We start from the raw sequence: 56,849 nt of genomic DNA on the forward strand, positions 1-56,849 counted from the left end.
TCAACAACAAAGGCAACATCGGCCTTGCACTCAAGGACACCTTCAGCAGCAGCAGTCTGAAGAACGCCGCCATTGCCGGTCTGGCAACCGGGGCGTTGAACTACGCAGACAGTAATTGGTTTAAGGGCGCAAGCCCGGTTGACGGTGCGGGCGCGAAAGTCACTACGGCGGGGCCGGTGCAGAACCCGGGCTACTCCAGCGAATGGTTGAGCTGGCAGAAAGCGCAGGATGCAGTACTGCGCGGCGGTACCCATGCGGTCATCGAAAGCAGTATTTCCACCGCCATCAACGGTGGCAGTTTGAAAGACAACCTGGGCTCGGCCTTGGTATCGCAAGGCTTCGACTTGGCCGCAGCAGCCGGCAACAAAGGTCTTGGTAACCTGGCGAATGATCTTGACCTGAGCCCCGGCTCGGCGGAAAAGGTCTTGATGCACGCCCTTCTGGGTGGCGCACTTTCAGCGGCTCGAGGCGGTGACTTCAAGACCGGCGCAATTGCCGCTGGCGCGGCTGAAGGGCTGACAGCGATTGCGACCGAGAACTTGGGTAAATATCTGGATGAACGTTTCGCAAAGGATGACCAATTCAAAGTCGCAACCGCTCAAATTATCGGTATTGCGGCCGGGTCCTTGGTCAACGGCAACCCGAATGACGCTGCCTGGGTGGCGGGGAATGTTGAACGTTACAACGAGCAATTGCACCCACGAGCCGCTGAGCTGATCAAAGAGCAAGCGCCAAAAATGGCGGCGGACCAAAACATCAGTCCGCAGGAGGCTGAGCGGCGCATGGCGGTTGCGCTGACTTACTACACCGATGAAGACTGGAGCAAGTCAATCCCGGCTGAAGATGCAAGCAAGATCGATACAGCAACCTTGCAGAACTTAGGTGTGGCTCTGGCCCCAATTGCGGATAACTACGCTCGAACCGATGCGTCCGCAGACGGAAGCCAGCGTGGATACAGTGGCAATGAGACGGCGGCTTTGATTCTTGATTTCAAGGACACGCGCCCGTCTGCCTACAAAGACGGCACTAGAAATATCGACTACCTAGGCGACCCTGAAGGCCACAACAGCCAAGGAACAGTGGATTTCTATAAATCCAATTTGAACTACAGCGATAAGCCGACGGACTACCTGGAAAGCTTCAAAGGCGGAGTGGCAGGCGTAGGTCGTAGTGCGTGGGGCCTAGTTACATCCACTGCTAAGGTCGGTAGTGAGCTTTTGGGCGGAAATGCATTGGGCGTTGCCAACGACTTCCTGGGGCCTGTTGCCGATCCATCTCTGGACCCGGTTGGTCAAATGACCACCCGGCAAACGGGCCGGGCATTCGTTTCAGACCTGCAAGGCAACAGCTATGAGTCAGCCGCGCAAGTTTCAGAGTTAGTCACTGACGCTGCGACCATGGTCGCCCCAGGGTCTACTGCTGGCAGGTTTGGGCAGATTTCCAAGGCCGGCGAAGCCTCAGGCCTTGTCAGGGCTGACAGTGCCCTGGTGGCGAGAAGCGAAGCCGGTGCGGGGATGACGGCCCGATTGGCGGATGACATCCCAACCTACGGCCTGAGCCCCAATAGCTTTGACACCACGTTACAGTTTGAGCGCACGGGCACCCGTACGCCGACCACATCCGTCGGCGCCTATCAACCGACTGCCCTCACTGGTGATGTAGGCAGCTACGTCAGAGCCGATGACTTACTTGCTGCCAGAAGCAATGAAGTCGTGTTGACGAAATACAAAGAGCCTTGCTGCTTCGCGGCAGGCACCAAAGTCTCGACCCCCAACGGCGACCGCACCATTGAGTCGCTCAAAGTCGGCGACGTGGTCTGGAGCAAACCGGAAAAAGGCGGCAAACCCTTCGCCGCTAAGATCCTGGCGACTCATCAGCGTTCCGACCAGCCGATTTACCGCCTCAAGCTGAAAAGTGTTCGGGCAGACGGTAAAGCAGAAGGCGAAACCCTGCTGGTCACGCCGGGTCACCCGTTCTATGTTCCGGCCAAGCGCGACTTCATCCCGGTTATCGATCTTAAACCGGGAGATCAACTTCAATCCCTGGCCGATGGCGATACCGACAACACGTCCTCTGAAGTGGAGTCGCTGGAGCTTTACTTGCCTGTGGGCGAGACCTTCAACCTGACGGTGGACGTGGGGCACACGTTCTACGTTGGGGATTTGAAGACGTGGGTGCACAATACCGGGCCGTGTGTGTTGCCGGAGGGGTATTTTGGTGCAAAAGGTAGTACGTCGGGTTTGGTTCCTGGAGACGCAGGAGTTGTAGGGACAGGTAAAATTGCAGCTAAGGATGCAAATTTCGACGGCCCAAAAAATACCTCAAGTGAAATTGATCAACAAAAACTTGAGTTGCTCACAAGTCATCCGAACGCACATTCACTGGGTGTTCACGGTGGTAACGTTACTGACGGAGACCTGATGGTCAGGGCAAAGACTGGTGTAAAACCGGACGGCGCTATAGGTCCATCGGTTCCGCCATTGTCCTCCGCCTTCCATTCTGACGATTTGTTGGTTCAAGCTGATCAGTTCGTCCGAAACAACGCTTTGCAAAAAGCGATTGCTCGTAATCCTGGCAGCGATACAGTTAGAGTCACGGCTGATGATGTTGGTGATGTCGGGGCTGACCTTGGTAGAGGGTTTAAGAGGATTTGGTCAAGCGGTAATGCAGCTAAAAATTTAGAAGTTCTAGGCGCTCCTGATAAAGTAAGCAACTTACGCAGCGTAGAAGGTGTTTATCAATTTAATCCTGGCAAAAATGTTTGGGAGACTATCACTATTTTTCCAGCGCCGTTGCCAAAATAGAGGGGATATTATAATGTATGAAAATATTCGCTATATGCTAAAGACTATATTTTCTGCAGACTTTGGTTTTCAGGAGGAAGCTGCTAAAAATATATACCTAAGAGGCTTGATATCAAGTGGAAAGCTGGATGAGATGAAAGCTGAGCTGGCTGCAGCGTTCGAAGATAACAGTGTGCGTTGGAGAGAAATGCTTTTGAATGATGATTATGAAGTCCAAGACTTCGATACTGAAGAGGAATCAATAGCGTATGTAAAGAGAGTGCTTTGGGATCCGTTGAACTCTTAGAGCTTTCTTGACGGTGCAAAAGGTGGCGGTTCTGGTGGTTTCAGTGGCGGTAAACCTACTATTGTGGATGATCCATATAGCCCGGTTGCTATTACTGAAAGTTCTAGAGTAAATAGAGATTATTATGGTCGAGAAAATGCTGCCGATGAATTTTCTGCTCCAGACTACGCAACGCATTCAACAGCAAAGAGCTATCAGTCAACGGTGCCAAGAGATCTGAACGAGAGACTTTGTGGAACAGGGTGATAGAAAATCCTTCAGCCGGTCGTGATCAAAACTAGCTGGTGATAAAGACCTTCCGCGGAGTGAGGGACGAAAAAAAATGGAAGTAAGTCACCGTCTGCCTAGCGGAGAAAATATAACCCTCCACTATCAATACAACTCCGCAACCGGTAAAGCATACGATATGAAAATTACCACGCCGCAGCAGCTGCCCCCTTTGCTGCAGCCCGGTAGGACTATTGAGTGATGTGGAATGATTATTCGAGAAATTGGGCGAGAAGAGCCCGTGCAGGTGTTTGGGATTTACTGGATAGAGAACGAGCGCTTTTACTGGGTCATTCCTTATGATGGTTATGGCGGTTTGAGGGCACTCAGTGATAGAGAAGTCAATGTTGTTGACTCTTCTTTGTCAGCTGATCTCATCCTCTGCAAGGATGGTGGGGGAGGGGACATGATTCTGCATTGGGCAGCGGAAGATTTGGTTGAAGAGCTTGTGGAGCGTGATCCACAGGCGATGGTCGAGTTGTTAGAACGCTTAAAAGGCTGATGGTCCAAAAGGGACGGGTTCTGCTGGTACGGGCACGACGGCGGGTAGTGATGTTGCAAGTACAACGCCTAAAGCTGGTGCTTTTTGGAATAAAACAACAGTTTTAGATAGGACTGTCTATCAACGTAACGACCTCTTTGATCCAGAGGCCCTATCGACCTGGAGAGTACGAGGTAAAACTGTTCAAGACTCAAACCTTGAGAGGATTGCCTCGGGTCGAGCACCAATTGGGTATGATGGAAAATCAGTCGAGTTACATCACCTCTCGCAAACTGAAGTTAATGGGTTCGCTGGTACTCGTGGTTCACTTGCAGAAGTTGGTTCTGTGATCAACCTATGAACACTGGGAAGTACCCTCATCTGAAAGTGTTTTTTGCTTTCTGGTTTATGCCCTGATTTGAGGGCGGTTTTTTGTGTAGGGCCACATCGCGCTGCTGTTCGAGTATTATTCGAACGGCCTCGCACCTATTGGGTGTGAATCTTAAAAGAATGAAAATAGGGGGCAGACCGCGATTAATGCATCAATGTATATTGGTGGTCTGACCTCTATTTTTCCTGATTCAAGTTTATCCATTTATCAGCGGCAGGAAAGTCATGACAATAGAAAAGGAAATTCGACAATGAAGTATTGGAACGTATACCGAAAAGGTCTTTACCTAGTCATCCTGTTCAAGCTCACTCTATTAACAGGCTGCGCAGGAATTCCCTACGAAAAGCCCGAAGACCAGATTTCTATCCAGAAGGACCTTTCCATAAAGGCTGAGGATATTGTCATAATGAGTCAGGTAAGTTGGTGCTCCTATCCTTATGGTGACATGGCGCCGTGTCGTCCACAGGATGCACTTGCGGTACAGACGCGAACAAAGCTGATATTTGCCAGTTATAGCAGTCAGCACTATAAGCCCGACTTAGAAGTGTTGGCCAGTGACGTCATGTGTGCTCACCTCTACGAGTCCAGAGATACGTCACCGAATTTCTATTTATTCACCAAAGATTATGCGCTGCAGATTTGGCCAATGGATGCGCATAGTAAACCGGATATGAAGAAAAAAAAGCTCATGCTCGATGTCATGGTGCCGCAAGGGAAAAAAGCATACGTGGGGCCAGAGGGTAATTTTGTGACAGCCACCGGGCGGACCAGCGAGGCAATTTATGTCTCGCGCTATCCCAGCATCGTATATACGAGCCATCCGGAAATATTGCAGCTGGTCAATCCATGTGGTCAGTAGTTCAAACTAGAAAATAGGCGGATTTATTCAATTGAAATGCTTGTTATTTAAGCGTGAGTAAAGGGGGCGGATTTATCTAGTTGATTTATTTGGTTGTACTACTCACGCACAAAGCGGGCGACACTAAGGCCGCCCTATTTTCACTCAGGACAGATCGGCGTTAAGCCTGCGACTGATGACATCTAGCAAATCGCACCCATCGCGCAGCGGAATGGCCAGCAAGTGGGCGAAGTCTGAAAGTACTACGGCATCGCTGCTGAGTTGTTCGCGGAAGGCCAGATTTTCCAGCAGTTGGGTGACGGCCCGAATGCGATGCGCGGCGGCATCGTGAAGGACGTCGAGGGGCGCCTGGGTGTCGATGATCAGCGCAGGGACGGTGCAGTCGTGGCCGGTTAGGGGCATGTATCTGTTCATGGGTACAACCTCGGTCAGTAGAGTGAGGCTGTCGCCTATCGTCGCCAAACGAATGGGTGACAGCTGTACGCAGGTTGGCGAACCGGGACCGAGTTCCGGCAGACCCGGAGGTCTCCCACGCACAGCTGCCATAGAGCAGCGATGCGGGTACGGAAGCCCCTGCAATCAAGCAGATAGCTTTCGCATACGGTCAACGGATCGCCAAATCCGATCGCCCTGTTGGACGACGGCCGGACTATAAGCCCCTCACCCAAAACCGCGCAAGGCATCAGAGTAGTGGCATAATGCCTTGTCTCGCGCCATACAACGCCGACAGGCTGGCCACGACCCAGTGCATCAATGATAAGACCCGCTACCCACAAGGAAGAAATACATGATCAAGTTGTTCTGCAAAGCCGCTGTCGTTCTGTCCCTGGCCACCCTGTTTGGCTGTTCTTCGACGCCTTCTGTAGAGAAGATGCAGGCTGACGTCGCGAGCTATTCGTTGCCCAAGGCCGCCGTGGCCGATAAAGGCCTGGTGTATGTCGTGCGCCCGAGCAACGTCGGGATGCTGGTACGGTTCAACGTGTTCCTGGATGACAAGGAAGCCGACTCGGAGATGGGTTACAACCGCGGTAACCAGTACATCTATTTTTTCGTGACGCCGGGCAAGCACGTGATCAGCTCCAAGGCTGAAAACTGGGCGGACATGCCAATCGACGTCAAAGCCGGTGAGGTGGTTTACCTCAAGCAGGAAGTTGAAATGGGTTTCGCCGTGGCGCGCAACAGTCTCAAAGTGCTGAGCGACCTGGAAGGCCGTTATCTGGTCAAGGATGCGTCCTTGGGTACCCTTGTCAAAGAAAACAAATAAGTTAACGCGTTTGGCGCCGGCCGAAGCCCAAGGCTCTGCCGGCCCCGCTATTCACCTGTGAACATTAAAGGACTGATGTGAAAAATCTCCTCTTCATCCTCCTCACCACTCTCATCCTCGGCGGTTGTGTCAGCCACCCCCTCACCCCCGAAAACCGTGCGCAGATCAAGACCGTCAAAGTCCTGCCCGTGAAGTGGGAAAAGAACATGGTGTACTTCGGCCGTGAGCAAGCGTGGAGCGCGGCCCTGGGGGCTGGGGTTGGTGCGGGCGTCGGCATGGCCAGCGGTGCGTCCAAGGTGGGCACTGCAGCGTTGAGCGGCGCCGGGTTTGCCGCCGGCATGAAGCTTGGGCAGTTGGCTGAGATGCCGACGCCGGTGGCCATTTTGACGGTGATGGAGGCAGAAAAAATCGATCTGGGCGTGCTGCTCAAACAGGGCTTTATCGACGCGCTGGGCAAGACTTCAACGCTCAAGGTGGTGGGCGACGATGAACCCGCCGATGCGCAGATCCAGCTGACCGTGGCCGAGTGGGGCTTTCGCCTGACTCAAGGTTTCAGCAGCGTGATTTATCCCACCCTCAACGTCCTGGCGCAGATGAATCGCGGCGATGAAATGGTCTGGCGCACCAGTGAGGCGATCACGCCGTTCAATGGCCAGAATGTCTATGGCTACACGCCGCTCACCTACCGCACAGACCCTGAGGCGCTGCGCCGGGCGCTCACCGGTATTACGCAGATTTCCGGGCGTTATCTGGTGCAAGAGCTTAAGTAGGCAGTCGCCGGATAAAGGACCTTTGATGAAACCCGCAAAACTCTCCCTCCAGGCCTTCCTGATGGCCTGTCTCATACCCGGCTGGGGCCCGTCGCTACAGCGGCGCGCCCAATGTGCCGCGTAAACGTGTTCATGCTCTCTACGTCGGCGGCGTGCTGATCCTGGTGCTGATGCTGGATGTCTTTCGGGTGCCGTTGCTGGGTTCTCGAAAGAGCGCGCGCATTGGGACGACTTTTCCATAAAGCTTTCGAGCCTGGGGGCAATTACGCAGGGATGCAGACCCCTCGGCAAACGCCACTTACCTCGTCACCCTGTGACCGACCGCACAACTTTCCGACACAAACCTGAACCTTTTCGTACATTTGAAGGTCTTTACCGCGCCTACCCGCACGCGGTCGGCTGCATGGACTGCAGCGTTTTCAAAGACATTAAGGATTGATGTGAGCTTTTCCCCCCTTTATTCCCTTCTTCGCCACTGCCTTGTGCGGTGCTAAGGCGCGCGCCTGCGCGTTCGGCAAACGCGCCGAGCGCCTGCATCCGGGACCTTTGATCCCTTCGTTCGATACACCTACTGCCGCCGGGCCTGTTGGCGGCTTTGACCTGTAGTTCATGGAGTTTGAAATGACGCGTAAGCCGTTCCAGAAAAGTCTGTTGGCAATCATGGTTGGCGCAATCAGCACGCAGGTGCTGGCGGTGGAAGTTGACCTTGGCGCAGGCAAGACCCAGTTTGTCAGCGAGACCTACAGCGAGTCGCTGATCCTCACCGGGCAGACCACGCAGATCACCACGCCGACCCATTTGCCCCCAGCCGGGCTGGGTGTCGCCGATACTCATATTCAGGGTTCGTTGATCAATCGCGCAGATATCACGCTGGAATCACAAGGCAACACTATTCGTGCAATCGCTATCGACCCGATGTTCTGGACGGGCCCCGCCAATTTGAACCCCGGCACTGTCACGGGAGATGTGATTCAGGCGGGCAACGTTCTGATGCGCAACGGCAGTTATGAAGGGCTTGAGATCGGCGCCACCACGATTGGCGGCAGCGTCATCAACTCCGGCACTATCCGCTCGACGCCACCGGTGGGTACTGTAACGACTCCTGGTTACCTGGGTGGCGGTGAAGGCATTTATCTGCATGGCACTACCATTGCGGGTGATGTTTCCAACACCGGTGTGATCGATATGGCCGGCCCGGATGCGATTGGCTTGGTCCTCGACGTCAACAGCGGAACGCCGACTACTATCGGTGGCAAGCTGCTCAACTCGGGTTCGATCACCGCAACAGGCGACGGCGCTTGGGGCGTGGAAGTGGAAACCGCCACCAACCCCCTGCGGATTGAAAACAGCGGACTGGTTTCCGCCAATGGCAATGAGGCGAAGGGGCTGACATTTTATGCCGGCACCGTCGATTACATCCTCAACACCGGCATCATTGAAGCCAAGGGCGCGTCTGCCAATGCCTTCGACTTTTCCGGCGCCAGCTTTGCGCAAAACAGCGCCACGGGCGCGCGCGGTATCGTCAACCGTGGCCTCGTCGCAGCGGACGGCACAGCGATTCAGGTCGATGCGGCCAAGCAGGTCGCGACGTTTGAAATCAACCAACAAGCCGGCGAAATCCGCAGCAACTCCGGCACCGCCATCGACGCCGCCAACCTCGCTGCCCTGAACTGGACTGGCGGCAATATCGTCGGCGACCTGCTCAACCTCAACGCGGTCAACATCGACGGCCAGGCCAACTTCAGCGGCAAGCGCATCATCGCCCCCGTCTCGGTCAATTCCGGCTCGCTGAACCTCGCTGCCCCAGGTACCGCCATCACCGGCAACCTCAACGTCGCCAGCGGCGCGGGCATCGATATGCACCTGTCCGACAGCGTCGTGCCGACCACGCCATACCTCACCGTCAACGGCGTCGCCCGCTTTGCACCGTCGTCGAAGCTGACGGTCAGCGCTCAACCGGGCGATTTCGCGCGCACTCACAACGGCACCCAATACACCCTGCTGCAAGCCACCAGCGTGCAAAACAATGGGCTGTCCGTGGCCAGTTCTTCGTCGTTGCTCAACGTGCTCAGCTACTCGGCCGATGCGCAAACGGTCAAGGCCGTGGTGGCGGTCAAGGACAACCAGCAAGTGCAGCAGGACCTGGCCGGTGTGGGCGCCAGTGCGGCGTCGGCCACGGCGGTCAACACGTTCAAGAACGGCGTACTCGGCCAGCTCGGCCAGGACGACCAAGTGTTCCAGGCCCTGGCCAACGCCGGCACCGCGCAGCAATTGGCGCAGGTGGGTGACCAGCTCAAGCCGGACGTCAACCGCGGCGCCCTCGATGTGGCGTTGTCCGGTCAAACCGTGGTCAACGGTGCAATCTTCAACCGCCTCACCGACCAGCGTGAAAGCCATCAGGTCGGCGGCGTGTGGGTGCAGGGCCTGAGCAGCAACATGGACCAGGATGGCCGTGGCGGCGATAACGGCTACTCGGCCAACAGCAGCGGCATGGCGGTCGGCGTGGATGGCCGTATGAACGACACCACGATCCTGGGCGTGGCGTACAGCTACCTCAATTCCAACCTCCACTCCGACCTGGGCAACAAGACCGACGTCGAAGGCCACGCGCTGTCGCTGTACGGTAACTGGTCGCTGCAAAACTGGTTCGCCGACGCCAGCCTCAGCTATGGCCACAACGACAACGACAGCAAGCGCCACATCGCCGGCACCACCGCCAAGGGCAGCTATGACAGCAATGTGTTGTCGGCCAGTGTGATCGGCGGCTACAGCTTCAAACCGTCGCAGGCAGTGGTGATCGAGCCGCGTGTGGCTGCGCGTTATTCCAACGTGCGTATGGATGGCTACGACGAGAAAGGTTCATCGGCCTCCCTCAGCACTCGTTCGCAGCGTTACGAGGTGGGCGAGCTGGGCGCCGGCGTACGCCTGGCCGGCCACCTGCCGATGGGCGCGGGCAGCCTGCAGCCGGAAGCGACCTTGATGGCCTACCACGACCTGATGGGCGATCGCGTGGCGCAAACCTCCAGCTTCGTGGCCGGCGGTTCGGCGTTTACCGTGACCGGTGCGTCGGTGGCGCGTGACAGCTATGAGGCCAGCGTCGGCGTGAACTACCAAGTGTCGGACTTCACCGTCGGCGCCAGCTACACCCGCCAGGCGCGCAGTGGTTTTGATGCCGATGGCGTGATGCTCAAGGCGCGCTACGCCTTTTAACTGCGAGGAGCGAGCAAGCTCGCTCCTAAGCTTTTTTGGATTCAAGGAGCTTTCAATGAAACTGCATCGTCTGTTCATATCGCTCGCTGCGCTGGCGACCTGCACCAGCAGCTTCGCCGCAGCACCGGCCCTGCAAGGTTTCCTCGCGTGCGACCAGAACTCCCTGGCGGTGGTGAACCAGCCAGGCCTCAAGGAGCGTGTGCCCCATGGGCTGGAGAGCGGCAAGCTCACCTTCAGCGGCGGCACCAAGACCGATATGGGCCAACGCTGGATGTTCGATACGCCGCTGACACTCGACGGCATAACCCTGACCGGCTTTTTCTCCGAAGACCAGGACCTGATGGGCTCGCGCATTATCGGCTGGGGCTTCTACACCGAGCAGGCGCCCGACGCACTTTACGCACAGCTGAGCAAAGCGCCGGGCACCGAACTGGAGAAGGCCAACGGGATCTATGCCCGCCCGCAGATCTGGTCGCATAAGCAATCGGCCTGGGTGCCGGAGGGCGGCGACACCGCGGGCAAGCTGGTTACCGATACGGCCGAGCGGATCTTGATGGTCGAGCCCGCGCCCGGTGACCTGGCCAAGACCAGCAAAGGCATGATCACCTGTTCCGTGCAGGGCGCGGTCAACGAGGCCATGCTTAAGGCCTCTCGGCCGGACCTGATCAAGTGAGCTGAGGTCGGTAACCAAACCGCAGGCATGTTCAATGCCTGCGGTGTTCTCTGTTTATTCGCGAGCCAGCTCACTCCTGCACGAAACATCTTGAGAACCCCCCTCAACTCCGTAAAATGCCGCCACTGTTTAAAGCACGATACTTTTCAGGGACGAATTCAGACATGCGCGCATTTGCCGTGTTCCTCGCCGTCTGCCTCCTGGCGGGCTGCGCCTCCAAGCCGGATTACTACATCTCGCCGGCGCCGGTGACCATTCCCAAAACCGCCACGTATTGGCTCGACACTTTCGATGTGGAGGTGGTGGGCAAGAACGAACGCTTCCTGCCCGATGACAAAGTGCGCCAGCAACTGGGCGTCGATCTGGTCGACCGCCTGCTCAAGGCCAAGCGCTACGCCACCAGCAAAGACAAAGCCGATTACCTGCTGGATGTGAACGTGGTCTACACCCGTCGCATTCAAGACTCCAAGGGCGGTTTCATCACGACCATCGTTGACGACAACACCATCCTCGCCAGTGTCGACTTCAACTACCAGGTGAAGGTCAAGAAGGCCGGTGCCGAGGTGCTGCATTTTTCCCAGGTGCGCGAGGGGCTGATGCCGCGCGGATACCAAGGTGACTGGCAGAACATGAAGACCTTGGCCGGGGTGTTGACCAACACGGGCAACTCCAGCGTCGAGACGTTCTATACCGGTTTATTGAGCCGTTTCATTGTCGATGACCTGCGCGACATTCCGTCCCGCTAGCGTTATCGGTTGCACCCGATTTTCCACTTAGGAGCACCTTGTGAAAACACTCTGCAAAACCCTGCTGTCCGGCCTCACCGCCGCAGCGCTGCTGACCGTGGCCGGTTGCGCCACCGAAAGCAACCGCGCGATGCCGGTGGAACAAGTCGCCAGCGCCAACGTCGCCTATTCCGGCGTGCGTGTGCCGATTGCCGTGGGCAAGTTCGACAACCGCTCCAGCTACATGCGCGGCATCTTCTCCGACGGCGTCGACCGTCTCGGCGGCCAGGCCAAGACCATCCTCATCACCCACTTGCAGCAGACCAACCGCTTCAGCGTGCTGGACCGCGACAACATGGGCGAAATTTCCCAGGAAGCCAAAATCAAAGGCACCGTGCAGAAGCTCAAGGGCGCGGACTATGTGGTGACCGGCGATGTAACTGAGTTCGGTCGCAAAGAAACCGGCGACCGCCAGCTGTTCGGCATCCTCGGCCGTGGCAAGACCCAGGTGGCTTACGCCAAAGTCGCGTTGAATATCGTCAACATCAACACCTCCGAAGTGGTGTATTCCACCCAGGGCGCCGGTGAGTACGTACTGTCCAACCGTGAAGTGGTCGGCTTCGGCGGCACCGCCAGCTACGACTCCACCCTCAATGGCAAGGTCCTGGACCTGGCCATGCGCGAAGCGATCAATCGCCTGGTCGACGGCATCAACGCCGGCGCCTGGAACCCGCGCAACTGATCAGCAGCACCTCAAGGAGCAGTACACGGATGAGCAAGGCAGTTAACTCAGCGCTGATGCTGGCAGCAATCGCAGCGGTCGCCGGGTGCCAGACGGCGCCCCAACCCCTGTATCAATGGGAAAGCTACCAGCCGCAGGTCTACGAATACTTCAAGGGCGAGCCCAAGGAAGCACAGGTGGAAGCACTGGAGCGCGACCTGCAGAAGATCAACGCCAGTGGCCGCAAGGCGCCGCCGGGTTACCACGCCCACCTGGGCATGCTGTACCTGAGCATGGGCAAGGATGACCAGATGGTGCAGGAGTTTCGCACCGAGAAGGCGCTGTTCCCCGAATCCGCCGCCTACATGGACTTTCTGCTGAAAAACGCCAAGACCGGAGTCGCGACTAAATGAGCCTGTTAAAACTCACCGGCGCCCTGCTGGCCCTGGCCTTGCTCGGCGGTTGCGCGGCCCCCAAGACCGTCGATTACTCGGCGTATAAACAAGCGCGGCCCAAGTCGATTCTGGTGCTGCCGCCGCTCAATGAGTCGCCGGAAGTGCAGGCGTCCTACAGCCTGGTATCGCAGGTGACGTACCCGCTGGCCGAAGCCGGCTACTACGTGCTGCCGATTGCTCTGGTGGACGAAACCTTCCGCCAGAACGGCCTGACCACCGCCAACGATATCCAGGCAGTGCCGCCGACCAAGCTGCATGACATCTTCGGCGCGGACGCGGCGTTGTACATCACCGTCACCGAGTACGGCACCAAGTACATGCTGATCTCCAGCGACACCGCCGTGACCGCTTCGGCCAAACTGGTGGACCTGCGCACCGGCACCACCCTGTGGACCGGCACCGCACGCGCTTCCAGCGAAGAAGGCAACAACAACAGCGGTGGTCTGATCGGCATGCTGATCACCGCGGCGGTCAAGCAGGTGATCAACAGCTCTACCGACGCCGCGCACCCGATTGCCGGTATCACCAGCGCGCGCCTGCTGTCGCCGGGGCAACGAGCGGGGATTCTGTATGGTCCGCGCAACCCCAAGTACGGCACGGACTGACCCGGCGCGTCAGGTCGGCCTGCTGGAAGGACGTTGCAGGGCCTCGCGGTGCCTTTGGATCAGGTCGATGGGTGTGGCATGACCCAGGGATTCGCGGCGCCCGTCCACCGTGCCGATAATCGAGCCGTTGTGCAGCGCGACGATGTCGCCGGTCTCGACGCTGATCAGCGGTGAGCCGGAGGTGCCGGGAACCTTAAAGGCATCATGGTAGAACGAGGTTTGCCCGACGCTGTCCTGGTGGTAGGCCTTGAGCGTGGTCGGCTGGCCGCTGGCGTTCAGGAATGAGATGCCAAGGGACGCCTGGCCGTGGTTGGGCATGAAGATCTTCTGCCCCGGCAGGGCGCTGTGGTTTGTCGCCAGCCTGAGCGGCGTGAACTGGCGGGCCAGCGCGGTTTTTGCCTCGGCGGGCAGGTCCACGCGCAGTGTTGCGTAATCCAGCCGCGCGTCGCTGCTTTGGGGCGTGACGCTCAGCGGCACCTTGCGCGCCACCTTTAGCCGACCACTGCTGTCTTCCTCGCAGCCTAACCAGAGTTCCAGCCTGCTGCCCTTGGCGAGTGCCGCGTGCACGTGCTGATTGGTCAGCACGCTGTTGCCGCCATCGATCAGCGACCCCGTGCCCAGTGAGCGCTGATGCACGCGCTCGTACCCCCATGAGTCACGCATCACACTCACCTCGCGCAGGCTGCCCACGGCCTTCGCGGACGTGTGCATGGGCGTGCCTTTGAGGGCGGCGCTGGGTACGTTCTGTGACGCAATCGGTGCCTGCCGGTTAGCCAATGCAGGGGCAGGGGCGGGTGCCTGCGGAATCAGTGGCATAGGCGTCGCGGGAGCCCGCGCTGTATGGCTGATCACGTCCCCAGGCTTGATTGCCCCGTGGCTCGTGATCAGCAGGTCGGCCTGCGCGGAACCGTCCAGGTCAATGGCCAGGCTGTGCAGGCGGGTCTGCGGGTTGTAGTCGATTACCGCTTCGCCGGCACGGCCGCTGAAGCGCCAGACAAACGTCAGGCCGTTGACGTTGGCGTTTTTCAATGCGGCGGACACGTCGAGTGTGTCCTGGCCGCTCTTGAAATCCATGATCAGGTCCGGCCGCTGCACCGTGGAATCGCTGGCGTGGGTGTAGACAAACGTGTTGCGGCCACGCCCACCGGTCAGCGTGTCGGCACCCTGGCCGCCGGTGAGGCGGTTGTCCACATGGTTGCCGATCAAATGGTCGTCGCCTGCGCCGCCGCTGGCGTTTTCCAGGGTCACGCCCTTGGCGATGGACACATTGCCCTGCATGCCGCCGACATCGGAAAAATGCTCCGCCCGCAGGTCGATGATCTGGTCGTGATGGAAGCCGGAGAAGTCCAACGTATCGTTGCCACCCGCGTCCCATACACAAAACAACGGCGCGTCGGCTGCTGAGTGAAGGCTGAGAAAGTCGCGCCCGGAATTGGAGTTGAAGCCGTAGACCGTGTCGGTGTCGCGGGTAGTGAGATTGGCGCCGTAGCGCTTCTGAATGGCGCTGATGTCATCCATCATCGGTGCGCTGGGATAGTAGGTTTGCTGGTTCTTTCGGTGAGCGTGCCCTCGGTGGCCTTCCCACCAATAGCTCATGACACTGTAGGCGCGAGTGTCCTCGGCATAACGGGCGTGCCGGGCGTAACTGCCGCTGTTGTTGTAGTGACCAGGATGGGCGAGGCCGAGGGTGTGGCCGATTTCATGAGTCAATAAATGTCGACTGAAACTGCCGTGTGAAAAAGGCCGGTTCTTGCCGTCCGATGCGAACCAGGCATGTGCACCTTCGAGCGCGCCTGGGGGGTAGGACGCATACGCCGACAAGCCGCTGTCGGCAATATTTCCAAGCACCAGGTGCCCTTCGGCATCGGCTGCCTTTTCGGTGAACGACAGTCGCGCCACATCGGCCCACGCTTGCATGGACAGCCTGGCCTGCTGCTTTTGAACGGTACTGAACTCATTGGCGCCGGCGGGCGTGCGGTGGTTGGCTTGCGAGGGGGTAAAGAATCGGTAGGACAGGCGGGTGCTGCCGTCCAGATTACGGTCGCTCCAATGCCGGCCCATGCGCAGCAGTTGGTCAGCGGCTTGATCGGTGCTGTAGGAGGGTTTGCGCGGTGTGGCAGGCGGCGAGGCATCGCCAGCATAGTCAACCGAACGTGCGGTCCTCTGGCTTATGTACGTCATGTTGTCGGTTCCGGTTAATAAGGCTCCCTGTTGTTCGCAAACGTCTGATAGGGAGCGGGGCTTCCGATAGGTGGTCTTGGGATAATCCTGGTTCACGTCGCGTGTTTAACCAAGTGTGAGTGGAGGCTTACGTCACCGGTTCTGCGATTTAACCCGAACCCCTCATGACGTGCGTCTGACCTTGTGAACGGATCATTCACACTTGAGGTTCAGCCCATGTCCCGTCCTTCGCTATTCCTGCGTCCTGCTACCCAAGGCTTTGTCGTTACCCTGATGGTGGCGCTCACCGGTTGTGGAGTGCCGTCCTCCCAGGATGTGACGCCACCCGCCGACACGGGCCCGATCTCCCGGTTGGAAGCCGACACCGTGCAAGGCGCACTGAGCAAACCCATGCCGATGTCCGCGCCGATGCCCGCCCCCCTGGCGATGCAGGAATCGAAGGTGATGGACTACCGCAGCGAACCCCGTGAGCACTACGCCAACCTGGCGGATAACCCGGTGCACCGCGTGGCTGAAACGCCGGTGTCCACGTTCAGCGCCGATGTCGATACCGGCAGCTACGCCAACGTACGGCGTTTCCTCAATCAAGGCAGCCTGCCGCCCGAAGGTGCCGTGCGACTGGAGGAAATGGTCAATTACTTCCCCTATCACTATGCGCTGCCTATCGATGGCTCACCGTTCGGTGTGACCACCGAAGTCGCCGCCACCCCGTGGAACCCGCACACCCAGTTACTGCGTATCGGCATCAAGGCTAGCGACCGCGCCGTGGCGCAGCTGGCCCCGGCCAACCTGGTGTTCCTGGTGGATGTGTCCGGCTCGATGGACCGTCGCGAAGGCTTGCCGCTGGTGCAAAGCACCTTGAAATTGCTGGTCGATCAATTGCGCGAGCAGGACCGCGTGTCGCTGGTGGTCTACGCCGGCGAGTCCCGCGTGGTGCTCAAGCCTACGTCCGGGCGCGACAAGGCTACGATCCGCACCGCCATCGACCAGCTCACCGCCGGTGGCGCCACGGCCGGCGCATCCGGTATCGAACTGGCCTACCAGATGGCCCGCGAAGGCTTTATCGACAACGGCATCAACCGCATCCTGCTGGCCACCGACGGTGACTTCAACGTCGGCGTCAACGACTTCGACAGCCTCAAGCAGATGGCCGCGCAGCAGCGAAAAAGCGGTGTGTCCCTCACGACCTTGGGCTTTGGCGTGGACAACTACAACGAGCACCTGATGGAGCAACTGGCCGATGCCGGCGATGGTAACTACGCCTACATCGACACCTTGCGTGAAGCGCGCAAGGTGCTGGTGGACCAGCTCAGCTCGACCCTGGCGGTGGTCGCGCGGGATGTGAAATTGCAGGTGGAATTCAACCCGGCGCGGGTCAGTGAATATCGCCTGCTCGGCTACGAAAATCGTGCCCTGAAGCGTGAGGATTTCAACAACGACAAAGTGGACGCGGGAGAGATCGGCGCCGGCCATACGCTCACCGCGTTGTACGAAATTGTGCCCAAGGGTGAGAAAGGCTGGTTGGAACCGCTACGCTATGCCGGCGCGCCTGCGGCCGAGGGGCAAGCCGATGAACTGGCAATGCTGCGCGTGCGCTACAAGCCTGCCGCAGGTGGCGATAGCCGCTTGATCGAACGGCCAATCCCTGGCCAAACCACCCAGGGCAGCGACGATTTGCGCTTTGCGGCGGCAGTGGCCGCGTTCGCCCAACTGCTCAAGGGCGATGGCCGCTACACTGGCGGCATGACGTTGAAAGACACCGCCGCACTGGCCCGCTCGGCGCGGGGCGACGACCCGTTCGGCCTGCGCAACGAGTTCGTGCAACTGGTGGAGTTGGCCCAAAGCCTCAAGCCCTGAGCTCGAACACAGCATGTCTGTTACTGATACACCGCCATCGGGAGCAAGCTCCCTCCTACCTTTGAACCGCGTTAACTTTACAAAAGGAGTGCGCCCCCTACATGGCTGTTCCAGATGACCCCTCCAGCGACGAAGCGCTGCTGGCCCGCTACCGAGCCGGTGACGCCGCTGCGTTCGAAGTCTTGTACGCCCGGCATCGCCAAGGCCTGTATCGCTTCCTCGTGTCCCTGAGCAACAAGGCCGAGCTGGCCGAGGAAATCTACCAGGACACCTGGCTCAGCCTGATCCGCAGCGCCACTTCGCCACAAGGCCGGGCGAGCTTTCGCACGTGGCTGTTCCAGATTGCGCGCAACCGCCTGATCGACCACTGGCGCAAGCACGGCATCCACAACCCGCTGCACGACAGCTACGATGAGCAACTGCATGCCCAGCCCGACCACGGCCCCGGCCCCGAGCAGCAGTTGAGCCTGAGCCGCGACCAGGCGCGTCTCGACGCGGCCCTGCAAGACTTGCCCGAGGACCAGCGCGAAGTGTTCCTGCTGCGCCTGCATGGCGACCTCGAAGTACCGCAAATCGCCGCGCTCACTCAAACCCCGCTGGAAACCGTAAAAAGTCGCTTGCGCTACGCCCAGCAGAAACTGCGTCGCCTGCTGGCTGAGGAGGTACCTGTATGACTGACCCCCGACACACACCTGACGACCAACTGCTCCAGCATTTTCGTCAACACGTCACCGGCGAGCCGCCCGCGTCCCTCGATGCCTTCATCCTCAACGCCGCCCGCCGCGAGGCCCCGACGCCGCAACCGAACCTGTGGCAACGCTGGCTGCAGGCCTGCCAACGACCACGCTGGCAAATGGCGTTCGCCACGGTTGCCGGTGTTGCGCTGATGATCGGCGTGGTCATGCGCTCGCCGGTGCCGCAACCCGAAGTGTCCCCCGCGACGTTCTCGGCGCTCCACGACCAAGCTCCACCTCCGGCACCCGCTCCTGCGCCGATGGCACGTATGGCTGTAGCACCCAAGGCCGAGAGTGCCCAGGCCGAAATCACCGGCTCGCTGGCCCAGGCCCCAGCGGCCAAACCGTTGAGCAAGCGCGCGCCGCCGGCGTTGCCGACATTGGAGCAAGGGTTGCAGGAAATTGTGAACCTGCGCGCAGCAGGCCAAACCCGAGCGGCGGATGAAAAACTCCTGGCGCTGCACCAGCGCTTTCCCCAGGAGGATTTGCCGGCGCGGTTGGAGGCGCTGCAGCCGCGCTGAAACCAGGCCCACGAAAAAGCCCCAGGTCTTTCAACCTGGGGCTTTTTTACGCTGCGCCTTCAGCGCCGCCCTTCCAGCGCCATGCGCACAGCCAGCCCTGCCAGCACCGTCCCCATCAACCAGCACTGTACCCATTGCCATAGTGGTTTGGCCGCCAGAAACGTGGCGATGGAGCCCGCCGACAGGGCGATCAACGCGTTAACGCTCACACTGATCATGATCTGGGTAAACCCCAGCACGAGGGACTGCGCCAGCACACTGCCGTGGCCGTCGGGCACGATGAATTGGGGCAGCAACGACAGGTATATCACCGCGACTTTAGGGTTCAGCAGGTTGGTGACAAAGCCCATCATAAACAACCTGCGCGGCCCGTCCCGAGGCAGATCGCGCAACTGAAACGCCGAACGCCCACCGGGCTTCACCGCTTGCCAGGCCAGGTACAGCAAATACAACGCGCCGCCGAGCTTGAGCGCGTCATACGCAAAGGGCACCGCCATCAGCAGAGCGGTTATACCCAGCGCCGCGCAGAGCATATAAACCACAAAACCCAACGCCACGCCGCCCAGGGAAATCAAGCCCGCGACCCGCCCTTGGCAGATCGAGCGGGAGATCAGATAGATCATGTTCGGGCCTGGCGTCAGCACCATCCCGAGGCAAATCAGACCAAACGCCAGCAGGCTCGACAGTTCGGGCATGGGGTAACTCCTGTAGGTAACGCCAGCCGTGGGCGCGTGGTCGCGAGTGGCTGGATGCGCACGATGGTAGGGCCGCCGAAGGCGGCGCGTTAGATACAGATGGCCCGACAAAACGTCATACAGGCACGCAGCGATGAGACGGAGCGTCCCAATTGCTCAGCGCTTTCTCAGAGGGCTGATTCAAGGCGTCTCATTCGACGGTGATTGCGGCCAGCGGGGGTTGTGCCACGGATCGCTCTAAAAAACGCCTGTTCGAGGATTTTCGCGCAGATGGCACCGGCCTTGCTCTGGCCCTCGCAACCCCGTCGGGGTTCGTCACTCACTGCCGTTTCAAGGAGCCTTGCCATGACCCTAACGATCAATCCGCAACGCAGCATGCGTGCCGCTGTCTGGCACGGCCGCCACGATATCCGCGTGGAAGATGTGCCCCTGCCCGACGCGCCGCCCGCCGGCTGGGTGCAGATCCGCGTGCAATGGTGCGGCATCTGCGGCTCCGATCTGCATGAGTACGTGGCCGGCCCGGTGTTTATCCCGGTCGACGCGCCACACCCGCTGACCGGCATCAAGGGCCAGTGCATCCTCGGTCATGAGTTCTGTGGCGAAATCGTCGAGATCGGCGCCGGCGTGGAGGGCTTCAGCGTCGGTGAACCGGTGGCGGCCGATGCCTGCCAGCATTGCGGCACCTGCTACTACTGCACCCACGGGCTGTACAACATCTGTGAAAACCTGGCGTTCACCGGGCTGATGAACAACGGCGCCTTCGCCGAACTTGTCAACGTACCTGCCAACCTGCTGTACAAGCTGCCCGCCAACTTCCCCGCCGAAGCCGGAGCACTGATCGAGCCGCTGGCGGTGGGCATGCACGCCGTGAAAAAGGCCGGTAGCCTGCTGGGGCAAAACGTCGTAGTGGTCGGCGCCGGCACCATCGGGCTGTGCACCATCATGTGCGCCAAAGCAGCGGGCGCGGCCCAAGTGATCGCCCTGGAAATGTCCGCAGCCCGCAAGGCTAAGGCCCGGGAGGTAGGCGCGACCCACGTACTCGATCCCAACCAATGCGACGCCCTGGCCGAAGTCCGCCGCCTCACCGGCGGGCTCGGCGCGGACGTCAGCTTCGAATGCATTGGCAACAAACACACGGCCAAACTTGCCATCGATCTGATCCGCAAAGCCGGCAAGTGCGTGCTGGTGGGCATCTTCGAAGAACCCAGCGAATTCAACTTCTTCGAGTTGGTGGCCACGGAGAAACAGGTACTCGGCGCGTTGGCCTATAACGGCGAGTTCGCGGATGTCATCGCGTTTATCGCCGATGGGCGGCTGGATATCACGCCGTTGGTGACGGGGCGTATTCAGCTGGAACAGATCGTGGGGGAAGGTTTTGAGGAATTGGTTAAAAACAAGGAACACAACGTGAAGATCATTGTGTCGCCGGCGCGGGTTTGAAGGGGGATGTGATCCCAACACACATGAAAAAGCCCCAGGTCTTTCGACTTGGGGCTTTTTCATGTGTATCTGGTGCCCCGGCGTCGTTTGAACTGGACGGTTAGGCTGCCGTATTTACTGGGTCTGGTAGGTTGTGTGTCGGTTAGGCATACACGTGGGCATACATGGCCCTTTCTGCTGCGCTTGGATTTACGCCTTTGGTGGGAGCTTTTCCATCTCAGGAGGACGTTGTTTCAGCTCCGTCTCCCGGATTACGCGGCCAGTCGTACCATCAAGCTTAAATAGGGTCCTGCCCACGAGTAGAAACGTACTTTTGCTGTCCGCCAGGATCAAATGGCCTACCAGGCGTTCGCCCTTGTCGGTTACCACGGTATCCACAGCTTCGAGATCCCCGGCAGTTTCTAACTGGGTATACCTTTTAAAATCTGCAAGCCCCGTCCCCCTACCTTGTTGAACTCCTGCGCCAGGAGCGAAGAACGCCATAAACATGGCAATCCCTATCCATGCTGCAAGTCCAATCACTACGTTGGCCTTGGGCCTCCTCGTTATAACCGCAACAAAGAGCGCAGCAATCGCCACAAATGCGAAAGCCAGGAGGCCGGGTCCTACGATGGGCCATCGTTCCGCAGCGCCCAATGCACCAGAGAATAGACTGGTGTACCCATGCAGCAGCAGTGTTGGTGTGCTCAGTGATAGCTCGTTCTGGTCGATACCGAACTGCTGAAATCTGCCGGATAGGAGCGAGTACCCGTAGATCACCAGCGCTGCCTGCGATGCTAGCGCTCCAAATGTAATCAGTTTGAAAGCCAAGTCTGTATTGGTTTTCGCCTCCTTGGCAGCTGGGTCATCTAATGTCTCGTGATGTGCAGGGGCTGAGGAAGCAGCGACGTGGATGGGTGTAAGCAGCTCTACCCTCAGCGGTTTGTCTCTGCGCCAGAACATGGTGTTTCCTACTCCAGTGGGTGACCGGAGAAAATACCCCCGAATCTGGTGGGAGGGTAGGTCTGATATGTCGCTGGGGACCCTGGAGCATTCTTGAAGGTACGGGGCATGAAACCCGCGGGACTGAGTTAGTGGGAGGCGTTTGAAGTTACTGAAATTTCAATTGTTGAAATTGAAAGGATTTTTAAGAAAAGAGGGCATCGTTACCGTATTGGTAATGGTGCTCTTAGATGGCTCAAACGGTAGGGCAAATGCACAGATGAGCAGGAGTCCATCTGGGTTACATGTTCACTAAGCTAAGACCCCGCGGGTTTCCTAGCCCTGACCAAGGTCGCTGGAGGTGCAATCCCTTATGGGGATTGGGGGATGCTCTATAAATTTGGTGTTACAGGTGTTACGTGTGTAACATATTCATATAACTTATTGATTCGTATGAATTTTTAATGGTTACACGCCGTAGTGCTTTAGTCGGAGCTTGGTGTTACAAGCGGCTGAGGTGTTACATTTTCCGCTGCGTTTCGAATTGATCACATCGGGCAGAAGCGGTCCGTCTACTCAAGTTATCCTACTCGTGACTCTCCCTCGACAGCGCTTCACTAGCTAACATTCAGACCATAGAGCTTCGATGTGCTGCTCCCAAGCGAGGTGCTGCAGCTTCGCAAAAGAACCACGCCAGCCATACCCACGATTTACGGTGATATGCAGAAGTTCAGGGGCGCGGCGCGGTGCGGAGCAGCAGGAATAGTATTCTGGGTGCGCGGTTCCTAATATTTCAGTATCTGAGCACTAGAGCAGATGATGAGCTGCTTACTGCCCCGCGTCATTGCAACATATAGGTTTTCAGCATTCATCTTCTCCGGTTCAAGAATGATCGCTACGTCCGACTCAAGTCCTTTCAACAACAAGGTACTTCCCACGGACCTCGGGCGCGTTGTGCGGGGCGTATGCCTAAAGCGCTCTCGTTCCCTCACTGCCGCAGAGTGGAATGTCACGTTCCCGTTGACTGCCCGCAGGGCTTTAGAACACAAGCGCGTGATGTCAGGTCGGAATGCAAAAATGCCGGCGGTTTGGTAGAAAGCGTCGAGCATATCGGCGGCACTTCGATGAGACGGGACTCGTAGATAAGCCAACGCAATCTCTTCGATTCTATTGGCACCAACCAGTGCCCTTCCTGCATGGAGCGAGCGAGTTCGAGCAACTAAGTTTTTTGGGGACAGCCCAGACAGCAAATTGCCAAAGTAGGTGACTGCATGGTCCAGAGACAATTGGTCCGTTGGGTCGAATGTCGCAGCGAACTTCATAAAATCTACCATGTCGTTGGCTTCAACCATGGTTGAGCGCGACCTACGAGCGGTCTCCCACTGACTGTCCTTGTTTTTTGAGTCTGCAATGATGAGCGCCGGGCCTTCAAACCTCCGCTTTGCAGTGCCGAGGCGTGTCTCGCTCATCTCGGTGGCTGTACCTTCAAGACGAACCCACTCCACCCCCTTTGGAACTTTAGAAAGGTCAATAGAGCCACCAGCGTGACTCAGTGCTGGGCGAACTGTATTGAGAAGCCATTCGCCAAGCTCGGGCGCACCTGCATTTTTCCAGCGCCATGGCTCTGCCTCCCACATTAAAGAGGGAAAAGCAGCAACCACCTCTTTGTGCCAATCAACTACAGGGCCGGAGAAGTTGAATATAACTTGAAGAGGGTCACCTAAAACCACCGTTGGAAGTAAGTCCGCGAGCGCGAGAATCATCTCATGCTGCAGGCTTCCGCAGTCTTGGTACTCGTCAACAATTACTCGAGAATATGTCGCCGTGATGATTTTATCTGCATGGCCTGCTTTGAGAATTTCAACCGCTGCCTGCCTAATTGCCAGGTAGTTTGCATTGTTACCTTGTACCTGAAGAATAGCCGGCGAGAGACCCGAGCGTTGAGGAAGACATTGGACCAAGCGAATGGCCCAGCTATCAAGTGTCCCCACTCGTGCGGCGGTGCCGCTTACGCCGAGCTTCTTCAAACGTTGCTCTAGCGCTGATTTTCCAGCGTTAGTGTGTGTCAGTACCAGGGCGGGCTTGCTATTCTCATTTCGCATGAGCGAAAAAGCGATGAGTTGTGTTTTGCCGCACCCCGCAGGGGCGCTGACACTGCCTCTACGGTGCGAGAGGATGTCCAGCTCACCGTTATGCATCGGACCGCCTGAACAACTCAGTAATCGGACGTTTGAGCTCTGGAAAGGCGTCCTTCATCCAAGGACCAACTACTAGCTCTCCCACCATTTCCATTTTGCTGATGGACTTAAACCAGCCTTTCCGGCCCGGACCAGCTTTGGAGTCCTTCGTTGAGAGTTTAGCGGCCTTGCCCAAGATCGCTCGTTCTTCGTCTTCATACGCGGCATCTCCGCCAACCAGGCTTAACGCAGTTTCCAAGTCGAACTGTTTCTTGGATACCTCTTCCAAAGCTCCGTCGACCAACTCTTCTGAGTTGAGCTCAATCGCTAGCTTAATGAGGGCGTCTACTCCATGGTCAGGGAGCCATTTGAACAGTGCCTCCTCGAGAGCGAGAGAGTCGCCCCAAGTACAAACAATGACCCCATCCAGCTCAGCGGCGTCTTGTGCCTCTTTTGGAATAACCACATCTGCGTCCAAGAACGCTTTGGTTCGGTAGCCCCACTGGGCAAAAATCTGGGCGCGCTCCAAGATATGCTTCGGATTCTTTCCGCCAGCGTCGACAAACGCAGTTGCGTTCGCGTATGCGGATTGCCTTCCCTTCGATACTAGATATCGGTCAATACCTCTAAGAAGCCCTACTTCGCTAGCGCCTTCGCAAATAATCACAGTCCTTGCAAGAAATGCCTCTGGGTAGAGGCGGGCAACGCCCTGAATAGCGTTCTCGCTGCTAACCAATCGCATCTGGTGCTGCCCGTCTTTTTGCTTGCGAACGATCACGAGCTGGTCACCACTCAGCTCCCTCACTGCGACGGCAGAGTGGGTTGTCATGAAGACCTGAAGCGGGACCTCTGCGTCCTTGGAGCCGAGAGAGTGCAGTAGGCTGATGACTCGATGCGGTTCTAGCCCATGTTCGACCTCATCAACCAACAAGCAACTCGATGCAGAAGAAGCTTCTCGATGAAGAGCCGCAAGTAACAGACGGCTGGAACCCGTGCCAAGGTTGCGAAGGGGTACCCCGGCGTCAGAATGCAAAGCAATCGCCCCGTCTGAGAAGGATAGCGCCCTCGCATCTAGCAATGCCTGCGCCTTGTCGCCGACGTCAATGCCCATCTCCTTAGCTTTGGCCGTCACTAGATCCAGTATGTCACCGATCTTGGCTCCAGCCTTGTCACCAAACGCAAGTCGGGCCTCTCTTGCCGCCGAAACCAAGTCGTTCCCTACAGCAAGTTTTTCTTCCGACAAGCGCGCCAGCACGGAGCTCTTAGTCCATGAGAGATTGGTGCTCGAGTGATTACCAATGCGACTCGGAGCAAGCATGGCTTTGTCTTTCCACTGGAGTTGTCGCTGGTACGGATCGGACTCTGTTCGCTTCGAGTACAGTGCACGTTTGGGATCTAGGTCGTCTCCAACCAACAATTGGAGTGTCAGAACAATCTCCAGTCCGTCACCGGGCTCATCTTCGACAACACGGCTGGCAGCATTGAAACCGCGCAGAATCTCACCAAACGCGTCTAGGTCCATCAGGTGGTCCGGAAGCTCTCCTACTGTTACCCTGATGATTATCGGATTGGAAACATCCATTCCATAGAAGTCAGCGTCTGAGAATTCTATATTGCGGCGCACAGACATACAGGCTTCGATTGCATCGAGAATGGACGTCTTTCCGCTATCACCAGGTCCGATAAGGCAATTAATGCCTTCCTTAGGAGCCCAGCTAAGCTGTTGAATTCCACGAAAGTTCTGAATTTCGACATGCCGTATTCGTGCCATACCCGAGAACCCTTAGAATTGACTGTGTTTGTTAAAAAAGCGCAGGCACCACCTGCGCTCTTTGCTTCTAATCGGTTATACCTCCAGGGCTCAAAAACATATTTTGTTCTTGTCCTTTGTAAGGAGGCGGCCACTCAACGTCGTTGTTATCACCGTCGTAATGGTATTCAGTAGTTGAGAAGACTATCTGTGCACCATGGCTGACACACAATGCTTTCAAAGCACTTAAATACCGACCTAAGTCGTCATTATTTATTTCATGTTGCTTGGGGGTATCCAAAATCATAAATCTGAAGCCCATCACTCCCTTTTCAGCGAAAACTTGAAATACTGCTGCGTGATACGCGAGTACTGCTCGAATTTTCGTGCTGCCTTTTAATTGGGATATGGTTTCGACACCTAGCAGTGGGGTAAAGTCGTCTTTAAAGGTGATGTCTTTACTAACGTTGTATGTGTGTAGTAAATTGAGCCAATCTATAAAGTAGCGCCGAATGTCTGATCGTACTTTAATCAGTTCTGGTGAGTATGAGCGGTCTGCCGTAAATGATTCATAAAGAGTGAGCGCCTTATCGCGCTCCACCAGCGCCTTGAATTGTTTTTCTTCCAGCAGGGCGACTTTGTCAAGCTCGCTTAACTGATTTTGAAGTGTGAAAATCTGACTTTTTAGTCTTGTAATAGCCTCTACTAGTGTTGATATTTCGCTCTTGGTGCTTGATAAGTTACGTTCATCTACCAAAGCTTGAATGGCTACTTCTTGAGCCGTGCGTTGGCGATTCAGTTCTTCAATTCTGACTTCGTCTAGACTCGCATTCCGCTCTAGGTCTTTAATCTGGTCACGAAGATAAAGTAGATTTTTGCTATAGGCTTCGGAGCTAGAAGAGAAAAGCTGGCATAAATCGGCTCCACAAATTTCTCTGAATGATAGAAATACTCTGCGTGCTTCTTCATTGAGATTCAGAGTTTCAATTTCTGTGTTGATTTCTTGAACAATCTTACCGATTCCGAGGTTGCGCCTTTGTAATTGATTGATTTCTGAGGATACTTCTCTGATCGAGTTTCGATGATTGGATATCAAACGATCCAACGCACTAATAGAGTCATCCCTGCTCGCCCCGGCTCCTTGGAGATTTTCCACTTCAGACTCTAACTGCGATATTTCCATTACAAGATCAGATCTGGATTTTTTGATCTCCAGAGTATTGCTTTTAGCTGCCTCTACCATCCTAGAAAGAGTCTGTGTGTCTTTGTCTAAAAAGTCTAAGCGTTCTTTTGCCCTGAAACGATCTTTCTTTACGTCAAAGGAGTTTTTAACAGGCAAGTCAAAAACCATCCTCATCATCTCTGAGAATTGATCTTTAATGAATTTGCTTGGGGGGCAATAGATTTCACTATAGCCACCATCTTGATCTAAGTAGTACATGGGCAGCAACGTAGCAAGGTAAGCTGCACCAGGCTGATTGCCCACGGTAACTAAATTATGAGCGGTCAAGCCAAGCCATTCAAATATATAGCGGGAATAATCCCTCTCATTATAGAATCTTTGAGCTACGCCTGTTGGCTCTATTACCTCGACGTCTAACTCTCTACTGTATATTCGGCGTAAAAGCAGCTTACCTTTGTCAGATTCGACCGTAAGCTCTGCATGCTTGCATCGGTCATATATATCATTGCGGAAAATACTTGGAAAACCTAAACAGAAAGGAATGGACTGAACTACAGGAGTTTTCCCACACCCGTTAGGCCCAAATAGTTGAGTTATATCTCTTCCGAAAATTAAGAGGTCGGATCCCCAACCCTGCGGGCCATTTGGAAAAATTTTTAGACTTATAAGTTTCATTCCAGCTCCAAGTCAAGCTGCTTCGCAACGCATATATTTCTATAGGCTCTAGCGATATATGCGAGGTTGTATGAGAGGTCATCATCCTGGCTTGTTGCTCTAGAGATAATTTTCTTCCCTAGCTCAGTAATGGCTAGCCGACTCTGTCTGTTGTTAACTTCGATAAGAGAAGTCTTTTCGAGGAATGTTATGGCTTTTACTGTTCGAACTCTTAAGTTTGCAGACCAGCCCAAGTGTTGAGCTGATCCTTTAAATCCAGGCATGGCTCCCTCAATGCTTTCCCCAACTAGCTGGCCGACTTCAGAGACTCTTGGTTTTCTTTTGTCCTTAGCCATTAATAATACAATTAAACATATCAATGGCAGCTGGAAAAGCGCTTCGTTATTTAACTGGTGTCGACTCGGTCCGATTTCTGCAACTGGTAACGATATACTTTTGTCGGCAATTGAGGAAAAAAAGTTTTCAAAGTTCATGATTTACCTCTCACAAACGCAGAGAAAATCCCTCCTAACAGGAGATCCTCGGTAAGGTCGAATTTTAGGCCTTTTGCATCGAGTTCTGCGAGCAGGTTTTTAATTGGCATGCGTAGGTTGGTTAAAGCTAATAAGCCTTGTGGATCTACTGTATTTTTAAGCGTGGTGCCGACAAGTTCAGATATAGTTAGTAAGTCGAGTTCCTGTACGACATGCCTGGCATTTCTGAACCAAAGGTCCCAATCCGTTTTGCATTTGGAACAATACATGACCATTGAAGTGTCTGCGCCGCCTGCCTTCAATGCTCTCTGAATCATTGATGCCGACTTTATGGCACTGCTGTCACCACCTTTTACAAGGCTATAGTATGCATCTTTTGAAATGCTTAATATGGTGAGGAGATCGTCGATGGATATGCCTGCGCAGCTTTCAATGGATTCGGCATCCCAGGTTTTAATTACTCCGCTTGACTTTCTTTCTACCAAGTCAAGAAGCCGCAGTAGAATTTCTCTAAACTCAGCACGCTCTAGATCAATTTCACTGAATTCATATATTTTCTCCTTAACAATTAGTTCAAAGTAATTATCTCCATCCTTCAAGAAAGACACATCTGACTCGAATGAAAGTTTTGATAACTTTGATTTGGCTTCCTCGTGGCTATACGTGATGCAGTTATCACCAAAACATTCCGTGAATCGTTCAATAATAATTTTTGAGAATTTATTGGCAAAAGCTCCAGATTCAATGTCAGTTAATAACTCATCAACCTCATCGCTGTTATTTACATTGGTCTGGAAAATAACAGAGTTGCAGTGTTCATCAAAGACGACTGTGTGAAGTAATAGTTTTCCTATGAAACTGTCCTTGATGGAGTCAGAGCTTTGTTTGGATTGATCTTTTAGTCTGGTGTTAAGTCCAAAAACTTCGTTGATAGTCCAGTTGTGGTTTTGCTTGCCCTTTGTTTTAACTTGGTAGAATATGTAGGAAAATCCATCTTTGTCTTTTTTCCTAATGACGAAATCATCATGAAGATCGCAGTAAACCCTATCGACATTCGCACCCTCAAGTATTGAGAGAGAGGCTACCGCCGCAGACCTGACCTGAGCGCGATATCTGCTGAATGAATCTCTACCGTTTTGCTCCCTAGCTTTTTTTGTATCAAGCATACGCAGCCCGTACTTTATTGTGTATTTCCATATAAATAGCCACGGTCTTGTAGAAGTTAATGGCTTTAATGCTGGTCCCTATAGATAGCATTAATTACAAAAGTCTTCCTGACATTCACCTTAGCCCCAAAATTGGCACATTGCCATTAGCCAAACTTAACGGCTTAAGCAGCATTGGTAAAGCGCGGGAACCGCTTATTGATTTTCGAGCCTGAGGCGTCAGTACCTCATGAGGCTTCAGGGTGTTGCCCGCCCGAGATGAGGCCGGACGCTAACTGCTTGGTAGGGCTCATTTATTTGGTCGGAATCCCTTATAAGCAACCGATTGATCTTCACCTCTGATGAAGCCGCTTCCATTCAGAAAAAGCCGGCTCCAGATAATTTTTGGTGAGTAAGCGTTAGGCAGGGGTGGTGTTTTTGGTCAGATGTTGACCTGGATGAGCACCTTCCTAAATCTGATTACGACCCTTCACAATAACTGCTTCGGTCCGGCTTTCGTAAAAGGAAGGGGCGATTGACTGCTCAAATTGGCTCAACGGGTTGATCGGACTCAGGACTAATTGAAGCCCACGTCCGCCTTGCAGTGCGAGAAACTGAGAAAAGTAAACAGCCCGCGAGGGCGGGCTGTTTCGGGGTCAGGCGGCGAGTAGTTCTTCCAGAGAGATGTTACGAGCCACGGCAGCCAAATCGGAGCGCTCAAGACTCGAATCGAAGGGGCCGAAGCGAGGCACCTCTAGTCTAGACAAGGCATCACCCATTCCACCTTTTAGGTAGCTGAGGGCAAGTATTCGGGCGCCTACAGCGAGAAGTTGCTCGGTCGCAGCATTCCATTCCTCGTTGAAGGCAAACCCGACCGCGTTCAATACTGCGGTCTTGGCTTCATCTGCACGTTGGCGGGCATTCGTGATTTGAGTCTCAAGAGTATCAAGCTCGACTTGGAGAGCACTGAGGATCAGGTCTTGCCTTCTGACCTGCTCGTCCGTTGTTGCCAATTGCTTAGCCGCCTTTTGCATTTCGCCGCTTGCTGATTTTTCCCCTTCGGCGTCACCGCTTGCAAGGCTTTTGGCGTAGTACGTTGCAGCGTCGCGTTCGGCTTGTTGCGCCTTTTCCAGGGATTGATCGGCTTCTGATTGAATTGTCTGAAACCGCTCACTCAAGTGCGTTTTTTTCCGTTCCAGCGCTTCGACTTCAGCGGTTGCATCGGTCATCGCTTGAATCGCGTCAGCTTTGATCTGATCAATTTTTTCCAGCTTCTCCAGATGCTGAATTTTCTGATTAATTGATGCGAGCTCGCCTGGAATCGTATGTATGCGGGCTTTGATGCTCGAAACCTTCTCCATAGCCTCGCGACCCTCCGGGCTCCCGATTACGTTGCCATTCGCACTGAATCCGCTGGGTGCATTGCGCCATTCGGCCTCCAGTTGTGGCAGGCTTTCTTCCAGGGTTTCCAGTTCTTGAATCAAGGCGGCTTGTTGCTGTTTTAGCTGTTTCATGTTGAGTTCCTAAACGCGAAAGGTTGATTGGTTTTTTCACTGGCGGGCCAGGCCAAGGTGAGCCAGCATTCCTCGTGGCGTGGCCGGTTTTAGGCCGCCTGGGCGCCGTGATCACCTTGTTCTGGCACTGCGACAACCACATAGCAGCGCTGCAAACCCAGCCCCGGTAGTCGCACTGCGGTTGAAGCTTTGCCATCCTTTCCGGGCTCTAAAACGCCTCGTCGTAGGAGCTCTTTGTTAACCGCACTCAGGTTCATGCCTCGGAAGATTTCGGAGCGCCAGGCTTCCGGCAGTACGTAGTAGGTATTGGTAGTGTGCAAGGCATCACCCATGCCGTGTTCCATCGTCTTGCGAAAGCCCAGCCGATCAATCGTGCGTGGGCCGTGTTCGTCGATCTTGGCGGCGGCGGACTCCCAGCGGGTAAAGCGGCTTTCTCCAAACCGCTCGATGACCTGGCGCAGCCGCGCCAAAATCGCATCACCCTCGAAGTTACCGGCGCCGCCCCGCTCTGCCAGCCATGCATGCAGGCACACCCTTGCGGCGGTCGTGGCCGTGCCGTCGGGCCAACCGGTGACTCCGAAGGCAGTCGCCAACTCTCCCGCCGCTGCCGCGAGGCCGAAGCGAAGGGCGGCGCGCTGGGCTTGTCCACTGGCTGAAGCGGGCAGGTTTTGGGTGATGAACTGTTCTACCGTGCGGCGAACTATCACCGACCACCTGAGCATTTCTCCAGGCGCACACAGTGCGTGCAGGAAGGCGGTGAGGGGTGTGCCGTAGTATTTAGCGACACGGGCCTTGAGCGCATCGGAGAGGGCTGCAGCGTCCTCAAAACCATTCAGCACATCGAACATGCCGAGGCCTTTGCTGGCATCCGCTGGCACGGCAAGCATGCGCACCTCCATACCGGCTTTCAGTTCCTTGTTGGCATCCGCCATGTGCTGCGCCAATGTCTTCTCGCCGGTCGAGAGAAACAGTAAGCGCCACTCTTGCACCTGTCGGCCCGCTTGTCCCCGATCATTCGCCCGGGCCTTACCGGTGCCATTGCCGAGCATGTACACCGTCTCGCCAATAATGCGTGGGTCACACATGCCGATTTCATCCAGCACCAGGAGGCCGTCTGAGTGTGCAGCGGCGATGGACTCCAAGGCGTTATCTGTCGAGCGCCACGAACGCACCAGACGCGGCCCGCCATAAACCGAGGCGGCGACTTGTAGGTGAGTGGTCTTGCCCCCGGAGCTGTCGCCATACAGGTGGAAGCCGCCTGACTCATGCCCCAGCAGGTTTAGCAGAGGCCCTGCAAAGGCCACAGAGACGACAAACGCTAAGCGATGGTTACCAACGCACAGCGCGCCGATTTGCTGCTGCCATTGCTCCAGAGAGCCCGCCTCGCTGATCGGCGGCAACTGCGCACCGGCCTCATAAAAATGGAGGTGTTCAGCGTGTGAGCCGATTTGCTGTTCGGGCAAAAGGAAGGCGTTGTCGTGCCAACCCAAGCGCGTTACCAAACGTGCGCGCTGGGCACTGTCGAAACCGCCGAGATAGCTCTGCAGGTCATTACGGGCGTTGCGCCCCGACCGACTTCCGGCAAGGCGCAGACCCATATCTACCAGTGGGCCGAGTACGTCTTTGCCGAAGTCGCCGGTCATGGTTCGGGCCGGAATGTTCCAACGTTTTTTAGCGCCGTCCGGGTCGTCGAACTCAACCAACAAGCCCCAGTTGTGGCCCTTGTCGTCGCGAGTGCGGGCGATGATTTCCAGAGGCGAACACACAGGGCGCGCCTCACCATCGTCGCCGGAGTAAAACACCCCTTCAGCGGTCAGGCGAAAGCCGCCCGGCAATAGGTCATTTTTCGATTTCGCAGGGCGTTTAGCGGGCGCCTTGGCCTTCTGTTCTTGAGGTTCAGTTGGCTCAGCGGCACTGCCGAAAAACTCACCGCTGCGCACCAGCTCGGCGACGTGGGCAGCGGTCCAGCCTTTGGCTAACGCATCCGCTGCATCGTCGCCGTCTGCCCATTTTCCACCCTTGATGAGCGTGGGCTTTCCGCCTTTGCTGCTGGGCTTGAGCTTGAACACGTCGAGCGAGACTCGTTGTACCGAAGCGACGCCCAGCTCAATCAGCTTGAGCTCGATGGCGTCCATGCAGGCCTTGCCGCTGGCATCGTTATCCGGCCACAGCACCACATTGCGCGCTTTGAGCGCTGTCAGGTCGGCCTTGTGCCAAGAGTTGGAGCCGTTCGGCCAGCAGGTGGCTACGTAGTCCGGCATCAGCTCAGCAGCGGCATCAGCTGCTTTCTCACCCTCACACAACACTACGGGCGCATTGGCGCGCTGTGCCAGCTCATCCAGGCGCATCAACGGCCTAGGCTCAGGCAGGCCTTGCCAGCGCCATTGTGTGGTTTGCCCATCGGAGCGTTTGCACCAGGTCAACGGCGCAAAGACCTTTCGCGGTTTGCCGTCTTCATCTGGGCCCAGGTCGAAGCGATACAGCACCATGACCGGTTGGCCCTGTGCATCGCGATAGATCCACACCTTGGACGGAACACCGTGTTGTCGGTGCTTGGCAGGACACTTATTCATGGCCTCGACCGGGATCGGCTGAATCGCGATCCACTCCGGCGTTGCGTTCTTGGTCGGTGCGCTTTTGGTTGTCGCTGAACCTGCGGCAACGCTGAGCAGATCCGCCAGTTTTTTGCAGGCCTCAACGTCCGTGCCGCTATCGATATAACGCACCAGGTCGATCAGGTCGCCGCCCTTATCGCCGGTCGCAAAATCCGCCCAGGTGCCTTTGCTCAAATTGACCTTGAGCGAGCCCGCACGTTTGTCCGTGCGCGTCGGGTTTGGTGCTGTGTATTCCTTGCCGCCGTCGACGCGTTTGCCATTCGGCAGCCAATGAGTAAGTACGCGGTCGATGTTCTTCAGGGCGGCGCTTTTTACGTCGGCAAAGCTCGGACGTTTTGAGGTGTTGCCGGTGCGCTGAGTCATGGTGCGGTCCTCGACTCAAGCAGCGCCTCGTTCACGTCGTCGATAAGCGCCTTGGCCATCTCGCCGAGGTAGAACGCAGGCCAACTAAAACGCTCGCCCGCATCGCTGATGGCGGCGTCGAGGATCAATTGATTGGCGTGGTGCAGAATCTGGGAGACGGCTTCAAGTGCGTCCTCAAGCGGGATACCGGCATTGACCCGAAACAGGTTTTGGCCGTTACCGTTGGCGGGAGAAAACTCGGAGCGTCCAAGCGTATTGGAGTGCGTCACAGCGCACCGCCTTTCTGGCCCATCGGCACAGAGGAGGCGTCACCGTACATCGTGAGTGTTTTGATCAAACCCAAGGTGCCGCGCACATCCCAAATAACAGACGAAAGCACGTGGTTGGAAAGCAGCGGTTTATCGCCGTCTAAGTGGTCCTCAAGCAGCATGAGAACGGAGTCGGCACGGTCGAGCGCACAGGTGATGGCGTCGATAGGCAGGCCGGCTTCGGCGTCTTGGCTGACGCAGAGCAGATCCTCGGGTAGTGAAAAGCCTGGGAGCATGCTCATTTAGCACCCCCTGCGGCTTCCAGAGCACGAGCCTTGGACATATGGGCGTTGTAACGGGAAAGGCGTGTAGCGAGGCTGGAGTCGGCGTGTAGGGCGGCGAGAGCCATTGCTCGATGAGCAGCGGCGCGAATTTTGGACGGATTGAGGGCGTGCATGTGGTGAGCTCCTACTTTCAGACTGGAGCCGCCACCGTCCTTCCTACGGGATTGGGTGGCAGCTGTGCGCGGGGTAGGAATACCGGGATAGTAGGCACCCGGCCAGGCCGAGGCCTGCCCGCACACAGCCGCCATAACACGTAACTGCGGACGAAAAAAAACGCCGGCAGTTGTGATCTGGGCGCTGATGCGCCTACTAGTTCTCGGGTTCCTACGCCCGGTCGCTGAATTTGCAGCGACGACCGAAGAGTAACGTCCGTTTTTTGAAAGCGCAACCGTGCTGATAGCTTGCGGAATTTTTTGATGCGGCATAAATTGATTAGGCATGTAGATTTACCTCAACGCCTCCGGTTGCCGCCGGGGGCGTTTTCATTTCAGGCATGGACTTCCCAGCTCAGGGAAACAAAGGGCAAGAAGTCGCTATCTAGGCAGGTGCGTGCATCCTCGTAGGCGTCGATTTGTTGGCCTTCGTCGACGATGATTGCTTGGGGGGCTTGGCAGGGAACTGATAGTGCGCACCAGATGCCGTCTGCCCATCGCATCACCATCACGTCCCGGTTCAGGAGTTTTTGCTCTTTGCGATAGCGTTCGAAGCGTTGCATCCATCGAGGTGTAAATCCGACTGTTCTGAGTACAGAAAAGGGCTGCAAAATGGCTCTATTAGCGACTCGATTTTTCATGCTGCCAACCGGTCGCGTGCTTCGATACGGCTTTTAACCCAGCTTTGAACTTCGGAAAGGACCCAGGCAACCGGTGCACCGCGCGCGGTGCTGTTGCTCAATTTGACCGGCTGTGGGAAACCACTATCGGGACACTGCATAAGCTTGTAGATCGTCGAGCGCTTGAATCCTGTAACGATCTCAAGACGCGGCATTCGGATGAGGGTGGTGGCGGGGTCAAATGGAGTTGCTAAGTCTGGTACTGCGGAGGTGGAGTCGAAGGGGCTGGCAAAATTTGGGATGATTGGAGCGGCCGGGCGGGTGATGTTCTTTGTCACTGGTATTGCTCTCGATTGGTTTGGACTGGCGAGAGCAATGGTCTAGAGATAGGGCTTCGGTGAGCAGTTCACTTCCAATTGAAATCAATTGAAATTTTAGCTACAGCACCAAGTTGCGTTTGAGAATGGCCTCAACGCTTTTACGAGTTAGGGTTCTTTCGGTCTCAAGTGCAATCCACTCATGCCGTTGTTTTGGAGGTTTGGCGATCTCACGCTGTAGCCAAGCATGCACCTTCGTCGCGACGTTACGTTTGGACATCCCGGCTGCGCGGTAGTGACGACCCTGTTTAACTATCGCGGCGTCTCGAACGCTTATCTCCTCGTTACGGTGCATGCCGCTGATGATGCCGCCTTTTTTTCGGATGGCATTCTTAATCGCTCGGTCGGCAATGGGTCTTAGTTCATCGTCGGCAAGGCAGGGTAGGGATGTGATGGGTTCAAGATAGAAGGCGTAATCATCAAGTGTCTGAATGCGCTCATCCGGATCGACTTGAATCTCTACGAGCTCACAGTAGAGGTCCCACGGCAAGTCAGCAGGAGGTTTTGTAACGTGAGACCAAGCCTTTTGATCGGCTACCTGCATCCAGTTGGCTAACGGCTCCAGCGCTTTTACTGCACAAGCCATGATGTAGCACGCGTGAGCATCGCGCTCTGACGCCGGGTAGCAATTGCTGTACATGCGGACCCAATGCGCGAGGCGTGCTTTGGTATCGGTGGAGGCGTATTGAAAAATCGTCTCCTCATGGATCTTCGTCTGAATGCACATGCTGGCGAGATCTTTATTGATCTCGTAGCCATGAATGCGCAGACAGCATTGGTCGATCAAGCGGCAGGCGTCAGCGACCTGCTCACGGCAAAGGTCATAGAGCGGTTGCTCGGAGAGATAACTGAGCAGGCCCCGGCTTAACGCCAAGTGCAAGATGGGTTGGTGATCAGTCATCGCGAAGTGTAATCGGTACCGTGTAACGGAGAGTCCCACGCCCTGGATTCAAAGGGGCAACCAGCGAAAGCCGCTTTGTAGGCAGAGGTGCAAGAACGCCTGCCCGCAGCAGCCATGCTCTGATTTTTGGCGTTACACGCACGAGCAGTGTTACATCGGATGAACGCTAAGCTGCTCAACTGTGTAACGTACGTGAAAGCCAATGAAACCGGGCGTTTGGCGATGGGCGTTACACGAGTAACACCCGTTACACCGGTTTTAGCGGGGGGGTGGGTATATGCTCTCATACTGCCTTTCCAAATTGCCCCTTCACGACATTTCCACTTACTAGCGAATCAAGATGATCGGCGTACCACTGCATCATCACTCTGCGCTGAGGCAGGTAAACCGCTTTGTTGTACACCCCTGCTATTCCTTCCTTTGCGTGAGAGAGCTGGGCCTCAATGTGATTCTCATCGAAACCCTGCTCATTGAGTATGGTGCTCGCGATGTGACGAAAGCCGTGGCCTGTTTGCCGACCGGCATATCCTAGTCTGCGGAGCGCCATTAGAAAGACGGTGTTGCTACGGGGGATGGTCCTGTCTTTCCTGCCTGGAAATAGGAGAGGGTACGCACCTGTAAGTGTTCGTAACTCAGTGAGCGCTTCGATTGCCTGCCGAGAGAGAGGCACCACATGTTCGCGACGACGTTTCATTCGCTCGGCTGGGATCGTCCATAGCTTTTTGGAGAGATCGATTTCTGACCAGCGTGCTTCTCGGATTTCGCTCGGGCGCGATGCTAATAAGGAAAGCAAGCGAAGCCCTATACGAACGTCCTTCGCGTGAGGGTAGGAGTTGATCGCTCGAAGTAGCGCAGGCAGTTCTTCAATCGAAACGTGTGCATAGTTTTCAGCGCTACGTGATTGCAGGAATTTGCTGAGACCTTCAAGGGGGTTGTGGACGGCTCGTCCTGTTACGCGGGCCAGGTCATAGATCTCTTTGCAAAAGGCACGAACTCGGCCCATTTGTTCAATGATCCCCTTCTGCTCCATGCCGCGTAGAAACTCCATCCATTCCAGGGGCAATATTTCTGTGTATACGCGTTTTCCGAAGACGGGGAACACATGAAGCTCAAGTGCGCCAAGTACCCGTCGAGACGTACCTGATTCCCAGCTTGTGCGTCTGGCCTCAAACCACTCGCGCCCTAACGCTTCAAAGGTGTTGTTGGCAGCAACCTGGTCTGCAACCTTCCGAGCCTGCTTGCTCACCAATGGATTTTTGCCGGTCGATGCGTCTTCACGCAGTTGAGCTGCTTTCTGTCTCGCCAATGAGCCACTGATTTCCGGGTAGCCGCCGAGACCCAGCCAAGACCATTTTCCGTCTGGCTTTTTGTAGCGCAGCTCCCATGATTTCTGCCCGTTAGGTTTCACTCGGAAGTACAGGCCATTCCCGTCCTGCTCCCGATACGTTGTTTGCTCAGGCTCCAGGCCTGCAAGCGTGGTGTCTGCTAAAGGGCGACGTTTGATTTCAGTGCGCTTCACTTCCTGTATGCCTCCAGTTATAGGAATCTAAAAGCATACACGTGGGCATACACGGCGGGAAGTTATAGGGGTAGACAGGGACGGATAGCCAGAAACAAGAAAGCCCGCACAAGGCGGGCTTCTTGGGGTATTTCGTAGACTGTCTGAGACAGCCCGAGACTGCTATATGGTGCACCCGGCGGGATTCGAACCCACGACCCCTGCCTTCGGAGGGCAGTACTCTATCCAGCTGAGCTACGGATGCGATGCGGGCGCCATGATACTCATCTGGCCGGGGGGCGTCCAGTTGCAGGGCGGTGAAGGGGCAAATCAGGGCAGGGTCTTACGTCTGCGGCAGGTGGCTGTGCTGGTGTTTGTGGTCTTTTGGCAGAGTCGTCTTGTTTTGCTCATGCCAGCGCGTCAAAGCATCAGCGCCGCCTTCCGCGTGGGCAAACACCGGCAGGGTGATGATTGAAGCGAGCGCGATCCACTTGAATAACGTGTTCATTCTGCAAGTACCTTCGTGAGTGGGAATCAGGAGTCGGCAACACCGCGAAGGCGGCCGACCTTCAGGTGTTGGGCCTGGTTGCGTTTTCGTATTGCTCCAGCAACCAGGCCAGGTCTCGGTAACGTGCTGCCCACTGCTCGGCGCCCAGGCGCTGCATGGACTTGGCTGCTCTGCGTGCTTGAGCGGCGCTGATGGCGGTGTGGTCAGCCGACTGGGCCAGCCTTCTGGTGGCCGTGGCCGCGCAGCGAGCAATTGGCGAGCCGGGGGGCAGGCGACGTGTGTGGTGTTGGAGTCGTGCGAGTTCACGGCTGAGTTGGAGCGATAAATAGCCAGCCTCGCAGTCACCCTGACGGTCGGCGCCCAACAGGCTTTTCAAGGAGACGATGCGGTGCTGCTGTTGCGCTTGCCACTTGCGATGATTGAGCGTTGCTCCTCGACGCAGAAGCCGGCGCGTGGCGGTAAGCAGCGACTGTTTAAGTGCCTGCACAGTGTGCTGGGGCTTTTTGGGAACGACGTTGAACGCCAGCAGACAGATACCCATCGCGACGAACCAGGCGAGCACTTGGTTGATGAATTCGGCGAAGTCGTAATGAGCGGTCGTGCCGGTGCTGACCAGCGTGTTGAACGCAATCAGGTAGGCAATCCCGGTGAGGGCCTGTCGAGGTCGGGTGGTGGCATGAATGCCGAATGACCAGAACACCGCCAGCATCACTGCGAGCAGTGGAAAGCCATTGATCGACGGCATCAGTAAGAATTTGCACACCACTGCGGCCAACGTGGCGTAAAGGGTCCCTTTAATGAAGCCGATGACGCCTTGAACCGGGTCGGGCCCTGCAGCCGACAGGGTGCAGCAGGGCCCCAGCACCGCCAGCAGGGTGGGGCCTTGATTCCAGGCGCTCAGGTACCACACGGCGCCGGCGACCAGGGTGGCGCCCAAGGCTCGGATACCGTTGCGTATGGCGTCCTGATAGTTGCGATGAAACCCGGCCACGGCGTGGCGCGCTTGAGTGTTGCGTTCAAGGCTGGAGAAGCTGCACAGGGCGTCGTGCAGGTCCGCCAGCTGTTCACGCAGACGCTCCACCTGTAACGGCGCGCGGGCAGACTCTGCTGAAAGGTCGTCAACCGATCCTGCGCTTACAAGCACGTTGATGAGTTGTTTCACCCGATCCGCCGCCGCGGTGAAATCGAGGGTTCGGTCGGTCAACGCCTGGCCCAGGTGCCAGAGCGGGGTACTGATCCGGTTCAACCAATGCCCCGCAGCATCGCGATCGTCCAGGCGCCTGTCCATAACCGCCGATTGCAGCTGGGCGAGGCCGGTTTGAATAACCGGCAGACGCGTCCGGATAAGCACGGACTCACCCCAGCCGATGCCGAGAAGATCATCCACTCGCCCGATGTCCATCGAGAGCTGCGCGCGTCGTGAGACCAGCTCAGGCGTGTCCTCGCCCGCGAATCGATCAGACAGTTGACGTGCAGCGCGGGCAGACACGTCGACAAGCGTGTCCAGCAGCTTGCGATCAATGGTTTTTACGACTGCCCAGCGTGGCGATAAGGCTGAGGCTGAATACACCGACCACCACGGCGGTGCCTCGGGTCACGATGTGATCGAAGCCTTGTTCGGGGGCGACAATGGCGGGGCCCAACGCCAGGCACACGGTGTAGCCGGCGACGACCGCCGCCGTTGACTGGTAATGGCGCAGCACCGTCATTGCCGCCACACATAAGCCAAGCCACAGGCCGACACCCAGAATGAAGAGCAGCATCTGCTGGGCGAACATGCCCAGCAGGATAAATGCCGCAGTGATGCCGATAAGGGTTCCAACCATGCGGTTGAAACCCTTGCCGACCACCGCCCCTTGCACCGGATGCACCAGCAGGAGCACGGTGGACGCAGCCGAAAACGGCGAATCCAGTTGCAGCTCAAAACCCAGCCAGAGCGCAAGTGTCGCCGCGCCGATGCTGCGCCACACATAAGCGAACGTATCGGCCGTCCAGGGTAAAGGCAGTGAGTCGAGCACGCGCCGCAGATGCCCCACCATTACATGTACTCCTGAAGCCAGCTTATGAACCGCCAATGCGATGCCGACGTTGCCTCGACAATTTCAACGCTCGCGGTCATCCCGGCGGCCAGTTCGACCTCTGTCGGCACGTTATCCAGTTCGATGCGTACAGGTACGCGCTGGGCAAGGCGTATCCAGCTGAACGTCGGGCTGACTTGAGGTAATCCGCTGTCGCTGCGCAGCTCATTGCCGTCTGCGATCCCGCGCCCGATGCTGGCGACATGCCCCTGGAGTAATGGCGTGAACCCCATCAGCTTGATCGACGCAGGGGCGCCTTTGCGGATACGCGAAAGCTTGGTTTCTTCGAAGTAGCCGGTGACCCAGAAGCTGTGGCTATCGACCACGAAGATATTGGTCTCGCCTTGTGCCGCGTAATCGCCCGGCTGCAAACGAAGTTGAGTCACATAGCCGTCCACCGGAGAACGTATCGTGGTGCGGTCCAGATCCAGCCGGGCCCTGGCCAATTGGCCCTGTGCGGCATCGAGGCGAGCCTTGGCGACATTCAGTACGCGGGCGGCGTTGTCGATTTCCTCACGGGCAATGGCGTCACCTAGGCGAGTGCGACGTTTGAATTGTTCGTTGCGTTGCTCAAACACACTTTGCGCTTCGGCCAGCTCCGCCGCCCGTTGGCGCTGGGCCAGCAAATAGTCGCGCTGGTCGATGCGGTAGAGCAGATCGCCTCTGGACACCCATTGATTATCAGCCACCGCCAGATGTTCGACTTGGCCGGACACCTCCGGGGCTATGCGGATAACTTGAGCGCTGACTCGCCCATCGCGGGTCCAGGGCGCCAGCACGTAGGCACGCCACAGCTGCATGCACAAGGCCAGGGCGACAAGGCCCAAAGCCAGGGTCGCGCAGGTCTTCAGGTATTTGACGACAGACATGGGCGGCCTCACTTAAACCGTCAGAAACAGCGTGGCCAAAATGATCAGCAGCACAAAAAAGCGCGACAGGCTGGGATGCCAGGTCCACGCCAAGGGACCACCGACCCAATGTTTCAACGCTTGGTAGGCCAGTGCCGACGCGACCAGATAGGCCAGCAACGGAGGGATGTAGAGATTCGCAATGGACAGTTCACTCAGCATCTTCATCACCGGATATCGATAGGCCCGCAGGGCGCGGGCGGTACTTGATGAGAATGCTACGCAACAACCTGATGTGCCGATATCGACTACACTGCCAATTAATAATCAAATCCAGCCAATGTGAGAGATGCCAATGCAGGACGTTCAGCGCCAGTCACAGGAGCAGTTCGAACTGGACGACCTTTGTCAGCCCGCCGTGGCGCTGATGCTCACGACACAGCAGAACGACAAGGAGTTTCCCGTCCATAAGCACCGCAAGGGCCAGTTGGTCGTGGCGTGTCGCGGCGGCATCGTGTGTACCGTGGAAGATGGGGTGTGGATGGTGCCGTCGGGATTCGGCGTGTGGATCCCCGCTGGCGTTGCGCACAGCAACCGGGTCACAGCGAATGGGCAAGTGTGTTTTCTGCTGGTTGAGCCGGAGGTGGCTGTGCTTCCGAAGCAATGCTGCACGTTGGTGCTGTCGCCGTTGATTCTCGAACTGATCTTTCATCTCAGTGAGCAGGACCCGGCGTACCCGCCTGACTCACCCACGGCACGCTTGACCGGCGTATTGCTCGAACAACTGGAAATGGCGCGTTGCGAGCAGCTGTATTTGCCCCTTCCGGCGGCTGCCCCATTGCGTGCTATCGCCAGGGCGCTGGCACAAGACCCTTCGAACCGCTCGACCATCGGCGATTGGGCGCGTGAGGTCGCCATGAGCGAGCGTTCGTTGGCGCGACTGGTGAAAAGCGAAACGGGCCTGACCTTTGGCCAGTGGCGCAGGCAATGGCAGTTGATTGTGGCGTTGCAGAGTCTGGCGGAAGGGGAATCCGTGCAGCGCACGGCCGAAATACTGGGTTATGAGTCGGTGAGCTCTTTTATCAGTATGTTCCGAAAAACCCTGGGGGCATCGCCGGCACGTTACGTGCGCAGTACGGGCATGGCCAAGCCTGCGGCAGTGCCTACGCTGGTCAGATAACGTCGGCGAATTCGCCGTTTTCGTTCTTTTTTTCGAACATCCTATTGCCCTGTACCCCCATTGATCCTAGGATTCGTTTGAGATTTCAAACGCTCTGTCTCCCGTGCGCTTTTTCGCTTCACTCGCGCGCAGGGGCTGATTTCCCTGACGGCAGCCCACAAGGCGCCTTTCAACAACTCTAATTCGCTCCGCGTGCGCGCGGTGCTGTTAAGGAAACCCGACATGCAGCTTAAAGATGCCCAGTTGTTCCGCCAGCAAGCCTTTATCGATGGCGCTTGGGTCGATGCGGACAACGGCCAGACCATCAAGGTCAACAACCCGGCCACCGGTGAGATTCTTGGCACCGTGCCAAAGATGGGCGCCGCGGAAACCCGCCGTGCCATCGAAGCCGCCGACAAGGCGCTGCCGGCCTGGCGTGCACTGACCGCCAAGGAGCGCGCCAACAAGCTGCGCCGTTGGTTCGAACTGCTGATCGAAAACCAGGAAGACCTCGGTCGCCTGATGACCCTCGAACAAGGCAAGCCGCTGGCCGAAGCCAAGGGCGAAATCGTCTACGCCGCGTCCTTTATCGAGTGGTTCGCCGAAGAAGCCAAGCGCATCTACGGTGACGTGATCCCCGGCCACCAGCCCGACAAGCGCCTGATCGTAATCAAGCAGCCGATCGGCGTAACCGCCGCCATTACCCCGTGGAACTTCCCGGCCGCGATGATCACCCGTAAAGCCGGCCCGGCCCTGGCCGCCGGCTGCACCATGGTCATCAAGCCAGCGTCGCAAACCCCATTCTCGGCCCTGGCCCTGGTTGAGCTGGCGCACCGTGCCGGTATCCCCAAAGGCGTGCTGAGCGTGGTCACCGGCAGCGCCGGCGACATCGGCGGTGAGCTGACCAGCAACCCGATCGTGCGCAAGTTGTCCTTCACCGGTTCGACCGAAATCGGTCGCCAATTGATGGCCGAATGCGCCAAGGACATCAAGAAAGTGTCCCTGGAACTGGGCGGCAACGCGCCGTTCATCGTGTTCGACGACGCTGACCTGGATAAGGCCGTCGAAGGCGCGATCATCTCCAAGTACCGCAACAACGGCCAGACCTGCGTCTGCGCTAACCGCCTGTACATCCAGGATTCGGTGTACGACGCGTTCGCCGAAAAACTCAAGGTGGCGGTGGCCAAGCTCAAGATCGGCAACGGTCTGGAGGAAGGCACCACCACCGGCCCGCTGATCGACGAAAAAGCCGTGGCCAAGGTGCAGGAACACATCGCCGATGCCCTGAGCAAAGGCGCCAGGCTGCTGGCCGGTGGCAAGGTCATGGAAGGTAACTTCTTTGAACCGACGATCCTGGTCGACGTGCCCAAAGACGCTGCCGTGGCCAAGGAAGAAACCTTCGGCCCGCTGGCGCCGCTGTTCCGCTTCAAAGACGAAGCCGAAGTGATCGCCATGTCCAACGACACCGAGTTCGGCCTGGCTTCCTACTTCTACGCCCGCGACCTGGGCCGTGTGTTTCGCGTGGCCGAAGCCCTGGAATACGGCATGGTCGGCGTCAACACCGGGTTGATCTCCAATGAAGTGGCGCCGTTCGGCGGCATCAAGGCCTCGGGCCTGGGCCGTGAAGGGTCCAAGTACGGGATCGAGGATTACCTGGAAATCAAATACCTCTGCCTGGGCATCTAAGCCCTGCAAGAGATTGCAGTAAACGCAGAGGGCACGAGAGCGCTGACCCTTTGCGTGTTTCACATCGTTATTCGTAGTGGCCGGGAAAGCTGTGGCAGTCGATCATCGCATGCTGCCGTAGTTGCCTCCCCGCCACGTATTCCTTGGACCACGCCACCCGATGAGTGGCGAATGAGGACTTTATGAGCAAGACCAACGCATCCCTGATGAAACGCCGCGAAGCCGCTGTACCGCGCGGGGTTGGCCAGATTCACCCGATCTTCGCCGAATCGGCGAAAAACGCCACCGTGACCGACGTTGAAGGTCGCGAGTTCATCGACTTCGCCGGCGGCATCGCCGTGCTGAACACCGGCCACGTGCATCCCAAAATCATCGCCGCCGTGACCGAACAGCTGAACAAGCTGACCCACACCTGCTTCCAGGTCCTGGCCTACGAGCCTTACGTGGAGCTGTGCGAAAAAATCAACGCCAAGGTCCCAGGTGATTTCGCCAAGAAAACCCTGCTGGTCACCACCGGTTCCGAAGCCGTGGAAAACGCCGTGAAAATCGCCCGCGCCGCCACGGGCCGTGCCGGCGTGATCGCGTTCACCGGTGCCTACCACGGCCGTACCATGATGACCCTGGGCCTGACCGGTAAGGTCGTGCCTTACTCGGCCGGCATGGGCCTGATGCCCGGCGGTATCTTCCGCGCGCTGTACCCGAACGAACTGCACGGTGTGAGCATCGACGATTCGATCGCCAGCATCGAACGCATCTTCAAGAACGATGCCGAACCGCGCGATATCGCCGCGATCATCATCGAGCCGGTGCAGGGTGAAGGCGGTTTCTACGTTGCGCCGAAAGCCTTCATGCAGCGCCTGCGCGAACTGTGCGACAAGCACGGCATCCTGCTGATTGCCGACGAAGTGCAAACCGGCGCCGGCCGTACTGGTACGTTCTTCGCCATGGAACAGATGGGTGTGGCCGCCGACCTGACCACCTTCGCCAAATCCATTGCCGGCGGCTTCCCGTTGGCCGGTGTATGTGGCAAGGCCGAGTACATGGACGCCATCGCCCCAGGTGGCCTGGGCGGCACCTACGCCGGTAGCCCGATCGCCTGCGCCGCGGCACTGGCCGTAATGGAAGTATTTGAAGAAGAGCACCTGCTGGACCGCTGCAAAGCCGTCGGCGAGCGCCTGGTGTCTGGTCTGAAAGCCATCCAGGCCAAGTACCCGGTTATCGGCGAAGTGCGGGCACTGGGCGCGATGATCGCAGTCGAGCTGTTCGAAGACGGCGACAGCCACAAGCCGAACGCCGCCGCCGTAGCCGCCGTGGTGGCCAAAGCGCGCGACAAGGGCCTGATCCTGCTGTCCTGCGGCACGTACGGTAACGTACTGCGCGTGCTGGTACCGCTGACCTCGCCGGACGAGCAGTTGGACAAAGGCTTGGCGATTATCGAAGAGTGCTTCTCCGAACTCTGATAACCACCGCGCACAAAAAAACCGCCTCGGCGGTTTTTTTGTGCGCGCCGTGGGGCTGCTTCGCAGCCCGGCGTCGGGCGCGCTAGCAGTCGGCGGTGGCGACGATAATTCGGTTCTTGCCTTGGCGCTTGGCTTCGTACATGGCCGCGTCGGCGCGGGCGAACAGGTTGTCCAGGGTTGAATCTTCCTCACTGAGATTGGCCAGGCCTTGGCTGACCGTCACGCCAAACGCCTGGCCTTCGTAGCTGAAATTCAGCGCTTGGATCTCCTTGCCCAGGCGCTCTGCCACCTGCAGTGCCATCTCCGGCGCGCAACCGGGCAGTACGGCGGCAAATTCTTCACCGCCGATGCGCCCGAACAGATCACCACGGCGCAGTACTCCTCGGCCGCTTTCAGCGATACGCCGCAACACCTGGTCGCCTTCAAGGTGGCCGTAGGTGTCGTTGATGTCCTTGAAATCATCAATGTCCAGCAACAGAAAGGCCAGCGGCGCGCCTTGCACGCTGGCGGTGTCGAAGGCTTGGTTGGCGCACTCGAAGAAGTGCCGGCGGTTGCTGCTCTGGGTCAGCACGTCGGTGGTAGCCAGACGGTGCAGCTCCAGCTCCATCTGCTTTTTTTCAGTGATGTCCTCGGCCATGCCTACCACGATTACCGGCTCGCCGGGCTCGACCTGCTGGTTGATGTAGCACTTGTCGCTCAGCCAGCGAATCTTGCCCTCGGCAGTGATGATGCGGTACTCGCGGTCTTCCACGGCGCCCTGGTCCAGCACGCGGGCCATGCTGTGTTCGGCGTAATCGAGGTCTTCGGGGTGAATGCTGTTGCGCCATTCGCGGTGATCGGCGAGCAGCAGGCTGGCGGGGCGGCCGAATACTCGTTCGTAGGCCGGGCTGACGTACAGCACGCGGCGAGTCTCCCACTCCACGGCCCAGAGCACGGCATTCACGCTCACCAGCAGCGAGCTTAGCAGTTGCTCGCGCTCACTCAGCCGCTCGACCTCACCCTGGGCATGCACCAGCGCCAGCAGGGTCGAAGCCGCGGCCGGACGCGGTTGTTCAACTGCGGGCGGGTCGGGTAAGTGGGGCTTTTCTTGAACCATCGGCACATCTCTCTCTGGGCGCGCCGCAAGGTGGAGCAGCGGTCACAACAAGGGGCCACCATGATGGCGAAGTGTTCTTTGAGAGAGGCTAATTGCGGTGAAGTTCCGTCAACGGTGTCGAATGGCGGCGCCCGGTAAATGACGCCAAAAACAGGTCGCGCGGGAGGGAAGGCCCTCCCGCAGCGAGGTTACGCGGCTGTAGGGCGCAACGAATAGGTCTTCAATTGGTGTGCAAAATCACGCAGGGATTGGATACCGCTGGCCTCGGCTTCGTGTACCCATTCCTTGATTGCCGCCAGCATGTCATGACCGTTGGCGCTGGTCTTGACCCAGATCTGCTGCAGCGCCAGGCGCTTCTCGTAGATCACCTTGAGCGCCTGGCTATGCTCCAGCATGCTCTGGATACGCAGGTGATGACGGTCATCCAGCAGGCTGGTTTCCCGCGACAGCAGGCGCTTGGCGCGATGGAACTGGTGGCGCACCGAGTGATCGACTTTTTCCAGCTCCTGCTTGACCAGCGGGCCGATCACCAACTTGCGGTACTGGGCCATGATCTGGAAACGGTTATTGAGGATCGCCATGGCGGTGTCCATGTCCAGGTGGCCCTTGCCCTCGACGCGATGGGCAATCGGCGCCACGCGCTGCACCTTGGCCAGGCGCAGGAAGCTGAACACCTTGATCCACGCCCAGCCCAGGTCGAACTCCCATTTCTTCACCGACAGCTTGGCGGAGTTGGGGTAGGTGTGGTGATTGTTGTGCAGTTCTTCGCCGCCGACGATGATGCCCCACGGCACCAGGTTGGTGGCCGCGTCACGGCATTCGAAGTTGCGGTAGCCCACGGCATGGCCCAGGCCGTTGATCACGCCGGCGGCCCAGAACGGAATCCACATCATCTGGATTGCCCAGATGGTGATGCCGATGGTGCCGAACAGCAGCAGGTCGATCACGCCCATGATCGCCACGCCCAGCAGCGGGTAGGGCGTATAGATTTTGCGCTCGAGCCAGTCGTCGGGGCAGTTCTTGCCGTAGATGCGCAGCGTCTCGGGGTTTTCCGCCTCGGCGCGGTACAGTTCGGCGCCTTTGCGCATCACTGTGGAAAGCCCCTTGATGACCGGGCTGTGCGGGTCGTCGACGGTTTCGCATTTGGCATGGTGCTTACGGTGGATGGCAGTCCACTCGCGGGTGTTCTGCGCCGTGGTCATCCACAGCCAGAGACGGAAGAAGTGTTTGAGACCGGCATTGAGCTCCAGAGAGCGATGGGCGGAATAGCGGTGCAGATAGACGGTGACCGCAATAATGGTCACGTGGGTCATCAACAGAGTGACTGCCACCAGTTGCCAGGCTGACAAGTCAAGAAAACCGTTGTACCACATAGGCTGTATGGCCCTCAGATAAAGAAAAGAACAGCTCACGCATTATCACTAAGCCTACAGAGAAAACCAGCCGGCCTTTCAGATAGAAGTGACTGGATGTTTCTTATTCTATAATCCGCAGCCTTTGTAGGGCGATTCTGTTTTTTTGGTAAGGATTACTAAACCTATGCTGCTTTCATACCGAAGTGCCCTACGTGTTGGGCTGGTATACCTGCTGGTTTCGATCGCCTGGATCGGGCTAACACAACGGGCATTTATCGAGTTTCTCGATGATCCGAGCGATATCAGCCGTTGGATGCAGGCGCGCGGCTATGTGTGGGTGGCGTTGACCGCCTTGGTGATTGGCCTGTTGTGCGTGCGTTTCGTTCGCGCCAACCTGCAGCAACAGCCCGTTAAAGAGAACCGCGAGCGCCTGCGCCAGGCAGCGGCGGTGTTCGATTGCACTCGCGAAGGGGTACTGGTCACGGACGCTCAAGGTCTGATCGTGCATGTGAACCGGGCTTTCATGGAGATCACAGGCTATGGGCGCGACGAGGTCATGGGCCAGGCGCCCAGCCTGTTCAAATCCGGGCGCCATTCGTCGCTTTTTTACCAACAGATGTTCCAGACCCTGGCGCGTACCGGCGAATGGAGCGGTGAAATCTGGAATCGGCGCAGAAGCGGGGAAATTTATCCACAGTGGCAAACCATTCGGGTGATTCACGATGACGATGGCCGCGTCAGTCACTACGTGGCGGTGTTTTCCGATATCACCGCCATCAAGCATTCCGAGCATGAGCTGGCCCGGCTCGCCCATCACGACCCGCTGACCGACCTGCCTAACCGGCTGCTGTTCACCGACCGTACCGAGCAGGCGCTGACCTCGGCGCAGCTGCACAAGCGTGGCTGCGCCTTGCTGTTGCTGGACCTGGACCATTTCAAAATCATCAACGACAGCCTCGGGCACAATGTCGGCGATCAGTTGCTCAAGCTGGTGGGGGAGCGGCTGCAGAGCCTGTTCGGCCCAGGCATGACCCTGGCGCGCCTGGGGGGTGACGAGTTCGCGGTGCTGGCCGAAAGTTGTCCACAGGTGGTGCAGGCCGCGGCACTGGCCCAACGCATGCTCGATGCGATGAAACAACCGTTCATCTTCGATGGCCATCAGCTGTTTATCAGCGCCAGCATTGGCATCAGCCTGTTCCCCAACGACGCCCTGAGCGCCGAACAACTGCTGCGTAATGCCGATTCAGCCTTGTTCAAGGCCAAGAGCGTCGGCCGTGAAAGCTACGCGCTGTACACCGAAGAACTCACCGCCCATGCGCAGAATCGGGTGGAAATCGCCAGCGAACTGCGCCGTGCCCTCGAACGGCAGGAATTGCGCGTGTATTACCAACCGGTGCACGACCTCACCGACAGCCGCCTCATCGGCGTCGAAGCGTTGGTGCGCTGGCAGCACCCGGAGCGTGGCCTGGTGCCTCCCGTCGAATTTATCCCGGTCGCCGAGCGCACCGGCCTGATTGCCGAGATCGACGCCTGGGTCATGCACCAGGCCTGTCGCCAAATGTGCCAGTGGCTGGCCGAGGGCGCCGCGCTGAGTTTTATCGCGGTCAACGTCTCCAGCCGCCTGTTTGCACGGCGCGAACTCTACGAGCAGGTCGCTCAGGTGCTGCATGACACGGGCCTGGAGCCGGCCTATCTGGAATTGGAAGTCACCGAAAGCGCGGTGATGGACGATCCCGAAGTGGCCCTTGAGCAACTGCACCGCCTGCGCGAACTCGGCCTGCGCCTGGCCATCGACGATTTTGGCACCGGTTATTCGTCGTTGCTGCGTCTCAAACGGCTGCCGGTGCAGAAACTCAAGATCGATCAAGGCTTCGTCGCCGGCCTGCCCTATGACGAAGACGACGTAGCAATTGTGCGTGTGGTCATCGCCCTGGCTAAAAGCATGGGCATGCAGGTGCACGCAGAGGGCATCGAACAGGTGGAGCAGGCGCGGTTTCTGTTGGAGCAGGGTTGCGATCTGGGCCAGGGGTATTGGTTCGGCAGGCCGATGCCAGCCCATGAGATCGATTGGGACCGCGCGCCCAACCTCCACACTTGAATGCATTCCCGATGGGGGCGGGGCTTGTCTGCTCCCCCATTCAGGTCTTCGCCGGGCTGCTTCCATGACTAACCCCACGTCCTGTCAGAAAATTCTTTCTGGTTATATAAACATTCTTAAATAGTATTTTTAAGAATATCCGCGCTTATCTACTATCGCTCTCACGCCGCAAGCAGTGCCGCCACTGCCAGGCACTATTCATTTCAGGAGCGAGACCATGAGCGCATCTCTACGTAGCGTCGACGGCCAGGACGAAGCAACCATCTTGCGTGAGATCCAGAGCGCCCTGCGCGATCTGCGTTTTGGCGCGGTGGAAATCACCGTGCATAACGCCCAGGTAGTGCAGATCGAGCGCAAGGAAAAATTCCGTCTGCAAAACCCCGGTAATAAACCGAGCTAAGCGCTGACGGCGATAGACCCGCAATTATAAGAAAAAGCCAACACCCCAGAATTTCAGGAGCTTCTATGTCGTCGATTCGCCGTTATGCCCTGGCCGCCCTGGCCAGCGCCGTGTTTGCCGGTTCTGCGGTTGCCAAGGACTACGAGTTGCTCAACGTCTCGTACGATCCGACCCGTGAGCTGTACCAGGACTACAACGCGGAATTCACCAGCTTCTGGAAACAGGCCCACCCCGGCGACACCGTCAAGATCCAGCAATCCCACGGTGGCTCGGGCAAGCAAGGCCGTGCGGTGATCGACGGCCTGCGCGCCGACGTGGTGACCCTGGCCCTGGCCGGCGACATCGACGAAATCGCCAAGCTGGGCAAGACCCTCCCGGAAAACTGGCAGACCCGGCTGCCGGACGCCAGCACTCCGTACACCTCGACCATCGTGTTCCTGGTGCGCAAGGGCAACCCCAAAGGCATCAAGGACTGGGGCGACCTGATCAAGCAAGACGTGTCGGTGATCACGCCGAATCCGAAAACCTCAGGCGGTGCGCGCTGGAACTTCCTCGCCGCCTGGGCTTATGGCCTCAAGGCTGGGGGCAGCGAAGCCAAGGCCCAGGAATACGTGAAGGAACTGTTCAAGCACGTACCGGTGCTGGACACCGGTGCGCGCGGTTCGACCATCACCTTCGTCAATAACGGTCAGGGTGACGTATTGCTCGCCTGGGAAAACGAGGCGTTCCTGGCGCTCAAGGAAGACGGCGGCAAAGACAAGTTCGATATCGTCGTACCGTCGCTGTCGATCCTTGCCGAGCCACCGGTGGCGGTGGTCGACAAGAACGCCGAGAAAAAGGGCAACACCGAAATCGCCACCGAATACCTCAAGCACCTGTACAGCCCGGCCGGCCAGGAGATTGCGGCGAAAAACTTCTACCGCCCACGCGATGAAAAGGTTGCCGCCAAATACGCCCGGCAGTTCCCGAAACTGGACCTGGTGACTATCGACAAAGACTTCGGCGGCTGGAAAACTGCCCAACCGAAATTCTTTAACGACGGTGGCGTGTTCGACCAGATCTACACGGCGCAGTAAGCCAAGCAACAACCCGCCCACAGAGCCCGCATTCAGCTGCGGGTTTTGTGTGTCAGTTACGCTAACCAAGGACTCTTATGTCGCGTCGTATCTCCCCCGTCATACCCGGCTTCGGGCTGACGCTGGGCTACACCGTGGTGTACCTCAGCCTGATCGTGCTCATCCCCCTCGCGGCGATGTTCGTTCACGCCGCTCAACTCACCTGGGATCAGTTCTGGAACATCATTTCCGCACCGCGCGTGCTGGCGGCCTTGAAGCTGAGCTTCAGCACCGCGCTGTACGCCGCGCTGATCAACGGTGTGATCGGCACGCTGCTGGCCTGGGTGCTGGTGCGTTACACCTTCCCCGGACGCAAGATCATCGACGCGATGATCGACCTGCCGTTCGCCCTGCCCACCGCCGTGGCCGGTATTGCGCTGACCGCGCTGTACACACCGACCGGCCTGGTCGGCCAGTTCGCCGCCGACCTGGGTTTCAAGATCGCCTACACGCCGCTGGGCATCACCCTGGCGTTGACCTTCGTGACCCTGCCGTTCGTGGTACGCACGGTGCAGCCGGTATTGGCCGATATCCCGCGCGAAGTCGAAGAAGCCGCCGCCTGCCTGGGTGCCAAGCCGTTGCAGGTGTTCCGCTACATCCTCGTGCCGGCGCTGCTGCCGGCCTGGCTGACCGGTTTCGCCCTGGCGTTCGCCCGAGGCGTGGGTGAGTACGGTTCGGTGATTTTCATCGCCGGTAACATGCCGATGAAAACCGAGATCCTGCCGCTGCTGATCATGGTCAAGCTCGACCAGTACGACTACCGCGGCGCCACCTCCATTGGCGTGTTGATGCTGGTGGTTTCCTTTGTTTTGCTGCTGCTGATCAACTTGTTGCAGCGGCGCATCGAACGTCCATAAGGAGGCGCGGAACATGTCCCAATCGTCTATTTCCGCTGCGTCCTCGGCCAACGCAGCCCGGCGTGGCAGTGCCGCGTCGCGACGCATCCTGATCGGCTTCGGCTGGCTGGTGTTCGCGCTGTTTCTGCTGTTGCCGCTGTTTATCGTGGTGTCCCAGGGCTTGAAGAACGGCCTCGGCGCGTTTTTCACCGCGATCCTTGAACCGGACGCGTTGTCCGCACTGAAGCTCACGGTGATCGCCGTGTTGATTTCGGTACCGCTCAACCTGGTGTTCGGCGTCAGCGCGGCGTGGTGCGTGAGCAAGTACTCGTTCCGTGGCAAAAGCATTCTGGTGACGCTGATCGACCTGCCGTTCTCGGTGTCGCCGGTGATCGCCGGCCTGGTGTATGTGCTGATGTTCGGCGCCCAGGGCTTTTTCGGGCCGTGGTTGCAAGCGCACGACATCCAGATCGTGTTCGCCCTGCCGGGTATCGTGCTGGCGACGATTTTCGTCACCGTGCCCTTCGTGGCCCGTGAGCTGATCCCGCTGATGCAGGAGCAGGGCACCCAGGAAGAAGAGGCGGCGCGCCTGCTCGGCGCCAATGGCTGGCAGATGTTCTGGCATGTGACCGTGCCGAACATCAAATGGGGCCTGATCTACGGCGTGGTGCTGTGTACCGCGCGGGCCATGGGGGAGTTCGGCGCGGTGTCGGTGGTGTCCGGCCACATTCGCGGCGTGACCAACACCTTGCCGCTGCACGTCGAGATTCTCTACAACGAATACAACCACGTTGCCGCGTTCGCGGTGGCGAGTCTGTTGCTGATCCTGGCGCTCTTCATCCTGCTGCTCAAGCAGTGGAGCGAGAACCGTATCAATCGCCTGCGCGCCAGTGCGGCAGAGGAATAAGTCATGTCGATCGAAGTCCGTAATGTCAGCAAGAACTTCAACGCCTTCAAAGCCCTGAACAGCATCAATCTGGATATCCAGAGTGGCGAGCTGGTGGCGTTGCTCGGCCCTTCCGGCTGCGGCAAGACCACGTTGCTGCGCATCATCGCCGGCCTGGAAACACCCGATGACGGCAGCATTGTGTTCCACGGCGAGGACGTGTCGGGCCACGACGTGCGTGATCGCAACGTCGGGTTTGTGTTTCAGCACTATGCGTTGTTTCGCCACATGACCGTGTTCGATAACGTCGCCTTCGGCCTGCGCATGAAGCCGAAAAACCAGCGGCCCAGCGAAAGCCAGATCGCGGCGAAGGTCCATGAGCTGCTGAACATGGTGCAACTGGACTGGCTGTCCGACCGCTACCCGGAACAACTCTCCGGCGGCCAGCGCCAGCGCATCGCCCTGGCTCGCGCCCTGGCGGTGGAACCCAAGGTGCTGCTGCTGGACGAACCTTTCGGCGCCCTCGACGCCAAGGTGCGTAAAGAACTGCGCCGCTGGCTGGCGCGCCTGCATGAAGACATCAACCTCACGTCGGTTTTCGTGACCCACGATCAGGAAGAGGCCATGGAAGTCGCCGACCGCATCGTGGTGATGAACAAGGGCGTGATCGAACAGATCGGCTCACCGGGTGACGTCTACGAGAACCCGGCCAGCGATTTTGTGTACCACTTCCTCGGCGACTCCAATCGCCTGCACCTGGGCGAAGACCGGCACGTGCTGTTCCGCCCTCATGAAGTGTCGCTGTCGCGCCATGCACTGGAAGACCACCACGCCGCCGAAGTGCGCGATATCCGCCCGCTGGGCGCGACCACGCGAGTGACGCTCAAGGTGGAGGGCCAGCCCGAACTGATCGAAGCCGAAGTGGTGAAAGACCACGACAGCCTGACCGGTTTGGCCCGTGGCGAAACCCTGTTCTTCAAGCCCAAGGTCTGGCAAAAAACCTGAGCCCCTGATCGTTCCCACGCTCCGCGTGGGAGCGCCTTTTGTGACGCTCTGCGTCACGCTTTGGGACGCGGAGCGTCCTGGGCTGCATTCCCACGCGGAGCATGGGAACGATCATCGCGGCGAGCCATTGGCCCCGAGCGCTCTTCGATCTGTTGCTTCAAGCCATGCCGCAACCCCAGCAAAAACGCCACCTCCGCCACCACAAACAACGGCCCCACAATCAACCCCGACACGTCATCCACAAACGCCGGTTTCTTGCCTTCGTAGTAATGCCCGACAAACTGAATCACCCAACCCACCACAAACATCCCCGCCCCACTGCTGAGCCACACCATCGTGCTCTGCGCCGCCAACGCATGCCCGGCCCACACCGACAAGCCCATCAATACCGTCATCAAGACGCCCAGGGCCAGCTCGAGGCGCAGGTAAAACCACGCCGAAAACAGCGCCACGATCACCGCCGGTGAAAGCCACAACCCACCCACCGTCCATTCCGGGCGCGACAGCAGAACGGCCACGGCAACCACAATCATTGGGATGCCGACAAAATGGCTGGCGATATTGCGCGGGTCGCGGTGGTAGGCGGCGTATTGACTGAGGTGGTCGACGAGGCTTTTCATTGTTGTTCCTCCTGTAGGATGTTTGATGATGCCCTGTCGGACCACGCCTGACTGTCGGCTGGACGACAATCTTCGGAGCGCTCATGAACCCAGAGAACTGGCACCGCCAATTGGTCACCGGCCATTGGTTCAGGCACTTGCCGGGCGACCTGCAGCGCAGCCTTCTGGCGGCAGCTCGGTTGCGCACGTTGGCGGCGGGGCAGTGGCTGTTCAAACGCGGCGACCCGCCCTGTGGCCTGTATGCGGTGCTTGACGGTGCGGTGCGCATCAGCGCGGTCAATGCCCAAGGCAAGGAAGCGGTGTTGAGCCTGGTGGAAACGCCCTACTGGTTCGGCGAGATCTGCCTGTTCGACGGCCTGCCGCGCACCCACGATGCGCTGGCGATGGGGCCGTGTACGTTGCTGCACGTGCCGCAGGCGGCGATGCTCGCGCTGCTTGAGCACCAGCCGGTGTATTGGCGGGAAATAGCCCTGCTGATGAGCCATAAACTGCGGCTGTCATTGATCAATATCGAACAGATGAGCCTGATGCCCGCGTCGGCGCGCCTGGCCCATCGGTTGCTGATGATTGCCGAAGGCTACGGTGAAATCGAGCAGGCGCGCCGCGAGCTGCAACTGCCCCAGGAAGACTTGGCGGCGATGTTGGGCCTGTCGCGCCAGACCATCAACAGCCTGCTCAAGAGCCTGGAGCAGCAGGGCATTATCGGCTTGAGTTATGGCGCGATCAAAGTGCTCGACCTGCCAGGCCTGCGGCACGCCGCAGGCGCCTCAAACTAGGAGCCGCGGTACGTGGAGAACCCGTACGGGCTGAGCAGCAGCGGGATGTGGTAGTGCTGGTCGGCCTGCTTGACCTGGAAAATCACCGGTACTTCCGGGAAAAAGGTCTCGCGGTTGGCCTTCTTGTAGTAGTCGCCGGTCTTGAACACCACCCGGTACTCGCCGGGTTTCATGCTGCGATCGGCGGGGAACAGTTCGGCAATGCGCCCCTGCTGGTTGGTCACGCCCTCGGACAGCGCTTGCCAGTGATCGCCCACCTGCTGCTCCAGGGTCACACTCACACCCGCCGACGGCAGGCCGTTTTCCAGGTTAAGGACGTGGACGCTCAGCGGGTTGCCGTCGGCCAGGGCCAGGTTGCACAGGCCGCTCAGGCTGAGGGCGGCGAGGGTAATGCTCAGGGTTTTCATCGAGAGGTCCTTTCGAGGGTCAGTTACAAGGAAGTTTTCAGGCCCAGCTGCTCGGCGGCCTGGACGGCACAGGCTTCGTCCTGCGCCGCGCCACCGGCACCGGAAATGCCCAGGGCGCCGACCAGTTCGGCGTCGGCAAACAACGGCACGCCGCCACCGAGCAACAGCAATTCAGGCAAGGTGTTAAGGTTGGCCGCTTCCGGGTTGTTGCGGGCGCGCTCGGCAAACAGCCGGGTGGCGGTCTTGCTCGACAGCGCGGTGTAGGCCTTGCGCTGGCTGGCGAGGCTGTTGTGCGGCCCGACCCCATCGGCGCGCAGGGCCAGCAACGGGTTGCCGCCGCGATCGAGCACGGTCAGCGCGGCATTGCAGTGGGCCAGGCTGGCGTCGGCCAATTGGCGCGCGGTACGCAGGTCCAGATCGGCATGGCGCGGCAATTGCGGCGCGGCCTGGGCGGCGCTGGTCAGCGCCAGGCTCAAAAACAAAGCAGTGCGATACATGGTGAAGGCTCCGTTGAACAGGCACCCACGGTAGCCAGTGAACGGGGTCAGAAACCGCACAATTGGATGACAGGTTTGTCATTAATCACCAGAGGTGAGGCATGCAGGTGTTGTTAGTGGAAGA

The 56,849-nt window shown here is 57.7% G+C and carries 52 protein-coding genes, 1 tRNA gene and 2 pseudogenes (2 of these 55 running past the window's edge); 28 read left to right on the top strand and 27 right to left on the bottom strand.

Annotated features, from left to right (window positions below):
- The 5 genes and pseudogenes from PSH94_RS00755 to PSH94_RS00775 form a co-directional block, all read left to right on the top strand.
- Positions 1 to 2,195, top strand: a pseudogene (locus tag PSH94_RS00755) (DUF637 domain-containing protein); its annotated part reaches 6,580 nt to the left of the window's first position; the annotation flags it as partial.
- A gap of 622 nt (positions 2,196 to 2,817) precedes the next feature.
- Positions 2,818 to 3,090, top strand: a complete 273-nt coding sequence (locus PSH94_RS00760; protein WP_181081414.1) for a hypothetical protein — start codon at positions 2,818 to 2,820, stop codon at positions 3,088 to 3,090.
- Between the two features lie 475 nt (positions 3,091 to 3,565).
- Positions 3,566 to 3,859, top strand: a complete 294-nt coding sequence (locus PSH94_RS00765) for a hypothetical protein (RefSeq protein WP_266245357.1) — start codon at positions 3,566 to 3,568, stop codon at positions 3,857 to 3,859.
- A 205-nt stretch (positions 3,860 to 4,064) separates the two neighbouring features.
- The gene (locus PSH94_RS00770; protein WP_243269837.1) at positions 4,065 to 4,199 is read left to right on the top strand and encodes an HNH/ENDO VII family nuclease; all 135 of its coding nucleotides are present in this window, start codon (positions 4,065 to 4,067) and stop codon (positions 4,197 to 4,199) included.
- Between the two features lie 280 nt (positions 4,200 to 4,479).
- Positions 4,480 to 5,088, top strand: coding sequence for a hypothetical protein (locus tag PSH94_RS00775; protein WP_181081416.1), 609 nt, complete (start codon positions 4,480 to 4,482; stop codon positions 5,086 to 5,088).
- A 144-nt stretch (positions 5,089 to 5,232) separates the two neighbouring features.
- Here the strand turns inward: PSH94_RS00775 and PSH94_RS00780 are convergent, their stop codons facing one another.
- The gene (locus tag PSH94_RS00780; protein ID WP_034112924.1) at positions 5,233 to 5,490 is read right to left on the bottom strand and encodes a hypothetical protein; all 258 of its coding nucleotides are present in this window, start codon (positions 5,488 to 5,490) and stop codon (positions 5,233 to 5,235) included.
- Positions 5,491 to 5,959: 469 nt separating this feature from the next.
- Between PSH94_RS00780 and PSH94_RS00785 the strand changes: the two genes are divergently transcribed.
- From PSH94_RS00785 to PSH94_RS00820, 8 genes are all read left to right on the top strand, one after another.
- Positions 5,960 to 6,352 (top strand): DUF2846 domain-containing protein, encoded by a 393-nt coding sequence (locus tag PSH94_RS00785; RefSeq protein ID WP_177449824.1) that lies wholly within the window; start codon positions 5,960 to 5,962, stop codon positions 6,350 to 6,352.
- A 77-nt stretch (positions 6,353 to 6,429) separates the two neighbouring features.
- Positions 6,430 to 7,122, top strand: coding sequence for a hypothetical protein (locus PSH94_RS00790; RefSeq protein WP_181081417.1), 693 nt, complete (start codon positions 6,430 to 6,432; stop codon positions 7,120 to 7,122).
- A gap of 621 nt (positions 7,123 to 7,743) precedes the next feature.
- On the top strand, positions 7,744 to 10,332 hold the full coding sequence (locus tag PSH94_RS00795; protein ID WP_305436110.1) for an autotransporter outer membrane beta-barrel domain-containing protein: 2,589 nt from the start codon (positions 7,744 to 7,746) through the stop codon (positions 10,330 to 10,332).
- Between the two features lie 55 nt (positions 10,333 to 10,387).
- Complete coding sequence (locus PSH94_RS00800; protein ID WP_285428885.1) at positions 10,388 to 11,005, top strand: hypothetical protein; 618 nt, start codon at positions 10,388 to 10,390, stop codon at positions 11,003 to 11,005.
- Positions 11,006 to 11,169: 164 nt separating this feature from the next.
- Positions 11,170 to 11,751 carry a hypothetical protein gene (locus PSH94_RS00805; RefSeq protein WP_181081421.1) on the top strand — a complete coding sequence of 194 codons (582 nt, stop codon included), beginning with the start codon at positions 11,170 to 11,172 and terminating at the stop codon, positions 11,749 to 11,751.
- Positions 11,752 to 11,791: 40 nt separating this feature from the next.
- Positions 11,792 to 12,472: a CsgG/HfaB family protein gene (locus tag PSH94_RS00810; protein ID WP_305436113.1), complete on the top strand. Its 681-nt coding sequence runs from the start codon at positions 11,792 to 11,794 to the stop codon at positions 12,470 to 12,472.
- A gap of 29 nt (positions 12,473 to 12,501) precedes the next feature.
- Positions 12,502 to 12,864, top strand: coding sequence for a DUF4810 domain-containing protein (locus PSH94_RS00815; protein WP_305436115.1), 363 nt, complete (start codon positions 12,502 to 12,504; stop codon positions 12,862 to 12,864).
- Positions 12,861 to 13,511 (top strand): DUF799 domain-containing protein, encoded by a 651-nt coding sequence (locus tag PSH94_RS00820; RefSeq protein ID WP_181081423.1) that lies wholly within the window; start codon positions 12,861 to 12,863, stop codon positions 13,509 to 13,511. The genes PSH94_RS00815 and PSH94_RS00820 overlap by 4 nt, the downstream gene beginning before the upstream one ends.
- A gap of 9 nt (positions 13,512 to 13,520) precedes the next feature.
- On the opposite strand, the gene PSH94_RS00825 is transcribed toward PSH94_RS00820, so the two are convergent.
- Positions 13,521 to 15,692 carry a M10 family metallopeptidase C-terminal domain-containing protein gene (locus PSH94_RS00825; protein ID WP_305436118.1) on the bottom strand — a complete coding sequence of 724 codons (2,172 nt, stop codon included), beginning with the start codon at positions 15,690 to 15,692 and terminating at the stop codon, positions 13,521 to 13,523.
- A gap of 216 nt (positions 15,693 to 15,908) precedes the next feature.
- Here PSH94_RS00825 and PSH94_RS00830 point away from each other — a divergent pair, with 216 nt between their 5' ends.
- The 3 genes from PSH94_RS00830 (at position 15,909) to PSH94_RS00840 (ending at position 18,804) form a co-directional block, all read left to right on the top strand.
- Positions 15,909 to 17,549: a VWA domain-containing protein gene (locus tag PSH94_RS00830; protein WP_305436120.1), complete on the top strand. Its 1,641-nt coding sequence runs from the start codon at positions 15,909 to 15,911 to the stop codon at positions 17,547 to 17,549.
- Between the two features lie 101 nt (positions 17,550 to 17,650).
- Positions 17,651 to 18,223, top strand: a complete 573-nt coding sequence (locus tag PSH94_RS00835) for an RNA polymerase sigma factor (protein WP_181081426.1) — start codon at positions 17,651 to 17,653, stop codon at positions 18,221 to 18,223.
- Positions 18,220 to 18,804, top strand: a complete 585-nt coding sequence (locus PSH94_RS00840) for a hypothetical protein (RefSeq protein WP_266245381.1) — start codon at positions 18,220 to 18,222, stop codon at positions 18,802 to 18,804. The genes PSH94_RS00835 and PSH94_RS00840 overlap by 4 nt, the downstream gene beginning before the upstream one ends.
- Before the next feature lie 59 nt (positions 18,805 to 18,863).
- On the opposite strand, the gene PSH94_RS00845 is transcribed toward PSH94_RS00840, so the two are convergent.
- Positions 18,864 to 19,499: a LysE family translocator gene (locus tag PSH94_RS00845; protein ID WP_305436121.1), complete on the bottom strand. Its 636-nt coding sequence runs from the start codon at positions 19,497 to 19,499 to the stop codon at positions 18,864 to 18,866.
- Positions 19,500 to 19,874: 375 nt separating this feature from the next.
- Here PSH94_RS00845 and PSH94_RS00850 point away from each other — a divergent pair, with 375 nt between their 5' ends.
- Positions 19,875 to 20,939, top strand: coding sequence for a 2,3-butanediol dehydrogenase (locus PSH94_RS00850; RefSeq protein WP_253511962.1), 1,065 nt, complete (start codon positions 19,875 to 19,877; stop codon positions 20,937 to 20,939).
- A gap of 189 nt (positions 20,940 to 21,128) precedes the next feature.
- Here the strand turns inward: PSH94_RS00850 and PSH94_RS00855 are convergent, their stop codons facing one another.
- From PSH94_RS00855 to PSH94_RS00945, 19 genes and pseudogenes are all read right to left on the bottom strand, one after another.
- Complete coding sequence (locus tag PSH94_RS00855) at positions 21,129 to 21,881, bottom strand: hypothetical protein (RefSeq protein WP_305436123.1); 753 nt, start codon at positions 21,879 to 21,881, stop codon at positions 21,129 to 21,131.
- A gap of 764 nt (positions 21,882 to 22,645) precedes the next feature.
- Complete coding sequence (locus tag PSH94_RS00860) at positions 22,646 to 24,058, bottom strand: UvrD-helicase domain-containing protein (RefSeq protein ID WP_305436125.1); 1,413 nt, start codon at positions 24,056 to 24,058, stop codon at positions 22,646 to 22,648.
- Entirely contained in the window at positions 24,051 to 25,808 is a 1,758-nt protein-coding gene (locus PSH94_RS00865) for an ATP-dependent endonuclease (protein WP_305436127.1), read from the bottom strand. The genes PSH94_RS00860 and PSH94_RS00865 overlap by 8 nt, the downstream gene beginning before the upstream one ends.
- 67 nt (positions 25,809 to 25,875) lie before the next feature.
- Entirely contained in the window at positions 25,876 to 27,645 is a 1,770-nt protein-coding gene (locus PSH94_RS00870; protein ID WP_305436128.1) for a hypothetical protein, read from the bottom strand.
- Positions 27,642 to 28,118, bottom strand: coding sequence for a hypothetical protein (locus PSH94_RS00875; protein WP_305436130.1), 477 nt, complete (start codon positions 28,116 to 28,118; stop codon positions 27,642 to 27,644). The genes PSH94_RS00870 and PSH94_RS00875 overlap by 4 nt, the downstream gene beginning before the upstream one ends.
- Positions 28,115 to 29,284: a dsDNA nuclease domain-containing protein gene (locus PSH94_RS00880; protein WP_305436131.1), complete on the bottom strand. Its 1,170-nt coding sequence runs from the start codon at positions 29,282 to 29,284 to the stop codon at positions 28,115 to 28,117. Before PSH94_RS00880 ends, PSH94_RS00875 begins: the two co-directional genes overlap by 4 nt.
- Before the next feature lie 635 nt (positions 29,285 to 29,919).
- Positions 29,920 to 30,777 (bottom strand): hypothetical protein, encoded by an 858-nt coding sequence (locus tag PSH94_RS00885; protein WP_305436132.1) that lies wholly within the window; start codon positions 30,775 to 30,777, stop codon positions 29,920 to 29,922.
- Positions 30,778 to 30,866: 89 nt separating this feature from the next.
- Positions 30,867 to 33,755, bottom strand: a complete 2,889-nt coding sequence (locus PSH94_RS00890) for a DUF927 domain-containing protein (RefSeq protein ID WP_305436133.1) — start codon at positions 33,753 to 33,755, stop codon at positions 30,867 to 30,869.
- Complete coding sequence (locus PSH94_RS00895) at positions 33,752 to 34,024, bottom strand: DUF3077 domain-containing protein (protein ID WP_017734497.1); 273 nt, start codon at positions 34,022 to 34,024, stop codon at positions 33,752 to 33,754. The genes PSH94_RS00890 and PSH94_RS00895 overlap by 4 nt, the downstream gene beginning before the upstream one ends.
- On the bottom strand, positions 34,021 to 34,305 hold the full coding sequence (locus PSH94_RS00900; RefSeq protein ID WP_305436135.1) for a hypothetical protein: 285 nt from the start codon (positions 34,303 to 34,305) through the stop codon (positions 34,021 to 34,023). Before PSH94_RS00900 ends, PSH94_RS00895 begins: the two co-directional genes overlap by 4 nt.
- Before the next feature lie 529 nt (positions 34,306 to 34,834).
- Complete coding sequence (locus PSH94_RS00905) at positions 34,835 to 35,140, bottom strand: hypothetical protein (protein WP_305436137.1); 306 nt, start codon at positions 35,138 to 35,140, stop codon at positions 34,835 to 34,837.
- Positions 35,137 to 35,421: an AlpA family transcriptional regulator gene (locus PSH94_RS00910; protein ID WP_305437707.1), complete on the bottom strand. Its 285-nt coding sequence runs from the start codon at positions 35,419 to 35,421 to the stop codon at positions 35,137 to 35,139. Before PSH94_RS00910 ends, PSH94_RS00905 begins: the two co-directional genes overlap by 4 nt.
- Positions 35,422 to 35,557: 136 nt before the next feature.
- Entirely contained in the window at positions 35,558 to 36,397 is an 840-nt protein-coding gene (locus PSH94_RS00915) for a hypothetical protein (RefSeq protein WP_305436139.1), read from the bottom strand.
- A 283-nt stretch (positions 36,398 to 36,680) separates the two neighbouring features.
- Positions 36,681 to 37,916: a tyrosine-type recombinase/integrase gene (locus PSH94_RS00920; protein WP_305436141.1), complete on the bottom strand. Its 1,236-nt coding sequence runs from the start codon at positions 37,914 to 37,916 to the stop codon at positions 36,681 to 36,683.
- Positions 37,917 to 38,083: 167 nt separating this feature from the next.
- Positions 38,084 to 38,160: transfer RNA gene (locus tag PSH94_RS00925), tRNA-Arg, on the bottom strand.
- Positions 38,161 to 38,238: 78 nt separating this feature from the next.
- The gene (locus tag PSH94_RS00930) at positions 38,239 to 38,403 is read right to left on the bottom strand and encodes a hypothetical protein (RefSeq protein WP_266245383.1); all 165 of its coding nucleotides are present in this window, start codon (positions 38,401 to 38,403) and stop codon (positions 38,239 to 38,241) included.
- 61 nt (positions 38,404 to 38,464) lie between these two features.
- Positions 38,465 to 40,442: pseudogene (locus PSH94_RS00935) on the bottom strand (FUSC family protein).
- Entirely contained in the window at positions 40,442 to 41,350 is a 909-nt protein-coding gene (locus PSH94_RS00940) for an HlyD family secretion protein (RefSeq protein ID WP_181081441.1), read from the bottom strand. Before PSH94_RS00940 ends, PSH94_RS00935 begins: the two are co-directional and overlap by 1 nt.
- Positions 41,351 to 41,362: 12 nt before the next feature.
- Positions 41,363 to 41,557 (bottom strand): DUF1656 domain-containing protein, encoded by a 195-nt coding sequence (locus PSH94_RS00945; protein WP_266245389.1) that lies wholly within the window; start codon positions 41,555 to 41,557, stop codon positions 41,363 to 41,365.
- Positions 41,558 to 41,684: 127 nt separating this feature from the next.
- Between PSH94_RS00945 and PSH94_RS00950 the strand changes: the two genes are divergently transcribed.
- From PSH94_RS00950 to gabT, 3 genes are all read left to right on the top strand, one after another.
- Entirely contained in the window at positions 41,685 to 42,509 is an 825-nt protein-coding gene (locus PSH94_RS00950; RefSeq protein WP_253509933.1) for a helix-turn-helix domain-containing protein, read from the top strand.
- Positions 42,510 to 42,731: 222 nt separating this feature from the next.
- Positions 42,732 to 44,174 carry an NADP-dependent succinate-semialdehyde dehydrogenase gene (gene gabD, locus PSH94_RS00955; protein WP_181081444.1) on the top strand — a complete coding sequence of 481 codons (1,443 nt, stop codon included), beginning with the start codon at positions 42,732 to 42,734 and terminating at the stop codon, positions 44,172 to 44,174.
- A gap of 182 nt (positions 44,175 to 44,356) precedes the next feature.
- Entirely contained in the window at positions 44,357 to 45,634 is a 1,278-nt protein-coding gene (gabT, locus tag PSH94_RS00960) for a 4-aminobutyrate--2-oxoglutarate transaminase (protein ID WP_181081445.1), read from the top strand.
- An 82-nt stretch (positions 45,635 to 45,716) separates the two neighbouring features.
- On the opposite strand, the gene PSH94_RS00965 is transcribed toward gabT, so the two are convergent.
- Positions 45,717 to 46,730 carry a sensor domain-containing diguanylate cyclase gene (locus PSH94_RS00965; RefSeq protein ID WP_181081446.1) on the bottom strand — a complete coding sequence of 338 codons (1,014 nt, stop codon included), beginning with the start codon at positions 46,728 to 46,730 and terminating at the stop codon, positions 45,717 to 45,719.
- 188 nt (positions 46,731 to 46,918) lie between these two features.
- Entirely contained in the window at positions 46,919 to 48,103 is a 1,185-nt protein-coding gene (desA, locus tag PSH94_RS00970) for a delta-9 fatty acid desaturase DesA (protein WP_305436144.1), read from the bottom strand.
- A 166-nt stretch (positions 48,104 to 48,269) separates the two neighbouring features.
- Here desA and dibA point away from each other — a divergent pair, with 166 nt between their 5' ends.
- From dibA to PSH94_RS01000, 6 genes are all read left to right on the top strand, one after another.
- Positions 48,270 to 50,183 (top strand): phosphodiesterase DibA, encoded by a 1,914-nt coding sequence (dibA, locus tag PSH94_RS00975; RefSeq protein ID WP_305436145.1) that lies wholly within the window; start codon positions 48,270 to 48,272, stop codon positions 50,181 to 50,183.
- A gap of 217 nt (positions 50,184 to 50,400) precedes the next feature.
- Complete coding sequence (gene oscA / locus PSH94_RS00980; RefSeq protein ID WP_007941032.1) at positions 50,401 to 50,583, top strand: sulfur starvation response protein OscA; 183 nt, start codon at positions 50,401 to 50,403, stop codon at positions 50,581 to 50,583.
- Between the two features lie 65 nt (positions 50,584 to 50,648).
- Complete coding sequence (locus PSH94_RS00985; protein WP_181081449.1) at positions 50,649 to 51,659, top strand: sulfate ABC transporter substrate-binding protein; 1,011 nt, start codon at positions 50,649 to 50,651, stop codon at positions 51,657 to 51,659.
- Between the two features lie 77 nt (positions 51,660 to 51,736).
- Entirely contained in the window at positions 51,737 to 52,555 is an 819-nt protein-coding gene (gene cysT, locus PSH94_RS00990; protein ID WP_181081450.1) for a sulfate ABC transporter permease subunit CysT, read from the top strand.
- Positions 52,556 to 52,568: 13 nt separating this feature from the next.
- On the top strand, positions 52,569 to 53,441 hold the full coding sequence (gene cysW, locus PSH94_RS00995; RefSeq protein WP_181081451.1) for a sulfate ABC transporter permease subunit CysW: 873 nt from the start codon (positions 52,569 to 52,571) through the stop codon (positions 53,439 to 53,441).
- 3 nt (positions 53,442 to 53,444) lie between these two features.
- The gene (locus tag PSH94_RS01000) at positions 53,445 to 54,425 is read left to right on the top strand and encodes a sulfate/molybdate ABC transporter ATP-binding protein (RefSeq protein ID WP_181081452.1); all 981 of its coding nucleotides are present in this window, start codon (positions 53,445 to 53,447) and stop codon (positions 54,423 to 54,425) included.
- A 53-nt stretch (positions 54,426 to 54,478) separates the two neighbouring features.
- Here the strand turns inward: PSH94_RS01000 and PSH94_RS01005 are convergent, their stop codons facing one another.
- Positions 54,479 to 55,045: a DUF962 domain-containing protein gene (locus PSH94_RS01005; protein WP_305436147.1), complete on the bottom strand. Its 567-nt coding sequence runs from the start codon at positions 55,043 to 55,045 to the stop codon at positions 54,479 to 54,481.
- Between the two features lie 83 nt (positions 55,046 to 55,128).
- Between PSH94_RS01005 and PSH94_RS01010 the strand changes: the two genes are divergently transcribed.
- Positions 55,129 to 55,821 carry a Crp/Fnr family transcriptional regulator gene (locus PSH94_RS01010; RefSeq protein WP_305436148.1) on the top strand — a complete coding sequence of 231 codons (693 nt, stop codon included), beginning with the start codon at positions 55,129 to 55,131 and terminating at the stop codon, positions 55,819 to 55,821.
- On the opposite strand, the gene uraH is transcribed toward PSH94_RS01010, so the two are convergent.
- Positions 55,818 to 56,228: a hydroxyisourate hydrolase gene (uraH, locus tag PSH94_RS01015; RefSeq protein ID WP_181081455.1), complete on the bottom strand. Its 411-nt coding sequence runs from the start codon at positions 56,226 to 56,228 to the stop codon at positions 55,818 to 55,820. The genes PSH94_RS01010 and uraH overlap by 4 nt on opposite strands.
- A gap of 23 nt (positions 56,229 to 56,251) precedes the next feature.
- Positions 56,252 to 56,725, bottom strand: coding sequence for a heme-binding protein (locus PSH94_RS01020; RefSeq protein WP_305436150.1), 474 nt, complete (start codon positions 56,723 to 56,725; stop codon positions 56,252 to 56,254).
- 101 nt (positions 56,726 to 56,826) lie between these two features.
- Between PSH94_RS01020 and PSH94_RS01025 the strand changes: the two genes are divergently transcribed.
- On the top strand, positions 56,827 to 56,849 hold the 5' portion of the coding sequence (locus PSH94_RS01025; RefSeq protein WP_181081457.1) for a response regulator transcription factor. 343 nt of this gene lie beyond the right edge of the window; the window shows 23 of its 366 coding nt (coding positions 1-23); its start codon is at positions 56,827 to 56,829; its stop codon lies beyond the right edge, outside the window.

Origin of the sequence: Pseudomonas sp. FP2254 (genome assembly GCF_030687695.1) — a bacterium.
GTDB lineage: Bacteria > Pseudomonadota > Gammaproteobacteria > Pseudomonadales > Pseudomonadaceae > Aquipseudomonas > Aquipseudomonas quebecensis.

Coding starts and splice junctions, on each gene's coding strand:
- PSH94_RS00765 (WP_266245357.1), top strand. CDS start 3,566: ATGATTATTCGAGAAATTGGGCGAGAAGAGCCCGTGCAGGTGTTTGGG.
- PSH94_RS00830 (WP_305436120.1), top strand. CDS start 15,909: ATGTCCCGTCCTTCGCTATTCCTGCGTCCTGCTACCCAAGGCTTTGTC.
- PSH94_RS00870 (WP_305436128.1), bottom strand. CDS start 27,645: ATGAAACTTATAAGTCTAAAAATTTTTCCAAATGGCCCGCAGGGTTGG.
- PSH94_RS00795 (WP_305436110.1), top strand. CDS start 7,744: ATGACGCGTAAGCCGTTCCAGAAAAGTCTGTTGGCAATCATGGTTGGC.
- PSH94_RS00930 (WP_266245383.1), bottom strand. CDS start 38,403: ATGAACACGTTATTCAAGTGGATCGCGCTCGCTTCAATCATCACCCTG.
- PSH94_RS00940 (WP_181081441.1), bottom strand. CDS start 41,350: ATGTCTGTCGTCAAATACCTGAAGACCTGCGCGACCCTGGCTTTGGGC.
- gabD (WP_181081444.1), top strand. CDS start 42,732: ATGCAGCTTAAAGATGCCCAGTTGTTCCGCCAGCAAGCCTTTATCGAT.
- oscA (WP_007941032.1), top strand. CDS start 50,401: ATGAGCGCATCTCTACGTAGCGTCGACGGCCAGGACGAAGCAACCATC.
- PSH94_RS00785 (WP_177449824.1), top strand. CDS start 5,960: ATGCAGGCTGACGTCGCGAGCTATTCGTTGCCCAAGGCCGCCGTGGCC.
- gabT (WP_181081445.1), top strand. CDS start 44,357: ATGAGCAAGACCAACGCATCCCTGATGAAACGCCGCGAAGCCGCTGTA.
- PSH94_RS00820 (WP_181081423.1), top strand. CDS start 12,861: ATGAGCCTGTTAAAACTCACCGGCGCCCTGCTGGCCCTGGCCTTGCTC.
- PSH94_RS01005 (WP_305436147.1), bottom strand. CDS start 55,045: ATGAAAAGCCTCGTCGACCACCTCAGTCAATACGCCGCCTACCACCGC.
- PSH94_RS00850 (WP_253511962.1), top strand. CDS start 19,875: ATGCGTGCCGCTGTCTGGCACGGCCGCCACGATATCCGCGTGGAAGAT.
- PSH94_RS01010 (WP_305436148.1), top strand. CDS start 55,129: ATGAACCCAGAGAACTGGCACCGCCAATTGGTCACCGGCCATTGGTTC.
- desA (WP_305436144.1), bottom strand. CDS start 48,103: ATGTGGTACAACGGTTTTCTTGACTTGTCAGCCTGGCAACTGGTGGCA.
- PSH94_RS00915 (WP_305436139.1), bottom strand. CDS start 36,397: ATGACTGATCACCAACCCATCTTGCACTTGGCGTTAAGCCGGGGCCTG.
- PSH94_RS00815 (WP_305436115.1), top strand. CDS start 12,502: ATGAGCAAGGCAGTTAACTCAGCGCTGATGCTGGCAGCAATCGCAGCG.
- PSH94_RS00965 (WP_181081446.1), bottom strand. CDS start 46,730: ATGGTTCAAGAAAAGCCCCACTTACCCGACCCGCCCGCAGTTGAACAA.
- PSH94_RS01000 (WP_181081452.1), top strand. CDS start 53,445: ATGTCGATCGAAGTCCGTAATGTCAGCAAGAACTTCAACGCCTTCAAA.
- PSH94_RS00860 (WP_305436125.1), bottom strand. CDS start 24,058: ATGCATAACGGTGAGCTGGACATCCTCTCGCACCGTAGAGGCAGTGTC.
- PSH94_RS00825 (WP_305436118.1), bottom strand. CDS start 15,692: ATGACGTACATAAGCCAGAGGACCGCACGTTCGGTTGACTATGCTGGC.
- PSH94_RS00800 (WP_285428885.1), top strand. CDS start 10,388: ATGAAACTGCATCGTCTGTTCATATCGCTCGCTGCGCTGGCGACCTGC.
- PSH94_RS01020 (WP_305436150.1), bottom strand. CDS start 56,725: ATGTATCGCACTGCTTTGTTTTTGAGCCTGGCGCTGACCAGCGCCGCC.
- PSH94_RS00760 (WP_181081414.1), top strand. CDS start 2,818: ATGTATGAAAATATTCGCTATATGCTAAAGACTATATTTTCTGCAGAC.
- PSH94_RS00905 (WP_305436137.1), bottom strand. CDS start 35,140: ATGAAAAATCGAGTCGCTAATAGAGCCATTTTGCAGCCCTTTTCTGTA.
- PSH94_RS00835 (WP_181081426.1), top strand. CDS start 17,651: ATGGCTGTTCCAGATGACCCCTCCAGCGACGAAGCGCTGCTGGCCCGC.
- PSH94_RS00900 (WP_305436135.1), bottom strand. CDS start 34,305: ATGAGCATGCTCCCAGGCTTTTCACTACCCGAGGATCTGCTCTGCGTC.
- dibA (WP_305436145.1), top strand. CDS start 48,270: ATGCTGCTTTCATACCGAAGTGCCCTACGTGTTGGGCTGGTATACCTG.
- PSH94_RS00950 (WP_253509933.1), top strand. CDS start 41,685: ATGCAGGACGTTCAGCGCCAGTCACAGGAGCAGTTCGAACTGGACGAC.
- cysT (WP_181081450.1), top strand. CDS start 51,737: ATGTCGCGTCGTATCTCCCCCGTCATACCCGGCTTCGGGCTGACGCTG.
- PSH94_RS00890 (WP_305436133.1), bottom strand. CDS start 33,755: ATGACTCAGCGCACCGGCAACACCTCAAAACGTCCGAGCTTTGCCGAC.
- PSH94_RS00880 (WP_305436131.1), bottom strand. CDS start 29,284: ATGCTTGATACAAAAAAAGCTAGGGAGCAAAACGGTAGAGATTCATTC.
- PSH94_RS00985 (WP_181081449.1), top strand. CDS start 50,649: ATGTCGTCGATTCGCCGTTATGCCCTGGCCGCCCTGGCCAGCGCCGTG.
- PSH94_RS00865 (WP_305436127.1), bottom strand. CDS start 25,808: ATGGCACGAATACGGCATGTCGAAATTCAGAACTTTCGTGGAATTCAA.
- PSH94_RS00945 (WP_266245389.1), bottom strand. CDS start 41,557: ATGAAGATGCTGAGTGAACTGTCCATTGCGAATCTCTACATCCCTCCG.
- PSH94_RS00845 (WP_305436121.1), bottom strand. CDS start 19,499: ATGCCCGAACTGTCGAGCCTGCTGGCGTTTGGTCTGATTTGCCTCGGG.
- cysW (WP_181081451.1), top strand. CDS start 52,569: ATGTCCCAATCGTCTATTTCCGCTGCGTCCTCGGCCAACGCAGCCCGG.
- PSH94_RS00885 (WP_305436132.1), bottom strand. CDS start 30,777: ATGAAACAGCTAAAACAGCAACAAGCCGCCTTGATTCAAGAACTGGAA.
- PSH94_RS00780 (WP_034112924.1), bottom strand. CDS start 5,490: ATGCCCCTAACCGGCCACGACTGCACCGTCCCTGCGCTGATCATCGAC.
- PSH94_RS00775 (WP_181081416.1), top strand. CDS start 4,480: ATGAAGTATTGGAACGTATACCGAAAAGGTCTTTACCTAGTCATCCTG.
- PSH94_RS00875 (WP_305436130.1), bottom strand. CDS start 28,118: ATGAACTTTGAAAACTTTTTTTCCTCAATTGCCGACAAAAGTATATCG.
- PSH94_RS00855 (WP_305436123.1), bottom strand. CDS start 21,881: ATGTTCTGGCGCAGAGACAAACCGCTGAGGGTAGAGCTGCTTACACCC.
- uraH (WP_181081455.1), bottom strand. CDS start 56,228: ATGAAAACCCTGAGCATTACCCTCGCCGCCCTCAGCCTGAGCGGCCTG.
- PSH94_RS00840 (WP_266245381.1), top strand. CDS start 18,220: ATGACTGACCCCCGACACACACCTGACGACCAACTGCTCCAGCATTTT.
- PSH94_RS00805 (WP_181081421.1), top strand. CDS start 11,170: ATGCGCGCATTTGCCGTGTTCCTCGCCGTCTGCCTCCTGGCGGGCTGC.